The following is a 52696-nucleotide window of genomic DNA, read 5'->3' as shown; positions in this document are numbered from 1 at the left end:
GTGTTACCTTGAACGCCTTGAGGCCCAGTAGCCCCCGTGTTACCTTGAGGTCCTTGAGGTCCAGTGGCACCGGTAGCGCCAGTGTTACCTTGAATGCCTTGAGGTCCAGTGGCACCGGTAGCGCCAGTGTTACCTTGAACGCCTTGAGGCCCAGTAGCACCAGTGTTACCTTGAGGTCCTTGAGGTCCAGTAGCGCCGGTAGCCCCCGTGTTACCTTGAGGCCCAGTAGCCCCCGTGTTACCTTGAGGTCCTTGAGGTCCAGTAGCGCCGGTAGCCCCCGTGTTACCTTGAGGTCCTTGAGGTCCAGTGGCACCAGTAGCCCCCGTGTTACCTTGAGGTCCTTGAGGTCCAGTAGCGCCGGTAGCCCCCGTGTTACCTTGAGGTCCTTGAGGTCCAGTGGCACCAGTAGCCCCCGTGTTACCTTGAACACCCTGAGGTCCAGTAGCACCAGTGTTACCTTGAACGCCTTGAGGCCCAGTAGCCCCCGTGTTACCTTGAGGTCCTTGAGGTCCAGTGGCACCGGTAGCGCCAGTGTTACCTTGAACGCCTTGAGGCCCAGTAGCCCCCGTGTTACCTTGAGCACCTTGAGGTCCAGTAGCACCGGTAGCACCAGTGTTACCTTGAGGTCCTTGAGGTCCAGTGGCACCAGTAGCCCCCGTGTTACCTTGAATGCCTTGAGGTCCAGTAGCCCCCGTGTTACCTTGAACACCTTGAGGCCCAGTGGCACCGGTAGCGCCAGTGTTACCTTGGATGCCTTGAGGTCCAGTAGCCCCCGTGTTACCTTGAACACCTTGAGGTCCGGTAGCGCCTGTATTACCTTGAACACCTTGAGGTCCGGTAGCGCCTGTATTACCTTGAGGTCCAGTAGGTCCAGTAGGCCCGCCAGAAGGTCCGGTAGGTCCAGTAGCGCCGGTAGCGCCTATACCAGTGGCACCGGTAGCGCCCGTGTTACCTTGAGGTCCTTGAGATCCAGTGGCTCCAGTGGCACCAGTAGCCCCTGTATTACCTTGAGCACCTTGAGATCCGGTAGCGCCAGTAGCGCCCGTGTTACCTTGAGATCCAGTGGCACCGGTAGCGCCTGCTGGTCCTTGAGCACCTTGAGATCCGGTAGCACCGGTAGCGCCCGTGTTACCTTGAGGCCCTTGAGATCCAGTGGCACCAGTAGCCCCTGTATTACCTTGAACACCTTGAGGTCCAGTGGCACCGGTAGCACCAGCTGGTCCTTGAGCCCCCGTGTTACCTTGAGGTCCTTGAGGCCCAGTGGCACCGGTAGCGCCTGTGTTACCTTGAGCGCCTCGAGGTCCAGTAGCACCGGTAGTGCCCGTGTTACCTTGAGCGCCTGTGTTACCTTGAGGTCCAGTAGCGCCGGTAGCACCAGCTGGCCCTTGAGCGCCCGTGTTACCTTGAGGCCCTTGAGATCCAGTGGCACCAGTAGCACCGGTGGCACCCGCTGGCCCAGTAGGTCCAGTAGGTCCTTTGATGAATGAGGCGGAATTAACTAAAGCAGTTTGTAATGCTGCTATTAATTTAAGAAGCTCTTGAAGTGTGCAAGGGTCAATTCGGAATAATTTTGTAATGTATAGTAAATAATTAATTAGATTTTGAAGCTCGATAAATACAGCGCTTGCTACGAAGGTTGGATTTTTTAATATAGTTATTAAGTTTTTAATAATAGCTAACCCTTGTGCTTTCAGGGAGGAAGTAGCGTCTAGTGAACAAATGAATTTACTTAGTAGGTTCAATGTATCGATTAGATCTTCAATATTTTGAGGAGATGGATTTGCGAAAAGTTTTGGAATTATCTTTGTTAAATCGATAATGATTGCGCGGAATGTTCTAAGTTGGACCTTAGTAACTGGGATTGATGGGGTATTTGGGATTCGTCCGGCGCTACTTGGAAAGCATGGTTTGGAGAATTTGTTCTGGCTATCGTTATAATGAGACATTAAATCTCTCCTTTCTCATGAGGATATGAACGAAACTCATCATAGTAGATGCAAAAATTAGTTAAATGGTCATAGTAAAATCGTTTGTTTAAAGAAAAAATAGAAAAAACGCCTTATGATAAGGCGTTTTTTCTATTTTCTGCGTATTGATAATATCGTTTTAGTGAAACTTTTGATTTGAATCCAGCTAGTTTTATAATTTCTGACTCTGGAATTTCTTTTTTTATTAAGTTTAAAATATAGGTGTTACGAAAGTGTTGTCCTGAGATTCCTTTGCGTAAATTAGCTCTAGATACTTCAAGGCGAATCATTTTTTGGATAGCGATTTCTGTTAATACCTTCGGTGCATCATTTTCGTATACCCATCTGTATGTTCCGCGATTAAAATCAAATGCGATAAATAATGGATCATGACTATGGTATTTTGGGCGAACGGGTTCAGGGATGCTTTTGTAATAAGTATATAGCTGTTTTTTGTCTTCGTTAGTTAATGAGATTGTTCTTTCTACCCCTGCGGTTGCTGGGATAGATAATGTGTTATTTTCAAAGTGGACGTGATGCATAGTTAATGCTGTAAGTTCCTGTAAGGATAATCCATAGTCGATTAATAAGTTTAAAATAGCGACATTACGATCCATTAATAAAGGGCGCACAGGACGTTGTTTTTCTGAAAGTCCTTCTAATGAAGTGATTATATGTTTTAATCTTTTTTCTTCATCAGATGAAATGAAGTCTTCATTGCGAAGTGTTCGGTCTGGTTGAATAGAAATTTCCATGTTCTTTAATGGGTTAGGGATATTTAGAAAGTGATGCATTCTATTTAATACGATAAATACACGGTGCATCGTTTTATCTGAGTAATGTCGATTCTTTTTTAAGTCGAAAAAGTAATCTTCGTAGTCTTTTGTACAAAGTGTAGCCCATATATTACTGGAAGGGAGCGTTTTGTTTTTTTCTAACCAATGTCCGAAATCTTCAATGTCATAAACATACCGTTTAATGGTTGAGGCTTTTCGGCCTTTATTCAATAAAAAAATAGAAAAGGCTTGTATTGTATCATGGAATTCCGTTGTCTCCATAGTCCCACCACCTTCATTATTTCTTATATTATAGCAAACTTTTCTGAAAATAGTCATTTGCAAGGGAGGCAGGAATAATAATATGTGGTGAGTGGATAAAATGAGGTGATTGTATGGAACAATCGATGCGAAAGAAAAATAATAATCAAATTAACATTGTGTTAAATCATCGAAAGAAAATTTCATTACCAGCCGCGGAAAATAAAACAGTAATTTCAAGCGAAACTACTACGAAACATGAGATGCTGCAAAGAATTGAAGAAGAGATGGGAAAGCTTGTCGGGATGGATGATATAAAAAAGATAATAAAAGAAATATATGCTTGGATTTATGTAAATAAAAAAAGACAAGAAATAGGATTGAAGTCTGAGAAACAAGTACTCCATATGTTGTTTAAAGGGAATCCAGGTACAGGGAAGACAACTGTGGCTAGAATGATAGGGAAATTGTTGTTTGAGATGAATATTCTATCAAAAGGGCACTTAGTTGAAGCTGAACGTGCGGATCTTGTAGGGGAGTACATCGGTCATACAGCTCAAAAGACAAGAGATTTAATAAAAAAAGCAATGGGAGGAATTTTGTTTATTGATGAGGCGTATTCATTAGCCCGAGGAGGAGAAAAAGATTTTGGAAAAGAAGCAATTGATACACTCGTAAAACATATGGAAGATAAACAACACGGTTTTGTATTGATTTTAGCCGGATATTCAAGAGAGATGAATCACTTTCTTTCATTAAATCCAGGTTTGCAATCCCGTTTTCCGTTTATAATTGAATTTGCGGATTACTCGGTAAATCAGCTGTTAGAAATAGGGAAAAGGATGTATGAGGAACGTGAATACCAGTTATCGAAAGAGGCTGAATGGAAATTTAGAGATCATTTACATGCAGTAAAGTACTCGTCACAAATTACATCGTTTAGTAATGGACGATATGTACGGAATATTGTTGAAAAATCGATTCGTACACAGGCTATGCGGTTGTTGCAAGAAGATACGTATGATAAGTATGATTTAATTGGAATATCAAGTGTTGATTTAATGTTGGAAGAGGAGACGCACAGTACATAAACTGTGCGTCTGTTTTTTGTGCATATGTTCGTTTATTCTTTTTTTTCTTTGTCTTGGTTAGATTTATGGAAACGTTCCATTTTAGCGCTCTTCTCGTGTGCTGAATTAGGATCGTGTCCAAATTGGTTTACGGAGCTTTTTTGAGCGCCTTTATTAACGTGGTTTGTCATTTGTATTCACCTCACTTTAAAAATTAGTATAAACATTATGGAAAGAAAAAATCGTTAGAAAAGAAAAACCTCTTTACGATATGTAAAGAGGTTAGAATTGCTATTTATGCATTGAACGTTCGTTTGTGTCGATGCGTCGATGCGGTAAATGCCATTTGTAATGAATAGAAAGCATGCGGAAGCAAACAATTAAAATGAATAAGGTGTAAAGGGCCCAATCGCTAACAATAATTTGAGCTCCAATTAAGAAGCCTGCTAGAATCGTCCAAAAAGCGTATACTTCAGCTCGAAGGACGAGAGGCCTTCTACGGGCTAAAAGATCGCGAATAATACCGCCACCAATACCGGTTAAAACAGCTGCTACGATTGTAGCGCTAATGGGTAAATTTAGTTTTTGAGCATATAATGCCCCTTGTACGGCGAATGCTGATAAGCCGATAGCGTCAGTGATGTTTTCCCATTTTTTCCAATGTCTAATTAATTTATTTGGAAAAAGAAAAATAATTGTCATTGATAAAAGTGCGATTTGGAATAACATGTCTTGTTGCCAAAACGCGACAATCGGATAACCGATTAATAAATTACGAAGAGCGCCTCCCCCAAATGCGGTCGCCATTCCTAAAATATACACCCCGAAAATATCATAATCCTCTTCCATTGCAACAATGGCTCCGCTTAGTGCGAAAGCAATTGTGCCTATGATGCTAAAAATCTCCCATGCCATGAATTTTCTCCCCCGCTAACTAGATGAAATGTGCTTCCTCTGCTATTATATTAGAAGGTTTAAATTTCGAAAAGGATGAGTGAACATATTTGATGGAAGAAAAAGAAAAAGTCATATTAGTGGGCTGTCAATTGCCGCAAGAAGATGATGAAAAATTTATGCATTCCATGAAAGAGCTTGCATCGCTAGCGAAGACTGCGCGAGCAGAATTGTTAGTGTCTACAACGCAAAAACGACCGAAGTTTCATCCGGCGACGTATATAGGTAAAGGTAAATTAGAAGAGCTTACAATATTAACTGAAGAATTAGAACCGGATGTTATCGTATTTAATAATGAATTAACGCCGAGTCAAATTCGGAATTTATCCTCAGTATTAGATGCTAGGGTAATTGATCGAACGCAACTAATATTAGATATTTTTGCGCAACGTGCGAAGTCAAGGGAAGGTAAGCTTCAAGTGGAATTAGCTCAGTTGCAATATACAATGCCGCGTCTTATGGGGCAAGGGCTGTCTTTGTCACGTCTTGGTGGTGGTATTGGGACAAGGGGACCGGGTGAGACGAAACTTGAGACGGATCGTCGTCATATTCGATCACGTATTGATGAAATAAAGAAACAACTTGCAGTTGTTGTGGAACATCGAAAAAGATATCGTGAGAGAAGAAAAGATAATAAAGTATTTCAAGTTTCATTAATAGGATATACGAATGCAGGAAAATCTACACTGTTTAATAGATTAACGGAAGCTGATACATTTGAAGAAAACTTGTTGTTTGCAACGCTAGACCCGACGACAAGGAAAATGCCGTTACCTTCTGGTTATACAGTATTACTAACTGATACGGTTGGTTTTATACAAGATTTACCTACGTCATTAATTGCAGCTTTTCGTTCGACATTAGAAGAAGCTGGTGAAGCGGATGTTATTTTACATGTAGTTGATTCTGCAGATCCTAATTATGTAGGGCATGAGAAAACAGTAAAACAATTATTGTCAGAACTTGAAGTTAATCATATTCCTATTATTACGTTATATAATAAAAAAGATGAATTACATCAAAACTTTATTCCGTTTCCGAAAAGTGATTTCTTAATGACTAGTGCTTTTGAACAAAATGATTTATTGCGTATAAAAGAAGCGATAGAAACGAAAATGAAGGAAGAAATGAATCGTTATCAAGTGGAAATTCCTCCGAGTGAAGGTAAGTTGTTAACGCTATTAAAGACGGAGACACTTTTAACAAAGATGGAGTTTTTGGAAGATAAATTTGTATATGATTGCGCAGGGTATATTTTTGCTCATTCATCGCTTAATGTGCAATTAAAGAGATTTTTAGTGGAAGAAGGAGAAAATAAAAATGTTTGATCGTTTGAAAAATGGAGAAAAAATTGCTCCAATCGTAAAAGAAGTAGAGAGCCAAATTACAGAAGTACATAAACGCGCGGATGAAGTAATTGAAAGTAATCAGTTTCGTGTATTAGAAAGTTTTCGTAAACATAAAATTAGCGATTCGCATTTTATTCCGACGACAGGTTACGGTTATGATGATATTGGCCGTGATACGTTAGAAAAAGTATATGCGGATGTATTTGGGGCAGAAGCTGGTCTTGTTCGCCCGCAAATTATTTCAGGAACTCACGCGATTTCAACAGCGCTATTCGGTATTTTACGTCCAGGAGATGAGTTATTGTACATTACTGGCAAGCCGTATGATACGTTAGAAGAAATCGTTGGTGTACGCGGAAAAGGTGTAGGCTCATTTAAAGAATATAATATTGGTTATAATGCAGTTCCGCTTACTGAAGAGGGGCTTGTTGATTTTGGAGCTGTAGCGGCTGCAATTCATAGTAATACGAAGATGATTGGTATTCAGCGCTCAAAAGGCTACGCTACTCGTCCGTCGTTTACTATTTCTCAAATTAAAGAGATGATAGCGTTTGTTAAAGAAATTAAATCTGATGTTGTTGTATTTGTAGATAATTGTTATGGCGAGTTTATTGAAGAGCAAGAGCCATGTCATGTTGGGGCAGATTTAATGGCGGGTTCGCTTATTAAGAACCCTGGTGGTGGAATTGTTAAAACTGGTGGTTATATCGTTGGTAAAGAACAGTATGTTGAAGCGTGTGCGTATCGTTTAACATCTCCGGGAATCGGTGCGGAAGCAGGGGCATCTTTATATAGTTTGCAAGAAATGTATCAAGGTTTCTTCTTAGCGCCACATGTAGCGGGACAAGCGCTAAAAGGTGCAATTTTTACAGCTGCATTTTTAGAAAAGTTAGGAATGAATACATCACCAGCATGGAATGCACCAAGAACAGATTTAATTCAGTCTGTTCAATTTGATGATAAAGATCGTATGATTGCATTCTGCCAAGCGATTCAATATGCATCTCCGATTAATTCTCACTTCACTCCATATGCCAACTATATGCCGGGGTATGAAGATGATGTAATTATGGCTGCGGGAACGTTTATTCAAGGTGCAAGTATTGAATTGTCAGCTGATGGTCCAATTCGTCCGCCTTATGTTGCTTACGTGCAAGGTGGGTTAACTTATTCGCATGTGAAGATTGCGATTTGTTCTGCCATTGATGCATTAATTGAAAAAGAATTATTAACAATTTCTTAAGGGGAAGCTGTCGATTTCGACAGCTTTTTTCGTGTGAAAGTAATGATTTATTTCATTAGAAAAAAGAATGAAAAAATTTATAAAAAAATCATGTAAGAAAAGCTAACATCTATTGACATCAAACATAACATGATATAAAATGAGAAGCAGTTAAGGCGAAGGAGGAACTGAAAAATGAAAGAAGATAGACGTTCTGCCCCGCTGTTTCCTATTGGTATTGTTATGGATTTAACACAATTATCTGCACGTCAAATTCGCTACTATGAAGAGCATAATCTTGTTTCTCCAACCCGTACAAAGGGGAATCGCAGATTATTTTCATTTAACGATGTAGATAAGTTGTTAGAGATTAAAGATTTATTAGATCAAGGCTTGAATATGGCTGGTATTAAACAAGTGTTACTAATGAAAGTAAATCAAACAGAAACAGTGAAAGTAAAAGAAGAAACGAAAGAAATTTCAAAAACTGAGCTTCGCAAAATACTTCGAGATGAACTACAACATACAGGTAGATTTAATCGGACTTCATTGCGACAAGGTGACATTTCAAGGTTTTTTCACTAAAGATAACTGATTCTGAAGGTGTTTAGAGGGACTAAGGAGGAATTTATAATGGCTAGGTACACAAGAGAAGATATTTTCCGTTTGGCGAAAGAAGAGAATGTAAAGTATATCCGCTTACAATTTACGGACCTTTTAGGAGTAATTAAAAACGTAGAAATTCCAGTGAGCCAATTAACAAAAGCTCTTGATAACAAAATGATGTTTGATGGATCTTCTATTGAAGGTTTCGTACGTATTGAAGAATCTGATATGTACTTATATCCGGATTTAGATACTTGGGTAATTTTCCCTTGGACAGCTGAAAAAGGAAAAGTAGCTCGATTAATCTGTGATATTTACAATGCAGATGGCACTCCATTTGATGGCGATCCACGTAATAATTTAAAGCGTGTATTAAAGGAAATGGAAGCATTAGGATTCTCAGATTTCAATCTTGGACCAGAGCCAGAATTCTTCCTATTTAAAGTAGATGAAAAAGGAAATCCAACATTAGAATTAAACGATAACGGTGGATACTTCGACCTTGCGCCGATGGATCTAGGGGAAAACTGTCGTCGTGATATCGTTCTTGAACTTGAAGAAATGGGCTTTGAAATTGAAGCGTCTCACCATGAGGTTGCTCCAGGGCAACACGAAATTGACTTTAAATATGCAAATGCAATTCGCTCATGTGATGACATTCAAACATTCAAACTTGTTGTAAAAACAATTGCTCGTAAACACGGTTTACATGCAACATTTATGCCAAAACCATTATACGGTGTGAACGGTTCAGGTATGCACTGTAACTTATCACTATTCAAAAATGGTGAGAACGTATTCTTCGATCAAAACGGTGACTTACAATTAAGTGATGATGCTCGTCACTTCATCGCAGGTATTTTAAAACATGCACCAGCTTTTACAGCGGTAGCAAATCCAACTGTAAACTCTTACAAACGTTTAGTACCTGGATACGAAGCTCCTTGCTACGTAGCATGGTCTGCACAAAACCGTAGCCCATTAGTACGTATCCCTGCATCTCGTGGAATTAGTACACGCGTAGAAGTACGTAGTGTTGACCCAGCTGCAAACCCATATTTAGTAATGGCTACATTATTAGCAGCAGGTCTTGACGGAATTAAAAACAAATTAACTCCACCAGCTGCAGTAGACCGTAACATCTATGTAATGACAAAAGAAGAGCGCGAAGAAGCAGGTATCGTTGACTTACCAGCAACATTAGCGCAAGCGTTAGTTACATTACAATCAAATGAAGTAGTATGTGGTGCACTAGGAGAACATTTACTTGAGCACTTCATCGAAGCAAAAGAGATTGAGTGGGATATATTCCGCACGCAAGTTCACCAATGGGAACGCGATCAATATATGTCTCTATACTAAGAGGCTCAAACCCTTGATACAACTAGTATCAAGGGTTTTTTATTTCGCTTTTGTTATAATGTCATGTGGGTGCAAAATGAAAAACAGCCACAAAACAACCACAACAAATACAAAAATTTCACTTTAAAACATTGCTCATGTACTTTTCCAATTTAAAAATATAACGTGTTGAGGTTTTTTATTTATCGGGCATTTTTATAGGAGGAATATAAAGGGATAAACAAATTTAACAATGTACTTGCGAATATATATGCGAAATGAATATCGTTTGGAATATTAAATTATTTAATATATACGACTTATTTAAATAGATTAAAAAGCCTTGCTGAAATACGTTTCATTACAAAGAAAAACACCCTAATGCTGCAGTAATAGGGTGTTTTCGTCATTTATCTACAGTGAATTATGAAGAATATTGTCGTAATTTTTGAGTTGAAATTAAGAAGTTATTAAACAAAAATAAATTATATTGACTCGTTCTATATAAAGAACTAAAATGACAGTAATTAGGGAGTTTTGTATATTCGAAAAATAAAAATAATAATCTTATTTTTGTTTTTTATGGAATGTTAAACTGAAATCTCATTGGTATTAAATGAGGGGGAGAAGTATTGAATAAGGAAATAAATTTAAAAAATCTATTTAATGTAATATGGAAAAGAGTATGGATACTACTATTGTTTACGACTCTCACAACAGTAGGAGGAGCACTGTATAGTATGTATATGAAAACGCCTTTGTATGCTTCCTCAGCGAGAGTAATTGTTCAAGCTAACGCTGAAACGATGAATACATTGAAAGCGATGGTAAATGAGCCTGTAATATTAGAAAAAGTAGCTGCTGAATTGAATATAAACAGATCAGCAGGTGCATTAAGTGGACAAATAAGCACGGAAAGTGTACAAGGCTCTCAGATTATGAGGATAAATGTAGTGGATATGGATCCTGTGCTTGCACATAAAATTGCAAATACGACAGCGACTGTTTATAAGCAAGAAGTAGCAAATATACTGAATTTTAATAATGTGAGTATATTACCAGAGGATCTAGTTCAAAAAAATTCTATGCCTATAAATATAAATCACTTTAAGACGATACTAATCGCATTCACGTTAGGTATGGTGCTCAGTATCGGTTTTATTTTTTTATTGGATTCATTGGATGAGAGAATTAAATCAGAACGACGAATTGAACAATTGTTAGATATCCCTGTTTTGGGTGGAATTTCTAAAATGAATAAGAAGAATATGAAAGATAAATTTAGTGGGAAAAATACAGTGTTATTGGGGGAGGGAACGGAGTGGCATACAAAAATAGACGGAAAACAAATAAAGTTAAAGGAGAAAGTATGATTGCGTATACCGCCCCAAGATCGAAAATTTCAGAGCAGTATCGTTCGCTGCGAACAAACATTCAATTATCTTCGTCGATTCATAAAAGTAGAACGATAGTGATTACTTCTCCAAGGTACGGTGAAGGAAAATCAACAATTACAGTTAATTTAGCAGTCTCAATAGCGCAAAAAGGCGAAAAAGTATTGGTAATAGATGCGAATTTACGAACACCAACGATTCATGAAATGTTTGGAGTAGAAAATACAATTGGATTAACTGACATATTGAACGGAAAAACAAATTTGGTGAATGCTGTAAAAAAAACAAAGATGGAAAGTCTGGATGTATTAACTAGTGGTCCAGTGCCATTCAATCCGTCAGAAGTACTTAGTTCAGAGGCAATGGATATGTTAATCCAAAAGACGATGGAACGGTATGACATCATATTATTTGACTCTTCCCCTGTATTAGAAGTAACAGATACGAGTGTATTAGCTGATAAGTGTGAAGGCGTACTTTTGGTGATCCGGTATAATCGCACTGTGAATGAAGATGCACTTGAAACGAAAAGGGCATTAAGTTTTACGAAAAGTAGAATATTGGGCGCGATTTTGAATGGGAAAGTATAAAGGATATTTTAAAATTAAACTTTCATACGTAAAATTGTTCGTTATAAAGAAGAGTCAATGAAAATGTGATGTGGTGATGTCTCCTGACCACTATCAATGGAGGCACTCGATTATGCTGTGGGTTGTGAAAACAACCTTAGATGCCAGTCGTCAAAAGTGTAATGTGAGGAAGGGTTAGATGCCCATGTTTTATTAAAGTTTCTAACTATGTGTTTTTAATAAAGAGAATATAGTTAGGAACTTTAAGTTTGAAAGAGTTAAGTAAGGAATTGATTAAAGGAGGAAGTTATATGACGTATCGCCGGAGGATATCGTTATTACTTTTAATGGATTCACTGATAGTATTAACTGCTATTTTTTTTAGTTATTTTTTTGTAAATGCTAGCTTCAGTGTTATCACTTTATCATCAGTTATTAGCTCTATCACTTTATTAGTTAGTCATCATTTGTTTGCTTTTATTTATAAGTTGTATAAAAAGGCTTTGGAATATGCAAGTATAGGAGAATTGCTAATTATATGCAAGGTTGTTACATTTTCTATACTTACTACAGCGGCTGTGCAGCAACTAGTCATGGGGAAAATGTATTTTCGATTGTTAGTTGTTACTTGGATGATTCATATTTTATTAATAGGTGGTTCGCGCTTTATTTGGAGAATGTACAGAGATATTTATTATGTAAAAAAAGGAGATAAGAAAAGAACGTTAATTGTTGGTGCTGGATCTGCTGGGACAATGGTTGCGAGACAGTTGTTGAAGAATAGTGCTACGGAATTAATGCCAGTCGCGTTTATTGATGATAATGTCAAAAAGCATAATCTTGATATTTGGGGGATTCCGGTAATTGGTGGTATGAACCAAATTGATTACGTTATTAAAAAACTGAATATTGAAATGATAATTTTAGCAATTCCTTCGTTAAATAAAAAAGATAGAAATATTATTTTAAAAGATTGTTTAAAAACAAATGTGAAAACGCAAATTCTTCCAATGTTAGAAGACTTAGTAACAGGTAAAGTTTCAGTGAATGAATTCAGAGATGTTCAAGTAGAAGATTTATTAGGGCGAGACCCTGTAGAGTTAGATGTGGATATCATTTCAGATTATATAACGGATAAAGTCATTTTAGTTACTGGTGCAGGTGGATCAATAGGCTCAGAAATTTGTAGACAAGTTGCGAAATTCAAGCCGAAAAAATTGATTTTATTAGGTCACGGAGAAAACAGTATATATTCAATAGAAATGGAATTAAATGAAAAATATAATGATAAAAAAGGCGTGTTTATTCCAGAAATCGCAGATATTCAAGATGAAAAGAAGATGCATTTAATAATGAATAAACACCTTCCTCATGTTGTATATCATGCTGCTGCACATAAACATGTACCATTGATGGAAAACAATCCTGAAGAGGCAGTTAAAAATAATTTGATTGGGACTATGAATATAGCAGAGGCGGCAAAAACACATGGAGTAGGAACGTTTGTTATGATTTCGTCTGATAAAGCGGTGAACCCAACGAGTGTTATGGGGGCGACAAAGAAATTAGCCGAGATGATAATACAACATAAAGATAAAATAAGTCATACAAGGTTTGTTACTGTACGATTTGGAAATGTCTTAGGAAGTAGGGGGAGTGTTATCCCGTTATTTAAGAAGCAGATTCAAAAAGGTGGACCAGTTACAGTGACTCATCCAGATATGGTTCGTTATTTTATGACTATTCCGGAGGCATCTAGACTTGTGGTACAAGCTGGTGCTTTAGCTAAAGGTGGAGAAATTTTTGTGCTGGATATGGGAGAACCAGTAAAAATAGTGGATCTTGCTAAAAACCTCATTCGATTGTCAGGAAACTCTGTGGATGAAATAGGAATAGAATTTACGGGGATACGGCCAGGAGAGAAACTTTTTGAAGAATTACTAAAAGCAGATGAAATGAATGAGAAGCAAGTCCACCCAAGAATTTATGTAGGGAAAGAAATGAATGTTCGTATAGAAGAAATAGAAAAATTAATTTCTGAATATACAGAATTAGATGGGTTTGAACTAAGAAAGCGATTGTTACATTTAGTGAATCAGCGTAAAACTTTAAAACTACTAATACCAGTATCAGGTTAACGGCAAAAATTTATAATAAGACGGGTGCGTGGGATGGTGTCTAAAAAAGTTCTGTTTTGTGCAACTGTGGATTATCATTTTAAAGCTTTTCATTTACCGTATTTGAAATGGTTTGCAGACCAAGGTTGGGAAGTACACGTTGCAGCAAATGGGAATATACACCTTCCGTATGTAACTGAAAAATATAATATTCCTATTCAAAGATCACCTCTTAGCATACAAAACCTTCATGCATATAACAAACTCAAATCAATTATTCATCAAAATAAATATAATATCATTCATTGTCATACGCCTATGGGAGGTGCAATTGCTCGTCTAGCTGCCCGGAAAGCACGGAGGGAAGGGACGAAGGTCATATATACAGCACATGGATTTCACTTTTGTAAAGGATCGCCGTTTATAAATTGGCTTTTATACTATCCAATCGAAAGAAGTTTAGCTACTACTACAGATTGTCTCATAACAATTAATCAGGAAGATTACAATTTAGCGGTAAGACATCGATTTCAGGCGGGAAATATTAAACTCGTTCATGGTGTAGGAGTGGATATAGAACGGTATATTCCTGTTACTGAAAGTGAAAAGGAGCAACTAAGACATAAAAATGGTTATCAGTCTAAAGATTTTTTAATGTTTTATGCAGCTGAATTTAATAAGAACAAAAATCAAAGCTTCTTAATTCGATTGTTGGCACAGTTGAAAAATGAAATTCCGCATGCGAAGCTATTACTGGCTGGCGAAGGGCCTTTAATGAAGGAGTGCAAAAAAATAGCGAATCAACTGGGCGTGAGTAATATGGTGCACTTTCTTGGTTATAGAAATGATATAGCCTCTTTGCTGCAGATGTGTGACCTAGCTGTTGCATCGAGTTACCGGGAAGGTTTACCAGTTAATATTATGGAAGCTATGGCTTGTGGACTTCCGGTTATTGCTACTGACAACCGGGGGCATAGGGAGTTAATTATTAATAATAAAAATGGTTGGATTATAGATCGTGATGACATAAAGACGATGTCTGAAAGGATAAATTCTATTTTTAAAAATACTAAATTGCAAGCGCGGTTTGGACAGTGTGGACGTACTAGTATTACGAATGAATATTCAGTTAATGAAGTATTGAAAGAGAAAAAAGAAATTTATACAAGTTATATGGATGAAATGGAGGATTTAAATTGGGCGCTCCATTAAGAGTATTACATGTAGTCGTAAATATGAATAGAGGCGGAGCCGAAACTTTAATTATGAATTTGTATCGTAATATAGACCGCTCAAAAGTACAATTTGATTTTTTAACTTGTAAAGAGGGGGTATTTGATGAAGAGGTAGTAACATTAGGCGGAAAAGTTCATCGAATTCCATACGTTACAGATGTTGGTCATAGAGGCTATATAAAAGCGCTAGATACTTTCTTTAACGCTCATCCACAATATAAAATCGTTCATTCACATATGGATAAAATGAGCGGTTTTGTACTTCGTTCAGCTAAAAAAGCGAGGGTGCCAGTTAGGATTGCGCATAGTCATAATACTAGCAGTGAAGGTGGTACTGCTGCCAAAATTTATAAATGGTATGCAGGGAAATCTATAGATACATGTGCAACACACTTACTAGCATGTTCAAACGCTGCTGCCAGATGGCTATTTGCGGATAAAGCCGATGTAGCTAGAATATTAAAGAATGGAATTAATTGTGAGAGATTTTTGTTCTGTCCAGAAATGAGAAAGCAAGTAAGAGAAGAATTACAACTTGAGCAAGACGCTCTTGTTATTGGCCATGTTGGAAGATTTGCTCATCAAAAAAATCATACTTACCTTATAGAATTATTCGCTCAGTTAACTCGATTTAGGCCAAATTCAATGCTTTTATTAGCTGGCGAAGGGCCACTTCGTGTGGGAATTGAAAATCAAGTAAGGGAATTGAATTTGGAGAATCATATAAGATTTCTTGGGATACGAGCCGATATAGAGAGGGTACTTCAAGCATTTGATGCATTTGTTTTTCCATCCATACATGAGGGATTACCACTTACTCTCATAGAGGCGCAAGGAGTTGGTTTACCTTGTATAATATCAGATGCAATTACGAAAGAAGTGGACTTAGGAATGAACCTAGTTGAACATGTTCCTCTGACAGATAAAAAGACTTGGATAGAAAAAATGAAAAATATAGAAATTAGTAATTTGTCGAGAAAAATACCAGCTCAAGTATTTTTAGACAAAGGCTACGATATAAAACATACAGCAGAATTAACTCAAGACTATTATTCAGTGCTTTCGAGGTGAGGAAGATGGAGAAGTTAACGATTTTCACCCCTACTTATAATAGAGCGTATTGTCTTACAAATTGTTATGAGAGTTTAAAACGTCAAACATGTAAGGATTTTATATGGTTAATAATAGATGACGGATCTAGTGATAACACAAAAGAATTGGTCGATAGTTGGATAGCTGGAAAACATATCAAAATTATGTATCATTGGCAACAAAATCAAGGGATGCATGGTGCACATAATACAGCATATGAAATGATTGATACGGAGTTAAATGTTTGTATTGATTCAGATGATTATATGCCAGATGATGCTGTAGAAAAAATCCTTTCTTTTTGGGGTAGCTATGGAAATACTGAAGTTAGTGGAATAATTGGACTGGACTTGTATACAAATGGGCAAATAATTGGCTCAAAGTTACCAGAGAATCTTAAATACTCCACACTTTTTGATCTTTATAACAAATATGGTGTCACAGGTGATAAAAAATTGGTCTATCGCACGGAATTGATTAGGAAATATCCATACCCCATTTTTAAAAATGAAAAATATGTAGGATTAGCGTATAAATACTATATGTTAGATCAACAGTATAAGATGTTACTAATGAACGAAGCACTTTGTTATGTGGAATACATGGCTGATGGATCATCAATGAATATGCTAAATCAATATCGGAAAAATCCAAAAGGGTTTGCATTTTATCGCAAGGAACTTATGAAATTGCCATTTACTAATCGATTATTTAAGTATAGGCAAGCTATACATTATGTATCTAGTAGTATCATAGCGAAAAATAAAAGATTTATACAAGAATCGCCATGTAAAGGGTTAACACTGTGTGCAATACCATTTGGGGCTATCCTTTATAGTTATATTGCAATGAAAACAAAAATGAAAGTAAACATATAGAGATTTATTTAGTAAGTAAATGAGAGGAAATAATAATGACTATACTTTGGATGAATCTTGCTATAGTATTCACGCTCGCATTTTTTGCAAGGTATTTTGCTTTACCTGTGACTAATAGTCTTACATTGATAAAGCCAAATCAGTTTTTAATTTTGATGGCGGTCATATCTCTTGTATTAGTGTCAGGGCTTCGAAATAATATTGGGGATACTTATTTTTATATGCATGCATATAATGTTGCTGAGTTTAATTGGGAATACATCCAAAATAATAAAGACATGGGATTTAATATTTTTCAAATGATTTTAAAGGGATACACGGATGACCCTCAGGCTATGGTTTTTATTACAGCTCTAATAACAAATTTATTAATTGTAGTCACTTTATATAAATATTCAAGGTTAATTGAGATAAGCCTCTATGTATACATAACATCTGGCATGTATTTAGTCTCTATGAATGGAATAAGGCAGTATTTGGCTGCAGCTATTGTTTTTGCGGCAACAAAATATATTTTTGATGGTAACTGGAAAATGTATGTGTTAATCGTACTCTTTGCTTCAACTTTTCATCAAAGTGCACTAGTACTTATTCCTGTTTATTTTTTAATAAGAAGGAGAGCGTGGTCGGGAGTAACATTTATACTTCTTTTTTTAGCAGTGCTTATAGTTATAGGATTTAATCAATTCTCAACGTTATTCTTTGCGGCTATAGAAGATACACAATATGGTGAATATAAGGATTTTCATGAAGGTGGTGCTAATATACTTAGGGTTATAGTGGACTCCATCCCACTTATACTTGCTTACAGTGGTAGAGAGAAATTAAGGATTATTTTTCCGAATAGTGATTATATTGTAAATATGGCCTTGTTAGGTTCTGTTTTTATGCTCATTTCAACGCAGAATTGGATTTTCGCAAGGTTTTCCATTTATTTTGGACTTTATCAACTAATATTAATTTCATGGGTTGTAAAACTTTTCACTGAAAAAGATCGGAAAATTATTTATTATTTGATATTAGTGTTTTATTTTATTTATTTTATGTATGAACATGTAATTACTCTTGGAATTGTTTATAAGAGTAATTTTATTAACCTATAAATAATTTATGAAGGTGAATAATGTTGACAAACGTTATGAAAATCCCACGTATAATACATTACTGTTGGTTTGGGGGAAAAGAAAAACCTGACATAGTCAAAAAATGTATAGATAGCTGGAAAAAGAATTTATCGCAATATGAACTATTAGAATGGGATGAAAAAAATTTTGATATAAATAATAATCCATATGTGCAAGAGGCTTATAAATCAGGAAAGTTTGCGTTTGTTAGTGATTATGTCCGATTGCATGCATTATATAACTTTGGTGGAATTTACTTAGACACGGATGTTGAAGTATTCAAATCTTTCGATACTCTATTGCACCATGATTCTTTTTGGGGGTTTGAACAAGAAAATTATATAGCTACTAGTACAATAGGGGCAGCTAAAGAAAATGAACTTATAAAAATGTTTTTAGACTTATATAAAGAGAAAAGTTTTATAAATGAAGATGGAAGCTATGATGATTTGACGAATGTAGCTATTGTAACAGAAATGTTGAAAAACAGAGGATTAATAATGAATGGCGAATATCAAGAAATTGAAGGAGAGGGTGCTTTTTATCCGCAAACATATTTTTCACCATATGATTATATTAACTGTAGAAAATTTATAACTGGCAAAACATATGTAATACATTATTTTTATAAAAGTTGGCTATCACCAAAAGTGAGATTGAAAGGTAACATCAAGATACTAGCAGCTAAAATTATAGGAGGAGAAAATATAGCTAAAATCAGAAAAATAATTTCAAAAAACTAGGAGGATGATAATGAAAAATATATTAATATCCTCTTTTGATATGGAAATTGGAGGAGTAGAAAGAAGTCTCATAAGTCTGTTAGAGAATTTTGATTATGAAAATTATGCGGTGGATTTGATGTTATATAGACATAAAGGAGATTTTATGAGCTTGGTTACGAATAAAGTGAATCTATTAGAGGAAATTCCACAGTATACAACTTTTAGAAAATCAATAAGCGGGATTTTTAAAGAAAAACAATATCGTATTGGAATAAGTAGAATTTTATCAAGAGTAAATGCTGATGTTATAGGTAGAATGAAAAAAATAACAGAACCTGGATATTACCAAATGCAATTAATGTGGAAGTATGCTTTGCCATTTCTTCCTAAAGAGGAGAAAGAGTACGATATAGCAATTAGTTATTTATGGCCACATTATTTTATAGCTGAAAAGATTAAGGCTAGAAAGAAAATTGCGTGGATTCATACAGATTATTCTAATCTAGAGTTAGATGTAAAGATGGACGTAAAAATGTGGAAAGAATTTGATCACATTGTGGCTGTATCTGAAGAGTGTAGAAATTCTTTTCTAAAAAAATATGGTGAATTAGAAAATAAGGTTGTTGTAATAGAAAATTTGACCTCACCAAATTTCATAAAAAAAATGTCAAAGGAAAATATAGAAAACCCTATGGTTCATGATAAAAGATTTAAAATTATCACAGTAGCTAGGCTATCATATGCAAAAGGAATAGACAATGCTGTCAAGTCTTTAAAAATATTAAAAGATAAAGGGTATGATAATATTGCTTGGTATGTAGTTGGGTATGGAGGAGATGAAGCAAAGATAAAAGATTTGATAAAAAGTTTGAGACTAGAGAAAGATTTTGTATTGTTAGGGAAACAAACAAATCCATATCCGTATATACAAGAAGCTGATTTATATGTACAACCATCTAGATATGAAGGGAAGGCCATTACAGTAGGTGAGGCACAAATTCTTTCAAAACCAGTTATGATTACAAATTACACAACGGCCAAAAGTCAGGTGAGAGATGGAATTGATGGATGTATTGTAGAACTATCTGTTAAGGGAATAGCGGATGGAATCGAAAGGTTATATGAGGATTCCGCTATAAGAAAAGAGTTGTCTAATAATTGCTCACGGAAAAATCATGATAATATTTATGAGCTGAATAAATTGTATGGGATTATATGAGATGAAAATAGAGAAGTTCCTCCGAAATATTGTTGAGAGGAGTTATACGATGTAATTTTAACAAAGTTAATTGGGAGGGATAGGTGTGTGTGGGAAAATTAGCATTATAGTGCCTGTTTACAATGCAGAAAAATACATTATTCAATGTATCGAGTCGCTCTTAAGTCAAACACTTCAAGAATGTGAATTCATATTTGTAAATGATGGATCTAAGGATAATAGTCAGGTAATTATCGAATATTTCGAAAAAAAGGATAAAAGGATGCGGATTATAAATCAAACAAATCAAGGTGTGAGCATTGCAAGGAATATAGGTTTATCTGCTGCAAGGGGAGAATACATTGGATTTATGGATGCTGATGATTATGTAGAAAAAGATATGTATGAAGTTTTATATAAAACGGCAAAAAAAGATAATTGTGATGCAGTTATATCGAATTTTGAAGAAGAAATTGAAGGACATAAAATAATAACAAAATATTCGTTTCCAAAAGATATTGTATTAAAGAAAGATTTTATAGAACAAGAATTATTACCGTATTTTCTCAGAACAGATAATTTAAATACTGCTGTAAATAAAATATATAGAACTAATACAATAAAGGAAAAGAATATAAAATTCCCGGAAAAGGTGGAATTAGGTGAGGATGGGATGTTTAATATTTTATTTTTTAATAATGCGAAAAAAGTTAAATATATAGATTATACGGGATATTCTTATAGAGAAGTGAAAGGGAGTGCGACTAGAAATATATTAGAAAAGGATTATTTTAAGAGGGCTGTGGAAGTGTATAAGATGGATATGTCGAAATTATTCATTAACATGGATGATACAAAGGTAAGACAATTGCAAGCGATAAAACTTATAAATAGTTTGATGTCTTACGTACATATTTATTTTCAACCGTGTAAAGATATGGATTTTAAAAAAAGGTATCAATATGTAAAAAATATGATACAAGATAGATATGTAAGGGAGGCATTACCTATATATTATAGTAATGTTTATTATACGTTGGGAAAGTATGAGAAATTTATTATAAGTTTAATAAAAATAAAATCAACTATTGGACTATATTGTGCTACGTCATATAGTAGATATAAAAATAAACAATAGTGGGGAGCTCACAAATATGAAGATTATGATGTTTGCTCATGATGGTAGTTTTAATAGAGGATGTGAAGCTATAGTTCGTTCATCTACTAATATCATAAAAGAAAAAATGGATGAAACGAAGGTTTATTTAGTATCGGGTAGGCCAGAATCGGATCAATTAATAAGTAAGTTGGATGGTATATATGATGGATCCAGTCTTAGTATAAAGAAATATTCCTATAATTGGTTATTATCTGCACTTAAATTGAAGTTTTTTAATGATGAATCTTATGCATTGGGTGTAATTCATAAAAATATTATCAAACATATAAAAAATGTGGACGTATGTTTATCGATAGGAGGGGACAATTATTGTTATGGAGAGCAACCTGGATGGTATGAAATTGATAGGAGGGTGAAAGAAGAGGGAAAGAAGCTGGTATTATGGGGCTGTTCGATAGGAGAAGAGGATATGTCTGAAAAGAAGTTGGAAGATTTAAAATTATTCGATTTAATATTAGCTCGTGAAACTCTTACTTATAACATGTTAAAAAATAAGGGGTTAAATAATGTTGAGCTATGTGCAGATCCAGCATTTACTATGGAAAAAGAAGAATTAGAGTTACCCGCAGGATGGCAAGAGGGAAATACAGTAGGGCTTAATTTTAGCCCGATTGTATGGAGTAGAAATAAGAAATCTCAAGTAGCAGTAAGCAACCTTATAAATCATATATTAAACTCTACTAACATGACAATTGCTTTTACACCGCATGTTATAGATGATGGAAACAATGATTATGAGGTACTCTATAAATATTATGATGAATTTAAAGATACAGGTAGGGTGATTATATTACCAGACAACTTAAATGCAATACAATATAAGGGGTATATAACAAGAATGAGGTTCTTTATAGGAGCGAGAACCCACGCGACGATAGCTGCGTATTCAAATTACGTGCCAACCATAGTATTAGGGTACAGCGTGAAGTCTAAAGGAATAGCAAAAGATCTTTTTGGAGAAGAAAAATTAGTATTGAATATTGAAGAAATTTCTAATTGCGAAACGCTAAAAGCTGTATTTGATGAAATGGTAGAGAAAGAAGAGGAAATAAAACAAAAACTACAGCAATCGATACCGATTATAAAAAAAAGGTCATATAAAGCAGTTGAATATTTATATGACTTAGTTAACTAATCTGAGGTATATTATGAAGAAAAACTTATTATTTGTTATGCCGAGTTTGTCTGCCGGTGGTGGACAAAAAAGCTTAGTAAATCTATTATCACAAATAGACTATAAAGTATACGATGTGGATTTATTTTTATTTAATAAAACTGGAGTGTTTTTAAACTCAATACCGAAAGAAGTAAATATATTGCATTTTCCTGCAAATTATAAAGTATTTACAAAGGGATTAACTAACTCGATAGTAAACTTTCTTAAAAATGGACAAATCAGCTTAGCTTATTCTAGATTTATGTTCTTTATTAAGAATAGGATTGTAAATGATTCTACGATTTCAGAGCAGTATACGTGGAAATACTTAAATAAGTCATTTGAAGTTTTGGAGAAAGAGTATGATGTAGCGATAGGATATCTTGAAAAATCGCCTATATATTTTGTAGTTGATAAAGTAAAAGCAAACAAGAAATTTGGATGGATACACACAAACTACTCGAACTCAGGGATGGATTGTCATTTTGATTATTCATACTTTGAAAGATTAGATAATATAATTACTGTTTCGGAAGAATGTGCGAAATCTTTAGAAAAAAGATTTGTACATTTAAAACACAAAGTTAAAGTCATATATAATATCGTTTCTCCTAAGACTATTAATCAGTTATCCGATAGCGGAAAATTAGAAGGTTTTATATGTGATAACAATTACACAAATATTATTACTTTGGCTAGGTTAAGTCATGAAAAGGGCATAGATATTGCAATAAAGTCTTGTAAGCTATTAGTGAACAAGGGCTATAGAATAAGATGGTATGTTTTGGGTGAGGGAACAGAAAAGAAAACATTAGAAAACTTAATAGAGAGTAACGGACTGAAAGAGAATTTCGTATTATTAGGACTTAAAGAAAACCCATATCCATTTCTAAAAAAAGCTGATATTTATGTTCAACCATCTAGATATGAGGGGAAATCCATAGCAATTGATGAAGCTAAAATATTGAATAAGTCTATAGTTGTTACCAATTTCAGTACGGCAAAAGATCAAATTGAAAATGAAGTAAATGGCCTAATTGTAGATATGAAACCAGAAGCTATTGTAAATGGAATTGAAAAGCTTATAAAGAATACAAAACTGAAACGAAAATTAGAAAGTAACTTATCTAAAGAAAACTTAGGAACTGAAGAAGAAATATATAAGCTATATAAAATTTTATAACTGGTGGGGCGTATGAAAAAAAATGTATTGTTTGTAATAAATAATTTAAATTGTGGAGGGGCAGAAAAGGCATTAATTTCTTTATTAGAAACGATAGATTATTCAAAGTATAGTGTGGATTTGTTTTTATTTAAACATGAAGGGTTATTTTTTAGAAAAATACCTAAACAAGTGAATTTGTTAGAGGAGCCTTATGAGTATCGATATTTTGATATGCCTATAAAAACAGCTATTATGGATTGCATCAAAAAAGGAAGAATGGATATAGCTTTAGCAAGATTGTGTGCAGGGTACATATTTAAAAGTGAGCAGAATGGAGTAAGATGTGAGCAGATGATTTGGAGATATATTTCGAAATCTTTAAGGGGAATAGAAAAAAACTATGATGTAGCGATAGGCTATCTTGAAAAGAATCCTGTGTATTTTTGTGTAGACAAGGTAAAAGCAAAAAAGAAAATTGGATTTATACACAATGATTATGATGAGTTAGGTATGGATCCAAAGATTGATACTAGGTACTTTGATAAGTTAGATAACATAGTTACTGTATCAAGAGAATGTGCAAATGTCCTAACAGAAAGATTCCCCATGTATAAGAGAAAAATAAAAATTATGCATAATATAGTATCCTCGAATATGATAAATAAAATGTCATTAGAGGGGGTAGATATGAAGGATAAAGGAATAAAGATCGTTTCGGTAGGAAGATTGAACTATCAAAAGGGGTTTGAAATGGCGATAGAAGCATGTAAGAAATTGGAGGGGGATGGTTATAAAATAACATGGTATGTCGTTGGAGAAGGGGAAGAAAGAGCTAATTTAGAAAAAATGATAGAAGAAAATGACCTTGAAGAAAAATTTATTCTGTTAGGAATTAAAGAGAATCCATATCCGTATATAAGAGAAGCAAATATCTATGTCCAACCATCTAGATTTGAAGGGAAATCGATTGCAATAGACGAAGCGAAAATTTTACATAAACCAATAGTAATAACAAATTTCAGTACAGCAAAAGATCAAATAAAAAATAAAGAGAACGGAATTATTGTAGAGATGGATCCTCATGCAATATCAGAAGGAATTAAGAAATTAATAGACAATGAGGAATTAAGAATTAAATTAATCAGTAATTTATCGAAAGAACATTTAGGAACCGAGTCCGAGATAGAAAAATTATATACACTATTTGGGTAGTATAGAGAGGGCGTAATACTATGGTTATGCAAGTAGTAAGTTTTGTATTACTTGGCATTATAACAGTTATTATACTGATTGATTTAATTCCTATATGGAAGGATTGGTTGGGCAGGATAAAAATAGGAAGATTTACAGATAAGGATAAATGGAATACAGCAATAACCAGTAAAGGTATACAGTGGCTCGATAAAACGCCCAAGATCAAAGTAACTGATAATACAAGGTTAGTTGTAATAGATATGTTGAAGGGGAATTATACGAAAAGTGTTATACAGCATTGGCAAGAAGCGGCACTAGTCTTAGGCTTGGCTGAATATTTGAACCATAATGATGATAAGAGAGTTGAAAATGAAGTTATAAAACTTTTAAATTCAAAATTTAATCACAATGGTCAATGGAAAACTAAGCCTCAGCATGTAGATGGAGTAATACTTGCTTATGCCGTTATGAAATTAGAGTTTATAGATATTGATAAATATAGAAATGCATTTGATGATACATGGGAAATGATAAAAAGACATATAGGTGAAGATGGTACAGTCGAATATAGGAAGTCTATGTCAAGCTACAGGTATGTAGATACTATAGGTTTTATATGTCCTTTTTTGGTTGCTTATGGTACTCGGTATAATAAAAATGAGTGTATAGAACTAGCGATAAAGCAAATTACAGAGTATAAACGATATGGAATATTAGATATATACATTCCAAGTCATGCATATAGGTTAGATAATAAAATACCTGTTGGTTTATATGGATGGGGAAGAGGGATGGGATGGTTTGCAATTGGCCTTATAGATACTTGGAGTGATTTACCACAAGATAATGAATATAAGGTTGTATTAGAAGAATATATCAAAACATTTGCAAAAAGTGTTATGAGTTTTCAACAAGAAAATGGAAGCTGGAATTGGACTGTAACTAGGAGTGAATGTAGGCCAGATTCTTCTGCTACAGCTACGTTAGGATGGTTTATGTTAAGTGCATCAAAAATAGGGGGGATTTCGAACGAATGTTTAGAAAGTGCTGATAAAGCTATAAATTATTTAATGAAGGTAACAAGAAGAAACGGAGTGGTTGATTTTTCTCAAGGGGATACAAAGGATATAGGTGTATATTCTTTGTTATTTAATATTCTGCCTTTCACCCAAGGTTTTTGTATTAGAATGATAAATTCATATAAATATAAGAATATAAATAGGTGATTATACATGATAAAAAGAATTATAACATCATTAAAGGTTAGGATAAGAAACAAGTTAAATCCTAAATCAGAACTAGAAATATTAAGAGAAAGAGGATTAATATATGGAAGGAATTTTAATTTTTTTAATAGCCATATAGATTATGGACATTGTTGGCTTGTAGAAGTAGGAAATGATGTAACTATAACTAATAGTACTATATTAGCTCATGATGCAAGTACAAAATTCTATTTTGGAAAATCTAAAATAGGAAAAGTTAAGATTGGAGATAGAGTATTTATAGGATACAATAGTCTGATTTTATGTAATGTTAAAATAGGAAATGATGTTATAGTTGCTGCTGGATCAATTGTAACAAAAGATATACCTGATAATAGTGTAGTTGCAGGAAATCCAGCTAAGATAATAGAAAAGACATCGGATTATTTAGAAAAACATAAGAAGTTTATGAAAGTTAAACCTATATATGATACGTACTGGCCGTATAAAACTCAACGACAGATAGAGGTAATAAGAAAGGAATTAGAGTGCGATTTTGGATATGATGAATAAATAAAAATAGAAAATTGCAAAAAGTTTTTTGGTAATTGTTATTAATAAAGCTAGTGAAATTTAGAAATATCGAGATTACTAATACACAATAGAAGTCAGAGGTGGATATTTTTAATTATCAGCGGAAGTATATTTGAGTATAAAGATTCCTTAATTGTCCAAACTGTATTTTTCTAGCTTGTACTTAGCTAAACTAAGGTGAAAAATATGAAAAAACCTGGAGAAAATATGAGAGTAAAAAATTCTATTTTTAATATAGTTGCTGGTCTAGGAAACCAAATAATTATTACATTGTTAGGTTTTGTTTCAAGAACGGTATTCATAAATAGTTTAGGTATTACGTATTTAGGAATAAATGGACTGATCACAAATATATTGTCTATGCTAACATTGGCGGAGGCAGGAATAGGGGCTAGTATTATGTATAGCCTTTATAAGCCAGTAGCCGATAACGATCAAACAAAAGTCAAGATGTTGATGAATTTTTATCGAAAAGCCTATATGATAATAGCTTTAATTGTATTGTTATTGGGATTATCTATCATGCCATTTCTTCAATATTTTATTAAAGATTCGAACGTGAAAGATATTTATTTGATATATGGGATTTTTTTGCTGAATACAGTTCTGCCATATTTGTATGTTCATAAAAGCACCTTTTTAAATGTTTGTCAGAAGGGATACATTGTGATAGGAATCTATTCGATATCATCAATTGTATCTACTTGTTTAAAAATAGGAATACTGCATTTTACAAAAAATTATATTTTATATTTGGTAATAGACAGTATCATAACAATTATCACCTCTATTTTCTTATCTACTCTAGTGAACAAAATGTATCCATATTTGAAGAATAAAGCATCAAGTAAATTAGATAGTGAGACAAAAAGAAACATTGTTCAAAATGTAAAAGCTATTGTATTGCAAAATATAGGGAATTATCTGATATTTGGGACTGATAATATTATGATATCTTCATTTGTAAGTGTTGCAGCAGTGGGATTGTATTCTAATTACAATATGTTAATTGAAATTTGTAGGACTTTTATTAATCAAATTTTTAATAATATCTATCATAGTGTAGGAAATTTAGTAGCGAACGAAAGTATAGATAAAGTTTACAGCGTATATAAAGTATATATGCTTCTAAATTTTTGGTTATACTCATTTTTTACTATAGCTCTATATATTATGATAGAACCTTTTATTACTTTATGGTTAGGCTCAGAATTTTTAATGAGTAAAGGGGTACTAATGATATTGATGATGATGTTTTATGAAAGAGGTATGAGAAATTCGATAACTACAGTGAAAACAACATCCGGAATCTTTCATGAAGATAGATATGCTCCTTTATGTCAAGCTGCCATGAATCTTATTATTTCTATTGTTTTGGTTCAATATATTGGTATTGTAGGTGTGTTCGTTGGGACTTTTGTAAGTGCACTAGCTGTTCCTTTTTGGATTACGCCTTATCTAGTATATAAAAATGTATTTCATAAACCTGTAAGGGATTACTTTTGGAAATATGTGTATTATGTAACTGTAGGTATAGGATCCTATCTACTAACTAGTTTTATATGTAACTTTATAACGTCAGATAATTTCTTAACATTACTATTAAGAGGTATTGTTTGTTTGGTAATTCCGAATTTAATTTATGTATTTGTTTTTTATAAAACAAATGAATTTAAATACCTATCAGGGATTATTAACGATGTAATTAGGACATTGCTAAAAAGATTAAAATTAAATAAAAAAAAGACATATAAGATAGACAGCTAAAACTATTAGATTAAAGGGAGCATTTCTTATTGTGAAGAAGTTCTATCAAGGTTATTTATTCTGAAAGGATGTTGTTTATGAAAAGGTCAGATATATAGTGAGTAAATTTAATTTATTGTAAGGTGTGCTTAAATATAAGAGAAATATAGGTTTTAAAATCTATCTGGAATAAAGAAAAGGTGTATTATGAGTAAATATGTTGAAAATAATAATTGTATAGAAAAAAGCGTTATGTACAAAAATAGCATAATGTTTTTTTTATTGTGAAATTTTTCGTGTTTACAATATAACAGATTTTTATGATACATCATAAAAACTAAATTAGTTCTTTAAGTTTAATTATGGAGAAACGCAAATAAGAAATGTTTTAAGTAAAGAGAAAGGAGAAGTTTATGAGTCAGCTGAGTATAATAGTACCTATTTATAACGCTGAGAAAAAACTTGATAAATGTATAAAATCTATTATTAAGCAGACATTTAAAGAGTATGAATTGATTTTAGTAAATGATGGTTCTTCAGATAACAGTTTAAATATATGTAGGAAATATGAAAAACAAGATAATAGAATAGTTGTAATAGACAAGAAAAATGAGGGGAGTATCGCGACTAGAAGAAAAGGAATAGAAGCTTCGAATTCTAACTATATAATGTTTGTTGATGCAGATGACTGGATTGATAAGAAGATGGTTGAGGAGTTATATTATCAATCTATGGAGAGTAACGCAGATGTTACTGTATGTAACATGTATAAAGTCTTAGGGAATAGCATGTTAATTAAGAAGAAAAATAAAAGTAGATATTTCAGTGGGAATAAGATTTATGATAAGAACGAAATAAAAAGAGATATAGTAGTGGCATACTTTTGGGGACATCCTTTTCCACCATCATTATGTGCAAAGTTATATAAAAAAGAGTTGATTGAAAATAGTGGAAAGTATCTAGATAGAATTTGTTTTTTAGGTGAAGATCTCTTTTATAATTTAGAAATGTTCATAAAAGCAAACAGGGTAAAAATTATTGATAAACCTTTATATTATTATAGACACGGTGGGCTTACAAGTAAATATATGCCTCATTTATTTAATGATATGGTCAACGGTTATAAAATTCAAAAGGAAGTTATTGATGAATTTTATTTAGATACGAAGCGAATAGAACACAACGGTATTAGTATTATGCTATTAAATACTTTTAAAACTTGTTTATACAATTTGTTTAGTAGTAATTTGAATACATCTGAGATTATGCAACAAATACAATTATATGTTTCTAATGATAACGTCATAGAATGTTTAAATAACGAAGGTTCTTTGAAATATTTTTCAGAAGAATATTTAAATGCTATAAAAAATAAAAATATAAAATATTTATATGAATTAGGTGAGCAAATGTATAGAAAGAAGAAAATAAAAAAATCTTTTATAAATTTCATGTCTAAAATTTCCGTAATTTAGTATATGTACTATTCAAACTTAATAAGAGTGATAAAAAATGAAGAATTTATCTATAAAGAAATCAAATCTATTTCATCCCTTATTACATAAGATATATAAAAGTAATAAAGGGGTGTAAATTGAAAATGTCTATAAGAGTGAATCTTGATGATCTTGATGATTTAGATTTGACAACCAAGTTTCCTACTCATAATGATGTGTTAGTTTATGATAGTACAACATTGAAGTGGATTCCCAAGGCACTTTCATTTCCAATGACAGAAAGCGTTTCAAACTCCTACGTATTGGAATTAGATAGATGGAATATTAAAAGTAATGGAACTGATTCATATGAGACTACAAAAGGGATAAATGATGCGTTAGTTTGGGCTAAATCTCAAGGGTATAATCACGTAGTATTGTCAAGTGGCACATATAAGTTGAAGATTGATCCGATAACATTCACGTGTATTGTTCTGCAAAGTGATATGCATTTTGAAATGATGGATGGATGCATATTAGAATTAGAAGCTAATTCATCTCCTTGGTATAGTATATTTGAGGTGAAAGGTGTTAAAAATGTTAAGATTTCTGGTGGGAAAATAGTTGGAGATAAAAAGACACATAAGTATGAATTAGGAGTGAAGTTTGTTAGGGGAGGAATAAATGTCGATGGCTCATTAAATAATAATCCTAATTTTATTCGTAGTGAAATAGTAGATAGGTATGAAAATTCTGGTCTTTTACAAAATTTTCGCTTGTGGTCTATCCCTGGTGTAGTTGCTACGGGGTATAGTTTTTACCAGTATAAAGATATTATTTCTAATAGTACGTTAGTTGGGAGTAGGAATAATGGTGGATTTGCTCCAGCGAGTCCAACTGGTCGAGGGTGGTTCGCGTCTATAAAAGATGCTAATAAGATAATTTTTGTAATTGATATAACGTCTTCACCATTAAGTGACACTCAAATTGAGCAAATTAATGCGAAGGTTGATAATCAGAATTGGACTCATGAGTGGGGACATGGGGTACAAATAAACGGTTCACACAACATTGTAATAAATAATGTAGAAATAAGTAATTGTACAGGTGATGCTATTATTACAGCTTGGTTAGAGTATAAGCTTAATTCGTCTGATTATATCCAAGAGGACATGGGATCGTATATTTATATTCATAGTTGTAATCTTCACCACTGTAGGAGACAAGGGATTTCTCTTACTGGCTCAAATGATATTTATATTTCAAGTAATAAAATACACCATATTGGAAAAGCTGATGATGACGTTACAGTAGATGGTACTGCTCCAATGTTTGGTATTGATATTGAATCTATGTGGTCTGAAACGAATATACCAACCTGGCGACCAGAGTTAAATAAGTCGGGATTGGAATTGAATACTAGAATATATATTTTTAATAATCATATATACTCTAACGCTAGAGGGCATTTTGTAAATGCTGATGGTATAAATGTGATTGTAGAAACTAACACATTTGAAGGTCCGAATGTTGGAGGAGTTAGTTCATACCAAAATAACTGGTATGTAAAATACCTGAATAATACATTCATCGAGTGTGAATTTGTTATCAAGGGAGATAATTTTGTTAATGGAGTTGTCTGTAATAAAGGTAGTGTAAAATTAATGGATGTTCAAGGTGCAGTGGTTCAAAATTGTCAAATAAAGAATGGTGAATTTTATGGATATAGTTCTTTAGGGTATTTTGGAACACCTACGATAGATATCACTACTAGTACATTTACTTTTAGTAAGCCGCACGGGATGGGGAATGGAGCTAAAATTTGTTTCGAGCAGTGGATTGGTAAAGTTCCTATCGGAATTAGCGTGGATAAGTTGTATTACGCTATAAATGTAACTGAAACAAGTTTTCAAGTGTCTGAAATGTTGAATGGAACTCCAGTAACTATAACTGATTTAGGTATTTCAGGATTTAATATTAGTCGATATGATTATGGTAGATGTTACATTTCTAATATTATGATTGAAAAAGAATGGAGTAATAATCCAGTAGATAGTGGTGTCGATATTACATTAACAGGAGGTGTTATTAAAAATCTTACAGTAAAAAATTATGGTTTGACAATTGGAGTACCTGAAAACTATGTAGGTAGACCTAATGTAGTGGAAGGGATAACTGTAATAGAAGGTCCTACACGATTAGAGTGCTGTAATATAAGTGATGGGAAATTTATGAAGGTGAAAACTTCAATAATAGGAGGAGATATGGCTCTAGGTAGTAATGATGTAAAGTATAAGAGAAAGGTAAATATAGATAATTGTATATTTCAAAATGTTGCCTTGAATTTTGATGGGAATGTGCTAAACACTCGAAGTACATTTTTAAACTCTATTATTAGGAAAGCAGACAATGAAAATACTTCGACCATCACACTTTCTTACCTTGAAAACACTTCAATTGCTTTGCATTGGTTAACTAAAGAAAAAACAATGGTAATAGCAAGGTGTATATTCAATAATGTTTCGACCGATATAACGAAAAGTACGATGTTGATAGATAATTTGGTATTAACATAAATCTATTTGCTTGAAATAATTTGTTTAACACAACATTATTTTTTAATAAATATATAAAATTCTCTATTGGAAACAGTTCAATAAACAAGTTGAGCTGTTTTTTTGTTTGCAAACATAAAAATCTATGAAATTTTAGGCAAGCAGAATATTTTTTGAAAAATAACTTTGGGAGGAATGCATATATGAAAATTCTAAATATAGTTGAAGCTGGATACATAGTTACTAACAATGAGCGTTATTTACTATATGTAAAGTAGGTGGAATTTGCCCTATATATCATGTTATAGAATGACCTAATATATATTTTTTTAGAATTATTTAATCTCTAAAAATAAGATTGCTTGGTATGTTAGTTAGAGGGAGAATTTATAATTTTTATGATTGTAAACGAACTAGTGTGGTGGGTTATACTTAAAAATTAACTACTGAGAGGTAGGAGATTATAATATGTTAAATGCAAACAAACAGCATCGTTTGAAAATTGGCATCATGTTAGATTCACTGGTTGTTAGTAGTTGGATTGAAAAAATGATCTATGATATAGTTCATACTGAATTTTTAGAGCTTGCTACTGTGCTTATTAACGGCAATGAAAGGGGAGAGAAACAAAATGTTTATCAGCAGAACGCGAATAAGGTATCGTTGTATTCTGAATATTTAAGATGGGATTATAATTATTATAGTAAATACGTTAAACATAATGCATTTAAACAGGTTCAAATGGAATCTTTGCTATCCGAATATGGCTGTAAAATTTTAACCATAAAGCCTAAAAAACAAGGGTTAAATAATGAGTTTTCTGATTCAGATTTAGATGTAATTAGGGATGAGCAGTTAGATGTTATTATAAAGTTAGGATTTGATGCATTTCATGGTGAGATAATAAATATTGCAAGATACGGAATATGGTCGTACTGTTTTAATGGAAAAGGAGTAGAAGCTTTTTGGGAGATGGCTAGCAGGAAAATAGCGCTAGAAACTAGGCTGCAAATTTTAGCGAGTAAGCCTGAAAATCACAAGGTTATTTATAGAGCGATGTCTTCACTGAATGTTGAATCTTTATTTTTTAACCGCAATCAATTGTATTGGAAAGTTAAAGATATTGTTTTGAGAAGGCTTTTTGATTTATACAAAAAAGGATGGTTGTATATTACAAATTTAGATACATATAATCAACCTTCATTGATTAATGAGCGTCTAGATAAATATCCAACGAATTTTCAGATGATTCCTTTTATTTCTCGGCTTGCTATACACAAATTAAAATCCAGGTTATTTATGGAACATTGGTTTATAGCATTTAAAAATAGAAAAGAGAAATGTAGTAAATTTCATATTATTAAGGCTCCGTTAAGCAGGTTTTATGCGGATCCTTTTGTTATCGAAAAAAATAAAAGAAATTACATTTTTTTCGAAGATTATATATACAGCGAGGGTAAGGGGAATATTGCGTTTGTCGAAGTGGATATTGAATCAAATAGTGTTTCACAACCTACTACTGTTTTAGATAAACCGTATCACTTATCATATCCTTTCTTAATAGAAGATGGTGGAGAGATTTATATGATACCTGAGACATCAAGTAATCAAACAATAGAACTATATAGAGCAACAAATTTTCCGTATGAGTGGGAAATTGAAAAAGTATTGATGGAGAATGTGAAAGCGGTTGATACAACAATTATTCAACATGATGGTAAGTATTGGTTGTTTACTAATATTTTTACTAATGGAAATTCACTTGATGAGTTATATTTATTTCATTCAGATTCTTTATTCGGTCAATGGGTGTCGCATCCATTGAATCCTATAGTTTCTGATGCAAAATCGGCTCGGCCTGCTGGTAATATATTTGTTCACGAGGATAAATTAATTAGACCATCACAAAATTGTTTATTTTCTTATGGATATTCAGTCAATTTGAATGAAATTGAAATACTTAATGAAGATTCATATAGAGAAAAGAAAATTAAAGAGATTACTCCAAGTATTTTTAAGAGGAACAAAGGTACCCATACTTACGTTTTTAATGAGGATTTGGAAGTACTTGATGGCAGAAAACAGGTACTTAAATTTAAGTAATCCTTATTATATATAAGCTGTTTGCTTTTATATATTGTATTGATATGGTTTTGGAAGATACCCTAAAAAGTTTGAATGAGGAGTATAATTATATATGAAGAGATTTTTTGATTTGTTAGTTTCTTTGTCATTCTTATTAATTCTCTCATTGCCTATTATTATAGTAGTTATTTTAGTTAGAATTAAGTTAGGCTCTCCAATTATATTTAAGCAGATGCGTCCAGGTCTATATGGAAAAGCATTTTATCTTTACAAATTTCGTACAATGACTGATGCAAGAGATAGTAAGGGTGAGTTGTTAGCTGACCAAGTTAGATTAACTTCATTTGGGAAATTTCTTAGAAAATACAGTTTAGACGAATTACCACAGCTTATAAATGTTGTAAAAGGTGATCTAAGTTTAGTAGGACCGCGGCCATTGTTAATGGAATACTTACCTTTATATTCTAATGAACAAGTGAAAAGACATCATGTAAAACCAGGAATTACGGGGTGGGCTCAAGTGAATGGGAGAAATGCGATTACTTGGGAAAAAAAATTTGCATTAGATGTATGGTATGTAAATAATCAATCTTTTTTACTCGATATGAAAATATTATTTCTGACAGTAATAAAAGTGTTTAAATCAGAAGGAATAAATCAAGTTGGTCATGTAACAATGGAGCGTTTTACGGGTGCAAAATCGACTGTAAGGGGGGAGGGGAAATGAAAATTGCAATTATTGGACAAGGCGGCCATAGTAAGGTTATACAGGATATTATTTTATCAAACAATGAATATGAAATCATTGGATATTTAGATGATCGATATGAAAATATAGTTACTGTAGATAATCTTTATTTTGGGCCGATTTCAACTGCTCACGATATGATTAATTATTTTCATCAAATAAAGTTTGTTATCGCGATAGGGAATAATAAAGTTAGAAGGGGAATTGTCAAAAAATTACGTTTGTTAGACGAATTTTACATCACGTTAATACATAAAACGGCTGTTGTCAGTCCAAGTGCTAAGATAGGAAACGGCACAGTCGTCATGCCCAATGTAGTGATAAATGCTGATACTCAAATTGGTAATCATGCCATTATAAATACAGCCTCTGTCGTTGAGCACGACAATATAATAGGTGATTTTGTGCATATTTCTCCTCGCGCTACACTTACAGGTTCTGTCCTCATAGAAGAGGGTGTGCATATAGGGGCTGCAGCTACTATGATTCCAAGTGTTAAAGTTAGAAAATGGTCTATTATTGGAGCGGGAGCTGTTGTAATAAATGATATGCCATCTAATTGTATTGCTGTTGGTATTCCTGCCAAAGTTATCAATGAAGTAAGTTACTAGGGGGATAAAGATGGTAATGATACAACAAAAACGAATTTATCTCTCATCACCGCACATGAGCGGAAATGAACAAACATATATTCAGGATGCATTTGATACAAATTGGATTGCTCCTCTTGGTCCGAATGTAGATGCTTTTGAAAAGGAGCTTGCAGCTTTTGTTGGTGTAAAGGATGCTGCAGCGGTTAGTTCAGGCACTGCTGCTATTCATTTGGCTTTACGTTTGTTAGGGGTTCAAAAAGGAGATAAAGTATTTTGTTCAAGTCTTACTTTTGTAGCAAGTGCAAATCCAATTGTTTATGTAGGAGCTGAACCAATATTCATTGATTCAGAGCCGGAAACATGGAACATGTCACCTCAAGCATTGGAATGTGCGTTATGTGATGCGGATAAAGCAGGGGAATTACCAAAAGCTATTATCGTTGTTAACTTATATGGACAAAGTGCGAAAATGGATGAAATTCTTTCATTATGTAATGAATATGATGTTCCTGTTATTGAGGATGCAGCAGAATCTCTCGGTTCTACCTATAAAGGGAAAGCAAGTGGAACATTCGGAAAGTTCGGTATTTATTCATTTAATGGTAACAAAATTATTACAACCTCTGGTGGGGGAATGCTGGTTTCTGATGATGTTGAGGCATTACAGAAAGCGCGGTTTTTAGCAACTCAAGCAAAAGACTTAGCATCTCACTACGAGCATAGTGTGGTGGGTTACAATTACCGAATGAGTAATATATTGGCCGGTGTTGGAAGAGCACAATTAGAGGTGTTAGAAGAAAGAGTTAGGGCTAGAAGGTTCATATTTGAGCAATATTACCGAGAATTATCCAATATATCTGGGTTTCAGTTTATGCCCGAGTTAGAAGACACTTGCTCGAATCGATGGCTTACAACTTTAACTATTGATGAAAAAGAAGCAGGTATATCTATAGAATCACTATTGGGAGTACTAGCCGAAGAGAATATCGAGGCTCGCTCTGTTTGGAAACCACTTCATATGCAGCCGCTTTTTAAAACAATGAAATATTATCCTCATAGCGGAAATACTCATGTGGGTGAACAATTATTTAAAGAAGGTATTTGTCTTCCTTCTGGTTCTAATATGGAAGACAGGGAACTACAAAGAGTAATTCAATGTATCAAAAATGCTTTGTAAAATGAACCGCTTTCTGGATGTTGTGTGTAAATTTAGGAGGCTCTTTCATTTGAAAGATTACTTTTGAAAGTTGGTTAAACACGAATAAGAATAGTTGATAGTTTTTGGAAGTTGATATCATGAGGATAAAGTTTGAATGTACAAAAAATGAAAATTGTAGAAACTGATAATGGGTGGATTATTATGGACAACAACAAACTATCGGTGCATATATTGTAGAGGAAGTAAGTGGGTAACGAGAGCTTGAAGATATCATTTATAATATTACAGATAGCTACGCTGTTGTTTTAAATACAGCAAGATCAGATGTATGGAGATATATTGCTTTAACTTTTCTTAGCTTACCAAGATGGTGTAGAAAATATCTATATTTGTGGACAAGGTTAAAGAATAAGTAGGAGAGTTCATTATAAAGGTTTCTAATTAATTATAACCAGAAAGTTCAGTCTATTAATTGACAGAGTAAAGATGAAATGCTAATTTTATCTTATTAATGTCCTTCTTTAATCAAATTAAAACACAGCTATATATTGAAAGATAGATCATAATAGCTATCAATATTTTCTTATTATTTTGTTGAACTAAATATAATCGTTCTCTAAAAAGAATATTCAAAGAACAATAAAGTGTATGTAGCTGTAGAGGAACTGTCTGTAAAAGCCCAATTCGTGAGGAGCAATTATCAGTGAAAATGACTAAGTTAAGCTGATGAGAGTTTTACTTGATTCGATTGGGCTTTACTTATTGTTGTTGCATAACGGGAGGGGAAAATGAGTGCTATAACTGGGATTTTACATTTTAATGATGAACCTATATCGATTGAGCACATTACGAGAGTAATGAATGATTTGCAAAAATATCCTGCTGACGATGTTCAAATATGGCACAAAAATAACGTCTTCCTTGGGTGTCACGCACAATGGATTACACCAGAGTCTATCGGTGAACAATTACCATTTTATGATTATGAAAGGAAATTATCAATTACAGCAGACGCCATTATCGATAATCGTGATGAGTTATTTGGAAGACTGCAAGTGGATTATGCTGATAGAAAAAAAATGACAGACAGCGAATTAATCTTGCTTTCCTATCAAAGATGGGGAGAAGAAACCCCAAAATATTTAGTAGGCGATTTTGCTTTTATGATTTGGGATGAGCGAAAGCAAAAATTGTTTGGGGCAAGAGATTTTTCTGGGAGTCGAACTCTTTACTATTACAAGAATCAACAGCGATTTGCATTTTGTACGACAATACAGCCGTTGTTAACCTTACCATACGTTCAAAAACAATTAAATGAACAATGGCTCGCTGAATATTTGGCTATATGTGGAATGGTTGATGTAGTTGATGCCACCATGACGCCTTATAAAAATATAGAACAAGTACCTCCATCTCATAGTATTTCGATAGTTGAAGATAAGATAATGCTTACGAGATATTGTACTTTAACTTCAAGAGAAAAGTTAAAGTTAAAGTCAAATGAGGAATATGTAGAGGCATTCCGTGACATATTTCAAGATGCAGTGACAGCAAGATTACGAACATATCGTCATGTTGGTGCCCAGTTGAGTGGGGGATTGGATTCAGGATCTGTTGTCAGCTTTGCAGCAAAGGTTTTACGTGCAAAGAATAAACGACTATATACATATAGTTATGTTCCTCCTAATGATTTTATCGATTTTACACCCAAGTATCGGATGGCTAACGAGAGGCCGTTTATTCAATCAACTGTAGAGCATATAGAAGGTATTACAGATCATTATGTAGATTTTCAAGAAAGAAACCCTTTATTAGAGATCAATGATTTTCTTGAAATGATGGAGATGCCATATAAATTTTTCGAAAATTCTATTTGGATAAAGGGGATTTTCGAGAAAGCATATGAGGAAGGAATAGGCGTATTATTAACCGGAGGAAGGGGGAATTTATCTATATCTTGGGGACCTGCTATAGAGTATTATGCCATTCTTTTAAAAAAATTAAGGTGGATTCGCCTTTATAAAGAACTAGATTTATATAGTAAAAATATTGGAGTGAAAAAAACAAAGTCCTTATCATATATTTGGAAATTCGCATTCCCACTTATTAATAAAATCACTCCGGGCGTTGAAATATATCGTTCACCTAGATTAATTAGCTCCGAGTTGTCAAAAAGGACTGATGTGTTCACGAAACTAAAAGAACATGGCATTGATGAGAGAGGAACTTTGCCAAATATATATGAAGAAAGAAGAAGACATTTTGAAGAGTTGTTCCATTGGAATGCAACAAATACACTTGGAACGAAACAATCTTTACGCTATTCGCTATGGAAACGTGATCCAACAAATGATATACGAGTAATTCGTTTTTGCCTATCAGTACCTGAAGAACAATATGTACAGGATGGTTTTGACAGAGCGCTTATCCGTAGGGCAACAGAGAGTTTTTTACCGGATAAAGTTAGATTGAACCAGCATTATAGAGGGGTTCAAGGTGTAGATTGGGTTCATCGCATGGCTCCTTCTTGGCATATATTTGTTGAGGAGCTTCAGTGCCTTAGTTCAGAGAGGTGGATTTGGGAATTTTTAAATGAGAAAGTGGTAAAGTCAGCTATTTCAAAGGTTAGGGAAGGACCCCGGCCAGAATATGCAACAAACCCAGAATACAGGATTGCTATTCGGAGTTTAGTCGTTAGTCGATTTATAAAAAACTTTTCTTGAGAGGAGGTGAAAATATGAAAAAAGAGTGGAAAACTCCGGTGCTAGAGACACTGGATATTAATATGACTATGGCATCAGGATATGAGGGCTATCATGATGAAGCTTACAATGGTGAACCTGCGACTGGTCCGCATCATCAATCATAAATTCATTTGTTTTTAGATGTTTTGTTGCCCTTATACCATATGGAAAAGGATAAGGGCTTTTCCTTTAAATTAATTCTTTTAGTAATTTGGAGTGATATAGATGATAGATACTGATACTGTAAAAAAAAATATTTATAAAGCTTTTGGATTAAATTTATTAAGTGAAATCATTTTACCAGAATTACCTCAAATAAATAAACAATCCGATAAACCGGATGTTTTGATTACGATTGATGATTTATCTGAGTTATGGCTGGAAATAGCAGGTCAACCCAATCAATTTTTGGTGAGGGATAATCTAGTTATGTTTCAACTCCCTAACCTTGCTACGTTTGCTATAAGGGATGGAAATAGGATTAGTGTTTCTCCGATGAATGAAGCTGATGAAAATGAGATTAGGATTTATATTCTGGGGACTTGTATGGGCACTATATTGATGCAAAGGAAAATATTACCTTTGCATGGGAGTGCGGTTGCTATAAATGGAAAGGCTTATGCTTTTATTGGAGATTCAGGGGCTGGAAAATCTACTTTGGCTACTGCTTTTTTAAGTAAGGGATATCAGCTGCTAAGTGATGATGTGATAGCTGTGTCTTTTTCAAATGATAGTCATGTTCCGCTTGTTTTTTCAGCCTATCCACAGCAAAAGCTATGGCAGGAAACCCTGACCGCATTTGGAATGAATTCAAGTCAATATTGTTCTTTATTTGAACGTGAAACTAAATATGCGGTTCCAGTCGATTCTCAATTTTCAACTGAAACATTACCCCTTGCCGGTGTATTTGAATTAGTTAAAACCGAGAGAGAGGGAATTGACATTTATCCTATTCAGAGACTTGAGCGTCTCCATACTTTATTCCGTCATTCATATCGAAACTTTTTGATTCCACGTTTGGGATTAATGGATTGGCATTTTAGTACTTCTACAAGGATCATCGAAAAAATTGATATATTTCGACTACGCCGACCAACTTGCGAATTTACAGCGCATCAACTAGCATCTTTAGTTCTAGCAACCTTAAATAAGGAGGAATAATCTATGATTCGAAAACAAAACATTTTATTATACCATACAATCGTACAAGGAAAAGGAAACATTGTCAGTAATATGGATGGAGAAAAAGTCATGTTGAGTGTTCAAAATGGAAAATATTATAATTTAGGTGAAATGGGTGGAACGATATGGGATTTTATTGAGACCCCAACATCTGTTACTCAATTAGTTGCTGCATTAATGTCAGAATATGAAGTAGAGAAATCTATATGTGAGGAGCAAGTTATTTCTTTTTTAGAACTTTTGTTAGAAGAAAATTTGGTTGAGATTGTAGAAGGGTGAAACAAGTAGTCTGGTATTTTATCCTGTATAAGAAGTAGGGGAATATATGAATATTGTGCGAAAGATAAGAAAGTTTTTCTCGTTAGATATGAAAACAATGTTTTTATTTATAGAAGCGTATATGTATTTAGGATGGGCTCGTTTTCTTAAATCTATGCCATTTTCTAAGATTGCTCCTACATTAGGTACTCATATGGATGAAACATCTTTAAAATGTAACGAATCTAATAAATTTATATTAAGAAGTATTTCTGAAGCAATACGTATTATGAGTCAGCACACTTTTTGGGAGAGTAAATGTCTTGTGAGTGCGATAGCTGGAATGGAAATGCTAAAAAGACGTCAAATTGAGAGTACTCTGTATTTAGGGACCGCAAAGGATAAGAATGGAAAGATGGTTGCTCATGCTTGGTTACGTAGTGGTCCATTTTATATAACGGGAGCAGAAGAAATGGAACGGTTCACCGTAGTTAGTAAATTTGCGAGAAGAATTGGTTAAAAAATCTTGAAGGAGAATACTATGAATAACAGTTATGGACTGGATTTAAACGGTGTAGCTAAGGAGCTAAAATTGCAACTTGAAATTCTCAAAAGTAGAAATGCTACGGAGTTACAAGAAATCAATAAGGAATGGTTTGAAAAAATTGATTGGGATAGATTTCTCGAACTAACAATCCATCATCGTGTATATGCATTTATTTATCCAAAGATGAAAGAGATGGATAAAAAATTGGTTCCGGTACGTGTTATTCAAATTTTACATCAATATTTTAAAATGAATACATTTCAGATGCTTCATTTAAGTGCTGAAATGGAGCTAGTAAGTAAACTGTTTACTGAAAATGAGATTCGTACTCTTTTTTTAAAAGGACCGCAACTTGCTCATGACCTATATGGGGATATTTCCTTGCGAACATCCTCTGATTTGGATGTTCTTATTCCAATTCATCAGCTGAAAAAAGCAGAAAAACTTCTTTTAGAACAAGGCTACGTAAAGGATGGTGATATTCAAACAATATTAAACGATTGGAAATGGAGACATCATCATGTGGAATTTTTTCATCAGCAAAAGCAAATTAAAATTGAAATTCATTGGAGATTACACCCTGGACCAGGAAAGGAGCCAAGCTTTGAGGCACTGTGGGAGCGAAAACGAACAAGCACACTTACAAGTGAATCTATATATCAATTAGGAAGAGAAGACTTGTTTTTATTTCTGATTTCTCATGGGGCACGTCATGGCTGGTCTCGATTGCGTTGGTTATTAGATATAAATCAAATGGTCAAGCAAGGACTTGATTGGAAAGAAGTTTACAAGTTATTCACAACATATCAATGTGGGCATGTAGGAGGCCAGGCACTAATTCTAGCTACTGAGCTTTTAAATGCAACACTCTCTGAAGAAATGAAAGTATTGACAGATCAAAGACGCTCTAGAAAATTAGCACAAGATGCACTATTTTATATTAGAAAAATGATAAACTTACATACGGATCCTGTTCCAGATGAAGTAGCAGCGTATCACAGTCGTCATTTATTTTCATTAATGTCAAATCAACAAAAAATTTTATTTATTATTAGTTATTTTTATCCTTATCCAATTGATGCAAAGACGTTACCATTACCTAAATATTTTCATTTTTTGTACTTTCCTTTACGTCCTATTCTATGTACCTGGAGGAAAGCGAGAAAGCATGTATTATCATAGGGGGACATAGAAATGAAAAATCTCTTGTACTTTGCTAAGAAGTTACATTGTTTTTCTGGAAAAACATTATATTTAAATTTATTAGGAATGTCCTTGGTTAGCCTTTTAGAGGGGATTGGCATTCTTTTATTAATCCCTATGATAAGTGTCAGTGGAATTGTAAAGGTAAATAGTGGATCAACTCCAGGCTCAGAAGTGTTTGAACTTTTGCATAATATCCCTGAAACATTGAGCTTGTTGATTATTTTAAGTGTTTATATTTTTTTGGTAGTAGCTCAATCCCTCTTGCAACAAAATCTTACCCTTAGAAATATGAAAATTCTTATAAATTTTACAAACCATATAAGATTGGAAATATATCGTACATTATTACAAGCTAATTGGGTTTTTTTTGTGAAAAAGAGAAAGTCCGATTTAATCAATGCTTTGACTGAAGAATTAGGACGTGTTGTTAATGGAACAAACTTATTTTTTCAGATGTTAACTGCTCTTATTTTTACATTAATACAAGTTGGAATTGCTTTATGGCTTTCTACAACGATAACTCTCTTTGTTCTATTTGCTGGTTTAGTTCTTGCTTTTTTTTCTAGACATTTTATAAAAAAATCAAAAGCGCTCGGCAATCAAAAATCGGAGGTAGCTAGAAGTTATCTTGGCGGCATAACAGATCATTTTAACGGGATTAAAGATATAAAAAGTAATACGTTAGAAGAATCTAGATATACATGGTTACACACTTGGTGCCAAAGGATAGAGCAAGAACAACTAGCATTTATGAAACTAAAAAATAGTTCACAACTTTTTTATAAAATTGCATCGTCTATTTTAATTGCATTTCTTATTTTTACATCTATAAAACTATTCCAAGCTCAGCCAGGACAACTATTATTAATTATTCTTATTTTTTCAAGGCTATGGCCAAGATTTACAAGCATTCAATCCAATCTTGAGCAACTAGCTGCAAGTATTCCTGCTTTTAAGTCTTTAATAGAATTACAAGAAGAGTGTAAGACAGCAAAGGAATTACAAGATATAGAACAGTGTTATAAACATGTAAAACCAATGTCTATAAGAAAAGGGATTGAATGCCGAAACGTATATTTCCGTTACAATGAAAACGAACATGTATACGCTCTACAAAATATTAATGTGCAAATCCCAACCAATCGTATGACAGCAATTGTTGGGCGATCGGGTGCTGGAAAAAGTACATTAATTGATATTTTAATGGGGCTTATTCAACCGGAAAAAGGACAAGTATTAATAGATGATGCGACTATTACAAGTGATAATTTATTGGCTTTAAGGAAATCTATTAGCTATGTTCAGCAGGACCCCTTCCTATTTAATGCGAGCATAAGAGAAAATTTATTGATGATTGAGCCAAATGCAAGTGAAGATCAGATTTGGGCTGCATTAAATTTCGCGGCCGCTGCTGAATTTGTACAAGCGCTTCCGAATGGACTTGATACTTTTATTGGGGATAGAGGAGTTAAACTTTCGGGTGGGGAGAGGCAACGATTAGTTTTGGCACGAGCAATTTTAAGAAAACCTTCTATTCTAGTTTTAGATGAGGCAACAAGTGCGTTAGATTCAGAAAATGAAGCGTTAATTCAAAGTGCATTAGAGAAGTTAAAGGGTCAAATGACTATTATCGTAATTGCTCATCGTCTATCAACAATACGTAATGCTGATCAAGTAATTGTGATAGATAAAGGAGAGGTTGTTCAACGAGGTGAGTTTAACCAACTAGCTCGAGAGAGAAAAGGTGTGTTTCGTAATTTATTAGGTAAACAAGTAGAAGTTGGTTCTTAGAGGGGAAAGAGTGAATGGATTTTTGTATTCATGTAGTTCGAATCGAATAAAAGCCTGAGTGATGTTCAGTTATAACAGGACATTATTCAGGCTTTTATTTGTACGTTTTCTACATTTAGGGAGTAAATATAAATGAGTACCTTGCAATGAATAATACTAAGTGGTATATTATGGATACAACAGGTACCGTGTATTGAACAGTACTGGAATGAGAAAGGGGGACTGACCTTGAACGTTCAGTTTAAAAAAGGTGTGTTAGAACTGTGTGTTTTAGCACTTGTGAAACGTAAGGATTGTTACGGTTATGAACTTGTTCAGCAAATCTCAAATAAGTTTTTAATATCAGAAGGGTCAGTGTATCCTTTATTACGTCGTTTAACGAAAGAAGGATATTTTCAAACGTATTTGAAAGAATCTACGGAGGGACCGCCTCGTAAATATTATCAACTAACTGAGCAAGGGGAAACGCAACTGAATTTGTTAGTAACAGAGTGGCGTGATTTTGCAAAAGGCGTACAAGAAATTATTGAAGGGGTGGAATGGGATGAGTAAAGAACAGTTTCTTAAAGAATTATCAAGTCATCTTAGAAAGTTACCGGAAGAAGAGAGGAAAGATATTTTATTTGATTATGAAGAGCATTTTCAGTTTGGGATAGAAGAGGGGAAAACTGAATCGGAAATAATAAAGGGTCTTGGCTCTCCGAAAGTAATTGCGAAGGATTTACTTGCTTTGTATCGTTTTGATGAAATGAAAAAGGACCCATCTACTTCGAATATAACAAGGGCTGTCATGGCAGCGATTGGACTTAGCTTATTTAATTTCATTATTGTGTTAGGCCCGTTAGTTGCAATTATTGCGTTTATATTTTCCTTCTGGATCGGTGGAATTGCTAGTGTAGTGACACCATTTTTCGTTATTGGAAAAGTATTTATGGGTACTTTTATATGGTTGGATTTATTCGTTAGTATAACGTTTGTTGGAGTAGGTTTGTTGTTATGTATTATCGCTTATTATAGTACGAAGTGGTTTAAAAAGTTATGCGTACGTTATGTAGTATGGAACTTCAAAATGATAAAAGGGGAGTAGATGATGAAAAAAATATTGTTAGTAGCAATCGCTTGTATCATTATTGGAGTAATAGGGATTTCACAAACATACGAAAAAGCAGTGCAAAGTGCAGAAGAAGGAAATAAAGAAAACGTAATTAAAAACGAAACACTAAAAAATATAGAAGTTAAGTTAGATGCTGGGGATATTGTTGTCCAAAAATCTCCCGATTCTTCTTTTTATGTAAAGCAATCAGGAGATGTACGTAAACAAGAGATTCATATTGCTGAAGATGGTGACACATTAAAAATTATTGGGGAAAGAGAAAAAGGAGCTTCATTTGATTTTTCTTTTTATGATTTTAGGTTTCAAACGTCTACAATAACTCTCCTCGTGCCTGAACGTTCTTATCAAGAGATAAAAGTAAATTCATCCGCTGGACAAATAGAAATAAGTGATGTGAAAAGTGATCGTGTAAGTGTGGGGACACTCGCTGGAGAAGTAGATTTGAAACATATCACAGCTAAGAGTGTGGAGGGATCTACAAAAGCTGGTGAGGTGAACTTTAAAAAGGTAATAGGGAAAGTAATAGCGAAAACGGCTAGTGGGGATGTATATGTTATGGATCATGATCCTAAGTATGATGTAGAGGCAAGTTCAACTGCTGGGGATGTAGATATTACTTTATTAGAAAAACCACAAGATGCAGTAATAAGTGGGCGAAGCGCTGCTGGCGACGTAATGATTTTTAATGAAGAAAATAAAAATATAACAATTGGCAATGGTAGTAAAAATATTAGCGGTAAAACAGCTGCTGGCGATGTGACGATTGAAACTCGTTCATAAGAAATAGAATGTATGAAAATCTATCAAAATACAAAAAAAGAAGATAATTACCGTATATAAATAAGGTAATTATCTTCTTTTATTATTCTTAATGTAAATCACGATATACGCCAATTACTTTTCCTATAACTGACACTTGTTTTAAAATGATAGGTTCTAATGAAGAGTTTTCCGGTTGTAGACGGAAATGGTCTTTTTCTTTATAGAAACGTTTAACAGTTGCTTCGTTATCTTCTGTTAAAGCGACTACAATTTCACCGTTGTATGCAGACTGTTGTTGGCGAACAACAACTAAATCCCCATCGAAAATACCAGCTTCAATCATACTATCTCCGGAAATACGTAACATAAATACTTGGTCTGCTCCAGCAACAATGCTAGCTGGAAGTGGGAAGTGATCTTCTACACTTTCAACTGCTGTAATCGGTAATCCAGCAGTAACTTTTCCGACAATTGGAACTTGAATAACAGATTGTGTTTCTGTATCCATTCGGTTGTCACCTAAAATTTCAATTGCTCGTGGTTTTGTTGGATCGCGTCGAATATATCCTTTTTCTTCTAGTCGTGATAAATGTCCGTGCACTGTAGAACTAGAAGCGAGGCCGACTGCTTGACCGATTTCACGTACGGAAGGTGGATATCCTTTTTCTTGTACTTTTAGCTTAATAAAGTCGAGAATGTCTTGCTGGCGTTTCGTTAACTTTTCCATGTTTTCTAACACCTCGTTTTCTTTCATTTTTCTTATTAATAAGTATAACATGCGAAAAAACATTCTACAAACATAAGTTCGAACGAAAGGCGAATTTATGATACACTATAAGGAAAATATAGTGAGAAAGAAGGGTTCAAAATGAATGCAATTATTTATGCACGTGTGAGCACGACAAAAGAAGAACAGGAAACATCATTATTGCGTCAAAAAGATGAATTATTGCATTTAGCTGAGCGCTATCAAATGAATGTTGCAAAGGTGATTGAAGAGCAGGCTAGCGGTTATACAATTGAACGTGATGGCATATTAGAAGTGCTAGATACAATTCGCGATGAACAAGTTGATGTACTTCTCATACAAGATGAAACGCGCCTTGGTAGAGGGAATGCAAAGATTGCATTAATGCACTGTTTACATAAAGAGGGAATAAAAGTATATACGCATACGCATAATGGAGAATTAGAACTCTCTGATTCTGATTCGATGGTACTAGATATAATTGGGATTGTTGAAGAGTATCAAAGAAAGATCCACAATTTAAAAATTAAACGTGGCATGCAAAGGGCGGTAGAGAAAGGATTTCGTCCGGAGAATAATTTGAAAAATCGTCATTTAAGTATAGGACGTGAGAAAAAAGAAGTGCCAATTGAGGAAATTGTACGTTTACGCCGGAATGAATTAACTTTTGAAGAAATTGCAGCAACACTTCGTGGTTTTGGTCATGATGTTTCAAAAGCAACAGTACACCGAAGATATGTAGAATATACAAAGCAATTGCTTGATAAAGAGGACTAACTATTGTATGATAATAATCAGTTTTGAGTAAAAGGGGGATTCGAGATGCAAAGTCACGAACTCATTGAACGCATTAACTTCTTAGCGAAAAAAGCAAAAGCTGAAGGCTTAACTGAAGAAGAACAACGTGAGCGCCAATCGCTACGTGAACAATATTTAAAAGGATTTCGTCAAAATATGTTAAACGAACTTAAAGGGATCAAAGTTGTTAACGAAGAAGGTACTGATGTTACACCGGCGAAATTAAAAGCTTTAAAAAAGCAAGATAATGCAAAATTAAACTAAAAGATGGGCGAGGCCCATCTTTTTTATTTATTATATCCGTTATTTAATAACTTTCCAGTTGTTATTGACTGTTGCTTCTATCTTTTTGTGCTTCAATATATAGTTAGCGATAAGTTCAGACATATCTGTTGGTATGTCTTTTATTACGGGCTTATTTTGAAACATAAAGAAGTTCCCTCCGCCGCTTGCGCGATAATTATTCATAACGACGTCATATTCTTCATTCATATGAAGGGGAGCTCCTTTATACTGTAAGGATTCGACTCTCTCTCCAATTGGTTTGGAAATGTTTAATACGTACGAAATTCCTTCCCACATATCGTAATTATAGTGTTGCGGCTTTGGTTCTATGTAGGTAGGATTTACAATGATAGTTTCATCTGCTTTTAATGTGAAATAAGAAGCAGAGAGTTCAAGGGCATCTTTTATATCCGCTCCAGTTATTCTAATTACTTTTAATGTATTTGGATAAATATAATTAGAAACGATGTCACGCATTGTTACGCGATTAGGGAAACCTGGAGATAGATTATGGAATAAGCTTGTACAAGAAATGGAAACATTAGCTATATCCATCTGTATTTTATTTATAAATTCAATAAAAGGATGGTCTTGCAAACGAGTTTGCATAGCATCTGAAATTTGCATGTCCCCATAGATTAATCCAATAGGTTGATCGAGCCAATTTTGTGTTTCCTCTTCATAATCGGCAACCAAGGAAAGCATATGTTGGTCCGCAGTAATTCCACGCACGGGCAATAATTGTGAATAACTCTCTTTTTTTACCCATTTTTGTTCTGTTTTCTCGAATGTTACTGTTATTTTTCCGACGGAGTGTCCATTGCATCCAGTTTGTAAAACTGTTACACCATTTATTACGGTGTGAGCGATTTCCCGGTGTTGGTGGCCTGTTAGTAAAATATCTATGCCTTCAATTTTATGGCACATTGCATAACCTTGGTTTTCACCTGTTAAAACTTCAGTCGGTACCCCGGTTTGTAAATCGCGTTCAAATCCTCCATGATACGCTACGATTAGTAAATCTGGTTGCTCTTGTTCGCGAATGTAAGAAACCCATTTTTTTGTTGTTTCTAATGCATCTTCAAATTGTAGATCTTGAATGTGATGAGGTTGTTCCCAATTAGGAATGTAATGCGTTGTCATCCCTAAAATAGCAATTTTTATATTTGATTCAATATGTTTTATCATATATGGTTTCCCGAAATAAGGTTCTTTTCTGTTTGTATCTAAAATATTTGCTGATAGATACGGGAAGTTCGCAGTAGAAATAGCATGATTTAATACGTCCATTCCATAATTAAATTCATGATTCCCGATAACTGCAGCATCATAGTTTAAATAGTTCGCTAATAAGGACATTGGGTTTTTCTTATCTTTTTTGTATGTAGCGTAATGATAAGTAAAGGGTGTTCCTTGTATGAAGTCACCGTTATCAATTAAAAGAACGTTTCTATTTTGGGAACGTTCTTTTTTTATAAGAGTAGAAATTTTAGCTAAACCAATTTCAGCTTGAGAGTTATCTTGGTAGTGAATTGGATAAACAGTACCATGTATATCGCTTGTTAATAAGATGTTTAAAGTTACAATTTGATTTTGATTCAATATTATTCACCTTTTCTATTGTTATCTACTATTTAAGCATATCAAATATATGAAGAGAATTTTAATGAGAATGTATAGAATGTGTAAAGATTCTGTAAATAAGCAATTATTTGTAAAAATATGTGATATATTTCTTCATGTTTACGGAAGGTTATTTTATAACAACAAAAATGGAGGCATTAATATGTTGAAAAAAGTTTTTGCGATGAGTACAACGGTTGTAATTGCAGCAGGATTATTGAGTGGCTGTGGAACGAAGGAATCAAGTGCAAGTAAAAATGAAGATACGAAAAAAGGGTATGTACCGAAGACTTTAAATGTTCAATTTGTTCCTTCTCAAAATGCAGATACGTTAGAGGCGAAGGCAAAACCATTGGAAAAGCTATTAAGTGATAAATTAAATATTCCGGTAAAAGTTAGTATTTCAACGAATTACAATACAATTGTAGAAGCGATGGCATCTAAGCAAGTAGATGTAGGTTTTTTACCTCCAACAGCGTATGTGCTAGCGCATGAGAAAAAGGCTGCAAACGTAATTTTACAAGCACAACGTTTTGGAGTAGATGATGAAACGGGAGCTCCTACAAAAGATTTAGTAGACTTTTATAAATCTGAGTTTGTTGTTAAGAAAGATTCTAACATTAACAGTGTAAAAGATTTAAAAGGTAAAAAAATTGGTTATCAAGACGTAACGTCATCAGCGGGGTATGTATGGCCTGCAGCTGTACTGTTAAAAGAGGGGGTTGATCCGTTAAAGGATGTGAAACCTGTTACATTAAAAGGTCACGATCAGTCGCTTATTGCTCTTTTAAATGGTGATGTAGATGCAGCTGTTGTATTCCAAGATGCTCGTAATATTGTAAAAAAAGATTATCCAAATATATTTGATCAAACGAAAATAGTGAAATTTACGGAGAAAATTCCAAACGATACGATTTCGGTACGCTCTGATTTAGATGCAGAGTGGAGCAAGAAATTACAGGATGCTTTCATTGAAATAGGAAAGAATGAGGAAGGTCACAAAATCATTAAAGAAGTATATTCACATGAAGGATATGTTAAATCTGATGATAGTAAATTTGATATCGTTCGTGAATATGGAAAGAAAGTAAAAACGCAATAATACATATGGAAATGGCAGCTAACTGGAAGAAGGGTTTATTTTCAGTTAGTTTGCCGTTTGGAATATATAGAAGGTAGGTAAGATGTGTGATAGAGTTTCGAAATGTCTCCAAAGTGTATCCGAATGGTACAAAAGGATTGAATAATATAAACTTGAACATTCAAAAAGGTGAGTTTGTTGTAATGGTAGGGCTGTCTGGGGCTGGAAAGTCTACACTTCTAAGATCTGTAAACCGTCTTCATGAGATTACAGAAGGCGAAATCATGATTGAAGGTGAATCTATAACTGCTGCAAAAGGAAAAGGATTACGTCGCATGCGCCGGGATATTGGTATGATTTTTCAAAGTTTTAACCTTGTAAAGCGATCATCGGTATTGAAGAATGTATTAGCTGGGCGTGTTGGGTATCATTCGACTTTACGTACAACGTTAGGTCTATTTCCAAAAGAAGATTTGGAGCTTGCCTTTCAATCGTTAAAAAGGGTGAATATTTTAGAAAAAGCATATGCGCGAGCTGATGAATTATCAGGAGGACAACAGCAACGTGTATCGATTGCTAGAGCGTTGGCGCAAGAAGCGAAAATCATATTGGCAGATGAACCTGTTGCGTCGTTAGATCCGCTAACAACAAAGCAAGTATTAGATGATTTGAAAAAAATTAATGAAGATTTTGGAATTACAACAATTGTAAACTTACATTCTATTGATTTAGCTAGGCAATATGCGACACGCATTATTGGATTACATGCAGGCGAAATTGTTTTTGATGGTTCAGTAGAAGAAGCAACGGATGAAAAATTTGCTGAAATTTATGGAGACGTAGCGCAGAAAAGTGAATTATTAGAGGTGGCAGTTAAATGAATGACGTGACGATATATTCGAAATCGATACCGAAGCCGCCGAGTAAGTTGAAACATATGTTAACGGCTATTCTAGTCATTTTACTGTTGTGGGGAAGCAGTGTACAGGTCGACGCATCATTTTCAAAACTAGCAGTTGGTTTTCCTAATATGATTGATTTGTTAAAAGAGATGGTGCCGCCTGATTGGAGTTATTTTCAAGTTATTACAACAGCGATGTTAGATACAATACGTATGGCGATTATTGGGACGACTTTAGGAGCGATTTTAGCTATTCCACTGGCACTATTTGCGGCAAGTAATGTGTTTACTAGTACATTTTTGTACGGGCCAGCTCGATTGGTTTTAAATTTTATCCGAACGATACCAGATTTATTATTAGCGGCGATTTTCGTAGCTATTTTTGGAATAGGACCACTTCCAGGTATTTTGGCTCTAACTTTTTTCTCAATTGGGCTCGTGGCGAAATTGTTGTATGAGTCAATTGAATCGATTGATTCAGGTCCATTAGAAGCGATGACAGCAGTAGGAGCAAATAAAGTGCAATGGATTGTGTATGGGGTAATTCCGCAAGTGAAAGCACATTTTGTCTCCTATGTTCTTTATACATTTGAGGTGAACGTACGTGCAGCAGCTGTTTTAGGTTTAGTAGGGGCAGGTGGTATTGGATTATATTATGACCGCACACTTGGTTTTTTACAATATCAACAAACTGCATCTATTATTATCTATACCCTTGTTGTTGTATTGTTAATTGATTATGTAAGTACATTGTTACGGGAGAAATTATAATGAGTAAAACGACGTTAATCGTACCAAAACCGAAGAAACCGAGTGTGTATCGCTGGTTTATTTTTATAGCACTTGTATTTGTTTATGTATGGGCTTTTTCAGGAGTCCCGTTAGAGGGTAACTAACTGTTACGATTTATTTAACCAATTATAACGAAAGTTAATTAAATATATCAGTAAGCCCTGCTAGTC

Annotated in this window: 48 protein-coding genes and 1 pseudogene; 43 read left to right on the top strand and 6 right to left on the bottom strand. The window is 33.9% G+C overall.

Going from position 1 to position 52696, the window contains the following annotated elements; all coding sequences use genetic code 11:
• Together KVT31_RS27510 and KVT31_RS27505 are read right to left on the bottom strand one after the other, a co-directional pair.
• Positions 1-1946 (bottom strand): collagen-like repeat preface domain-containing protein (locus tag KVT31_RS27510; protein WP_217613664.1); only part of this gene is annotated, 1946 nt, incomplete at its 3' end.
• A 113-nt stretch (positions 1947-2059) separates the two neighbouring features.
• Entirely contained in the window at positions 2060-3025 is a 966-nt protein-coding gene (locus KVT31_RS27505; RefSeq protein WP_088097406.1) for a tyrosine-type recombinase/integrase, read from the bottom strand.
• A gap of 113 nt (positions 3026-3138) precedes the next feature.
• Here KVT31_RS27505 and spoVK point away from each other — a divergent pair, with 113 nt between their 5' ends.
• Positions 3139-4095 carry a stage V sporulation protein K gene (gene spoVK / locus KVT31_RS27500; protein WP_088097405.1) on the top strand — a complete coding sequence of 319 codons (957 nt, stop codon included), beginning with the start codon at positions 3139-3141 and terminating at the stop codon, positions 4093-4095.
• 32 nt (positions 4096-4127) lie between these two features.
• Here spoVK and KVT31_RS27495 read toward each other — a convergent pair whose 3' ends face one another.
• The gene (locus KVT31_RS27495; protein WP_170930151.1) at positions 4128-4265 is read right to left on the bottom strand and encodes a hypothetical protein; all 138 of its coding nucleotides are present in this window, start codon (positions 4263-4265) and stop codon (positions 4128-4130) included.
• 100 nt (positions 4266-4365) lie between these two features.
• Positions 4366-4989 (bottom strand): trimeric intracellular cation channel family protein, encoded by a 624-nt coding sequence (locus KVT31_RS27490; protein ID WP_088097404.1) that lies wholly within the window; start codon positions 4987-4989, stop codon positions 4366-4368.
• Between the two features lie 92 nt (positions 4990-5081).
• Here KVT31_RS27490 and hflX point away from each other — a divergent pair, with 92 nt between their 5' ends.
• The 36 genes from hflX to KVT31_RS27310 all read left to right on the top strand — a co-directional run bounded on the left by hflX (position 5082) and on the right by KVT31_RS27310 (position 46316).
• Positions 5082-6356 (top strand): GTPase HflX, encoded by a 1275-nt coding sequence (hflX, locus tag KVT31_RS27485; RefSeq protein WP_140392529.1) that lies wholly within the window; start codon positions 5082-5084, stop codon positions 6354-6356.
• Positions 6349-7620, top strand: coding sequence for a methionine gamma-lyase family protein (locus KVT31_RS27480; RefSeq protein ID WP_088097402.1), 1272 nt, complete (start codon positions 6349-6351; stop codon positions 7618-7620). The genes hflX and KVT31_RS27480 overlap by 8 nt, the downstream gene beginning before the upstream one ends.
• Positions 7621-7794: 174 nt before the next feature.
• Entirely contained in the window at positions 7795-8184 is a 390-nt protein-coding gene (glnR, locus tag KVT31_RS27475) for a transcriptional repressor GlnR (protein ID WP_000656785.1), read from the top strand.
• Positions 8185-8232: 48 nt separating this feature from the next.
• Positions 8233-9567 carry a type I glutamate--ammonia ligase gene (gene glnA, locus KVT31_RS27470; RefSeq protein ID WP_000135338.1) on the top strand — a complete coding sequence of 445 codons (1335 nt, stop codon included), beginning with the start codon at positions 8233-8235 and terminating at the stop codon, positions 9565-9567.
• Between the two features lie 611 nt (positions 9568-10178).
• On the top strand, positions 10179-10919 hold the full coding sequence (locus KVT31_RS27465) for a YveK family protein (RefSeq protein WP_088097401.1): 741 nt from the start codon (positions 10179-10181) through the stop codon (positions 10917-10919).
• Positions 10868-11530, top strand: a complete 663-nt coding sequence (locus KVT31_RS27460; RefSeq protein ID WP_088097400.1) for a CpsD/CapB family tyrosine-protein kinase — start codon at positions 10868-10870, stop codon at positions 11528-11530. The genes KVT31_RS27465 and KVT31_RS27460 overlap by 52 nt, the downstream gene beginning before the upstream one ends.
• A 290-nt stretch (positions 11531-11820) precedes the next feature.
• Entirely contained in the window at positions 11821-13647 is a 1827-nt protein-coding gene (locus tag KVT31_RS27455) for a polysaccharide biosynthesis protein (protein WP_088097399.1), read from the top strand.
• 33 nt (positions 13648-13680) lie between these two features.
• Positions 13681-14838, top strand: coding sequence for a glycosyltransferase family 4 protein (locus tag KVT31_RS27450; protein ID WP_088097398.1), 1158 nt, complete (start codon positions 13681-13683; stop codon positions 14836-14838).
• Positions 14823-15932, top strand: a complete 1110-nt coding sequence (locus KVT31_RS27445; protein WP_088097397.1) for a glycosyltransferase family 1 protein — start codon at positions 14823-14825, stop codon at positions 15930-15932. The genes KVT31_RS27450 and KVT31_RS27445 overlap by 16 nt, the downstream gene beginning before the upstream one ends.
• A gap of 5 nt (positions 15933-15937) precedes the next feature.
• Positions 15938-16831: a glycosyltransferase family 2 protein gene (locus tag KVT31_RS27440; protein WP_088097396.1), complete on the top strand. Its 894-nt coding sequence runs from the start codon at positions 15938-15940 to the stop codon at positions 16829-16831.
• 35 nt (positions 16832-16866) lie between these two features.
• Positions 16867-17934, top strand: coding sequence for an EpsG family protein (locus tag KVT31_RS27435; RefSeq protein ID WP_088097395.1), 1068 nt, complete (start codon positions 16867-16869; stop codon positions 17932-17934).
• A gap of 20 nt (positions 17935-17954) precedes the next feature.
• Complete coding sequence (locus KVT31_RS27430) at positions 17955-18698, top strand: glycosyltransferase family 32 protein (RefSeq protein WP_088097394.1); 744 nt, start codon at positions 17955-17957, stop codon at positions 18696-18698.
• Positions 18699-18708: 10 nt separating this feature from the next.
• Positions 18709-19899, top strand: a complete 1191-nt coding sequence (locus KVT31_RS27425) for a glycosyltransferase (protein ID WP_088097393.1) — start codon at positions 18709-18711, stop codon at positions 19897-19899.
• 85 nt (positions 19900-19984) lie between these two features.
• On the top strand, positions 19985-21016 hold the full coding sequence (locus KVT31_RS27420) for a glycosyltransferase (protein WP_088097392.1): 1032 nt from the start codon (positions 19985-19987) through the stop codon (positions 21014-21016).
• Positions 21017-21032: 16 nt separating this feature from the next.
• Complete coding sequence (locus tag KVT31_RS27415) at positions 21033-22193, top strand: polysaccharide pyruvyl transferase family protein (protein ID WP_088097391.1); 1161 nt, start codon at positions 21033-21035, stop codon at positions 22191-22193.
• A gap of 13 nt (positions 22194-22206) precedes the next feature.
• A complete protein-coding gene (locus KVT31_RS27410) occupies positions 22207-23397 on the top strand; it encodes a glycosyltransferase (protein WP_088097390.1) in 1191 nt (396 codons plus the stop codon).
• 12 nt (positions 23398-23409) lie between these two features.
• Entirely contained in the window at positions 23410-24591 is a 1182-nt protein-coding gene (locus tag KVT31_RS27405) for a glycosyltransferase (protein WP_088097389.1), read from the top strand.
• 20 nt (positions 24592-24611) lie between these two features.
• Positions 24612-25799, top strand: a complete 1188-nt coding sequence (locus KVT31_RS27400; RefSeq protein ID WP_088097388.1) for a glycoside hydrolase family 88 protein — start codon at positions 24612-24614, stop codon at positions 25797-25799.
• 6 nt (positions 25800-25805) lie between these two features.
• A complete protein-coding gene (locus KVT31_RS27395; protein ID WP_088097387.1) occupies positions 25806-26351 on the top strand; it encodes an acyltransferase in 546 nt (181 codons plus the stop codon).
• Positions 26352-26579: 228 nt separating this feature from the next.
• On the top strand, positions 26580-28139 hold the full coding sequence (locus KVT31_RS27390) for a lipopolysaccharide biosynthesis protein (protein WP_088098180.1): 1560 nt from the start codon (positions 26580-26582) through the stop codon (positions 28137-28139).
• Between the two features lie 392 nt (positions 28140-28531).
• Positions 28532-29593 (top strand): glycosyltransferase family 2 protein, encoded by a 1062-nt coding sequence (locus KVT31_RS27385; protein WP_088097386.1) that lies wholly within the window; start codon positions 28532-28534, stop codon positions 29591-29593.
• A 125-nt stretch (positions 29594-29718) separates the two neighbouring features.
• Positions 29719-32130, top strand: a complete 2412-nt coding sequence (locus KVT31_RS27380) for a right-handed parallel beta-helix repeat-containing protein (RefSeq protein ID WP_088097385.1) — start codon at positions 29719-29721, stop codon at positions 32128-32130.
• Between the two features lie 447 nt (positions 32131-32577).
• Positions 32578-34212 (top strand): glucosamine inositolphosphorylceramide transferase family protein, encoded by a 1635-nt coding sequence (locus KVT31_RS27375; protein ID WP_088097384.1) that lies wholly within the window; start codon positions 32578-32580, stop codon positions 34210-34212.
• 94 nt (positions 34213-34306) lie between these two features.
• Complete coding sequence (locus KVT31_RS27370; RefSeq protein ID WP_088097383.1) at positions 34307-34921, top strand: sugar transferase; 615 nt, start codon at positions 34307-34309, stop codon at positions 34919-34921.
• A complete protein-coding gene (locus tag KVT31_RS27365) occupies positions 34918-35553 on the top strand; it encodes an acetyltransferase (RefSeq protein WP_088097382.1) in 636 nt (211 codons plus the stop codon). The genes KVT31_RS27370 and KVT31_RS27365 overlap by 4 nt, the downstream gene beginning before the upstream one ends.
• 16 nt (positions 35554-35569) lie before the next feature.
• Entirely contained in the window at positions 35570-36712 is a 1143-nt protein-coding gene (locus KVT31_RS27360) for an aminotransferase class I/II-fold pyridoxal phosphate-dependent enzyme (RefSeq protein ID WP_371879168.1), read from the top strand.
• A 770-nt stretch (positions 36713-37482) separates the two neighbouring features.
• The gene (locus KVT31_RS27355) at positions 37483-39417 is read left to right on the top strand and encodes a lasso peptide isopeptide bond-forming cyclase (RefSeq protein ID WP_088097380.1); all 1935 of its coding nucleotides are present in this window, start codon (positions 37483-37485) and stop codon (positions 39415-39417) included.
• Positions 39418-39431: 14 nt separating this feature from the next.
• Positions 39432-39563, top strand: coding sequence for a paeninodin family lasso peptide (locus KVT31_RS27350; protein ID WP_140392528.1), 132 nt, complete (start codon positions 39432-39434; stop codon positions 39561-39563).
• Between the two features lie 100 nt (positions 39564-39663).
• Complete coding sequence (locus tag KVT31_RS27345; protein WP_088097379.1) at positions 39664-40599, top strand: phosphoenolpyruvate carboxykinase (ATP); 936 nt, start codon at positions 39664-39666, stop codon at positions 40597-40599.
• 3 nt (positions 40600-40602) lie between these two features.
• The gene (locus KVT31_RS27340) at positions 40603-40899 is read left to right on the top strand and encodes a lasso peptide biosynthesis PqqD family chaperone (protein WP_088097378.1); all 297 of its coding nucleotides are present in this window, start codon (positions 40603-40605) and stop codon (positions 40897-40899) included.
• Positions 40900-40945: 46 nt separating this feature from the next.
• Positions 40946-41398 carry a lasso peptide biosynthesis B2 protein gene (locus tag KVT31_RS27335; RefSeq protein WP_088097377.1) on the top strand — a complete coding sequence of 151 codons (453 nt, stop codon included), beginning with the start codon at positions 40946-40948 and terminating at the stop codon, positions 41396-41398.
• A gap of 21 nt (positions 41399-41419) precedes the next feature.
• Positions 41420-42607, top strand: coding sequence for a nucleotidyltransferase domain-containing protein (locus tag KVT31_RS27330; protein ID WP_088097376.1), 1188 nt, complete (start codon positions 41420-41422; stop codon positions 42605-42607).
• A 12-nt stretch (positions 42608-42619) separates the two neighbouring features.
• On the top strand, positions 42620-44422 hold the full coding sequence (locus KVT31_RS27325; protein ID WP_088097375.1) for an ABC transporter ATP-binding protein: 1803 nt from the start codon (positions 42620-42622) through the stop codon (positions 44420-44422).
• A 228-nt stretch (positions 44423-44650) separates the two neighbouring features.
• On the top strand, positions 44651-44974 hold the full coding sequence (locus tag KVT31_RS27320) for a PadR family transcriptional regulator (protein ID WP_001102620.1): 324 nt from the start codon (positions 44651-44653) through the stop codon (positions 44972-44974).
• Positions 44967-45509, top strand: a complete 543-nt coding sequence (locus tag KVT31_RS27315; RefSeq protein ID WP_088097374.1) for a DUF1700 domain-containing protein — start codon at positions 44967-44969, stop codon at positions 45507-45509. Before KVT31_RS27320 ends, KVT31_RS27315 begins: the two co-directional genes overlap by 8 nt.
• Positions 45510-46316 (top strand): DUF4097 family beta strand repeat-containing protein, encoded by an 807-nt coding sequence (locus KVT31_RS27310; RefSeq protein ID WP_088097373.1) that lies wholly within the window; start codon positions 45510-45512, stop codon positions 46314-46316. It begins immediately after the preceding gene.
• Between the two features lie 88 nt (positions 46317-46404).
• Here the strand turns inward: KVT31_RS27310 and lexA are convergent, their stop codons facing one another.
• Positions 46405-47025 carry a transcriptional repressor LexA gene (gene lexA, locus KVT31_RS27305; protein WP_000413737.1) on the bottom strand — a complete coding sequence of 207 codons (621 nt, stop codon included), beginning with the start codon at positions 47023-47025 and terminating at the stop codon, positions 46405-46407.
• A 141-nt stretch (positions 47026-47166) separates the two neighbouring features.
• On the opposite strand from lexA, the gene KVT31_RS27300 reads away from it, so the two are divergent.
• Both KVT31_RS27300 and KVT31_RS27295 read left to right on the top strand, forming a co-directional pair.
• Positions 47167-47823 carry a YneB family resolvase-like protein gene (locus KVT31_RS27300; RefSeq protein WP_088097372.1) on the top strand — a complete coding sequence of 219 codons (657 nt, stop codon included), beginning with the start codon at positions 47167-47169 and terminating at the stop codon, positions 47821-47823.
• A gap of 45 nt (positions 47824-47868) precedes the next feature.
• Positions 47869-48108 (top strand): DUF896 domain-containing protein, encoded by a 240-nt coding sequence (locus KVT31_RS27295; protein ID WP_001190582.1) that lies wholly within the window; start codon positions 47869-47871, stop codon positions 48106-48108.
• Positions 48109-48147: 39 nt separating this feature from the next.
• Here KVT31_RS27295 and KVT31_RS27290 read toward each other — a convergent pair whose 3' ends face one another.
• Positions 48148-49731 carry a bifunctional metallophosphatase/5'-nucleotidase gene (locus KVT31_RS27290; RefSeq protein WP_088097371.1) on the bottom strand — a complete coding sequence of 528 codons (1584 nt, stop codon included), beginning with the start codon at positions 49729-49731 and terminating at the stop codon, positions 48148-48150.
• A 184-nt stretch (positions 49732-49915) separates the two neighbouring features.
• On the opposite strand from KVT31_RS27290, the gene KVT31_RS27285 reads away from it, so the two are divergent.
• From KVT31_RS27285 to KVT31_RS27270, 4 genes and pseudogenes are all read left to right on the top strand, one after another.
• Positions 49916-50854 carry a phosphate/phosphite/phosphonate ABC transporter substrate-binding protein gene (locus KVT31_RS27285; protein ID WP_088097370.1) on the top strand — a complete coding sequence of 313 codons (939 nt, stop codon included), beginning with the start codon at positions 49916-49918 and terminating at the stop codon, positions 50852-50854.
• Between the two features lie 86 nt (positions 50855-50940).
• Complete coding sequence (gene phnC, locus KVT31_RS27280) at positions 50941-51714, top strand: phosphonate ABC transporter ATP-binding protein (RefSeq protein ID WP_088097369.1); 774 nt, start codon at positions 50941-50943, stop codon at positions 51712-51714.
• Positions 51711-52505 carry a phosphonate ABC transporter, permease protein PhnE gene (phnE, locus tag KVT31_RS27275; RefSeq protein WP_088097368.1) on the top strand — a complete coding sequence of 265 codons (795 nt, stop codon included), beginning with the start codon at positions 51711-51713 and terminating at the stop codon, positions 52503-52505. The genes phnC and phnE overlap by 4 nt, the downstream gene beginning before the upstream one ends.
• Positions 52505-52624: pseudogene (locus tag KVT31_RS27270) on the top strand (phosphonate ABC transporter, permease protein PhnE); the annotation flags it as partial. The gene phnE and the pseudogene KVT31_RS27270, both read left to right, overlap by 1 nt.
• Between the last annotated feature and the right edge of the window lie 72 nt (positions 52625-52696).

The sequence above is a fragment of the Bacillus sp. GbtcB14 genome (assembly GCF_019091205.1).
Classification (GTDB): Bacteria; Bacillota; Bacilli; order Bacillales; family Bacillaceae_G; genus Bacillus_A; species Bacillus_A cereus_AG.
Note: the sequence above shows the minus strand (reverse complement) of the source record. Positions and strands in the feature narration are given on the sequence as shown.

Bases quoted from the DNA above. Each gene is read 5' to 3' on its own strand.
- KVT31_RS27505 (WP_088097406.1), bottom strand. From the start codon at position 3,025: ATGGAGACAACGGAATTCCATGATACAATACAAGCCTTTTCTATTTTT.
- spoVK (WP_088097405.1), top strand. From the start codon at position 3,139: ATGGAACAATCGATGCGAAAGAAAAATAATAATCAAATTAACATTGTG.
- KVT31_RS27495 (WP_170930151.1), bottom strand. From the start codon at position 4,265: ATGACAAACCACGTTAATAAAGGCGCTCAAAAAAGCTCCGTAAACCAA.
- KVT31_RS27490 (WP_088097404.1), bottom strand. From the start codon at position 4,989: ATGGCATGGGAGATTTTTAGCATCATAGGCACAATTGCTTTCGCACTA.
- hflX (WP_140392529.1), top strand. From the start codon at position 5,082: ATGGAAGAAAAAGAAAAAGTCATATTAGTGGGCTGTCAATTGCCGCAA.
- KVT31_RS27480 (WP_088097402.1), top strand. From the start codon at position 6,349: ATGTTTGATCGTTTGAAAAATGGAGAAAAAATTGCTCCAATCGTAAAA.
- glnR (WP_000656785.1), top strand. From the start codon at position 7,795: ATGAAAGAAGATAGACGTTCTGCCCCGCTGTTTCCTATTGGTATTGTT.
- glnA (WP_000135338.1), top strand. From the start codon at position 8,233: ATGGCTAGGTACACAAGAGAAGATATTTTCCGTTTGGCGAAAGAAGAG.
- KVT31_RS27455 (WP_088097399.1), top strand. From the start codon at position 11,821: ATGACGTATCGCCGGAGGATATCGTTATTACTTTTAATGGATTCACTG.
- KVT31_RS27450 (WP_088097398.1), top strand. From the start codon at position 13,681: ATGGTGTCTAAAAAAGTTCTGTTTTGTGCAACTGTGGATTATCATTTT.
- KVT31_RS27440 (WP_088097396.1), top strand. From the start codon at position 15,938: ATGGAGAAGTTAACGATTTTCACCCCTACTTATAATAGAGCGTATTGT.
- KVT31_RS27435 (WP_088097395.1), top strand. From the start codon at position 16,867: ATGACTATACTTTGGATGAATCTTGCTATAGTATTCACGCTCGCATTT.
- KVT31_RS27430 (WP_088097394.1), top strand. From the start codon at position 17,955: ATGTTGACAAACGTTATGAAAATCCCACGTATAATACATTACTGTTGG.
- KVT31_RS27425 (WP_088097393.1), top strand. From the start codon at position 18,709: ATGAAAAATATATTAATATCCTCTTTTGATATGGAAATTGGAGGAGTA.
- KVT31_RS27415 (WP_088097391.1), top strand. From the start codon at position 21,033: ATGAAGATTATGATGTTTGCTCATGATGGTAGTTTTAATAGAGGATGT.
- KVT31_RS27410 (WP_088097390.1), top strand. From the start codon at position 22,207: ATGAAGAAAAACTTATTATTTGTTATGCCGAGTTTGTCTGCCGGTGGT.
- KVT31_RS27405 (WP_088097389.1), top strand. From the start codon at position 23,410: ATGAAAAAAAATGTATTGTTTGTAATAAATAATTTAAATTGTGGAGGG.
- KVT31_RS27400 (WP_088097388.1), top strand. From the start codon at position 24,612: ATGGTTATGCAAGTAGTAAGTTTTGTATTACTTGGCATTATAACAGTT.
- KVT31_RS27395 (WP_088097387.1), top strand. From the start codon at position 25,806: ATGATAAAAAGAATTATAACATCATTAAAGGTTAGGATAAGAAACAAG.
- KVT31_RS27390 (WP_088098180.1), top strand. From the start codon at position 26,580: ATGAGAGTAAAAAATTCTATTTTTAATATAGTTGCTGGTCTAGGAAAC.
- KVT31_RS27385 (WP_088097386.1), top strand. From the start codon at position 28,532: ATGAGTCAGCTGAGTATAATAGTACCTATTTATAACGCTGAGAAAAAA.
- KVT31_RS27380 (WP_088097385.1), top strand. From the start codon at position 29,719: ATGTCTATAAGAGTGAATCTTGATGATCTTGATGATTTAGATTTGACA.
- KVT31_RS27375 (WP_088097384.1), top strand. From the start codon at position 32,578: ATGTTAAATGCAAACAAACAGCATCGTTTGAAAATTGGCATCATGTTA.
- KVT31_RS27370 (WP_088097383.1), top strand. From the start codon at position 34,307: ATGAAGAGATTTTTTGATTTGTTAGTTTCTTTGTCATTCTTATTAATT.
- KVT31_RS27365 (WP_088097382.1), top strand. From the start codon at position 34,918: ATGAAAATTGCAATTATTGGACAAGGCGGCCATAGTAAGGTTATACAG.
- KVT31_RS27360 (WP_371879168.1), top strand. From the start codon at position 35,570: ATGATACAACAAAAACGAATTTATCTCTCATCACCGCACATGAGCGGA.
- KVT31_RS27355 (WP_088097380.1), top strand. From the start codon at position 37,483: ATGAGTGCTATAACTGGGATTTTACATTTTAATGATGAACCTATATCG.
- KVT31_RS27350 (WP_140392528.1), top strand. From the start codon at position 39,432: ATGAAAAAAGAGTGGAAAACTCCGGTGCTAGAGACACTGGATATTAAT.
- KVT31_RS27345 (WP_088097379.1), top strand. From the start codon at position 39,664: ATGATAGATACTGATACTGTAAAAAAAAATATTTATAAAGCTTTTGGA.
- KVT31_RS27340 (WP_088097378.1), top strand. From the start codon at position 40,603: ATGATTCGAAAACAAAACATTTTATTATACCATACAATCGTACAAGGA.
- KVT31_RS27335 (WP_088097377.1), top strand. From the start codon at position 40,946: ATGAATATTGTGCGAAAGATAAGAAAGTTTTTCTCGTTAGATATGAAA.
- KVT31_RS27330 (WP_088097376.1), top strand. From the start codon at position 41,420: ATGAATAACAGTTATGGACTGGATTTAAACGGTGTAGCTAAGGAGCTA.
- KVT31_RS27325 (WP_088097375.1), top strand. From the start codon at position 42,620: ATGAAAAATCTCTTGTACTTTGCTAAGAAGTTACATTGTTTTTCTGGA.
- KVT31_RS27315 (WP_088097374.1), top strand. From the start codon at position 44,967: ATGAGTAAAGAACAGTTTCTTAAAGAATTATCAAGTCATCTTAGAAAG.
- KVT31_RS27310 (WP_088097373.1), top strand. From the start codon at position 45,510: ATGATGAAAAAAATATTGTTAGTAGCAATCGCTTGTATCATTATTGGA.
- lexA (WP_000413737.1), bottom strand. From the start codon at position 47,025: ATGGAAAAGTTAACGAAACGCCAGCAAGACATTCTCGACTTTATTAAG.
- KVT31_RS27300 (WP_088097372.1), top strand. From the start codon at position 47,167: ATGAATGCAATTATTTATGCACGTGTGAGCACGACAAAAGAAGAACAG.
- KVT31_RS27295 (WP_001190582.1), top strand. From the start codon at position 47,869: ATGCAAAGTCACGAACTCATTGAACGCATTAACTTCTTAGCGAAAAAA.
- KVT31_RS27285 (WP_088097370.1), top strand. From the start codon at position 49,916: ATGTTGAAAAAAGTTTTTGCGATGAGTACAACGGTTGTAATTGCAGCA.
- phnE (WP_088097368.1), top strand. From the start codon at position 51,711: ATGAATGACGTGACGATATATTCGAAATCGATACCGAAGCCGCCGAGT.